Genomic DNA, 56,077 nt, shown 5'->3' on the forward strand with positions numbered 1-56,077 from the left:
AGGACGGGTAGCCGTCCCATCCGCCCAGCCGTGCGATGATCCAGCGGCCCAGGCGAGACTGCGGCGTGGGTGCGAGTTTCTCTGCAGTGCGGTCCTGCCGCGATAGGCGGCATCGAGGGCGTCGAGCACGTCGAGCTCGTGGACCGTGAACGCGGTGCCGGCCGGCTCGGCACCCGATGCCGTCGCGGGCCTGCAGGAGGGCGAGCGTGACGGCGGCCGCCTTGGTGGCGACGGCGGCGAGCTTGAGCAGGCGGTCGGCGGTCTCGATCTGGCTGTCCTCGAGGCGCAGCCGCCCTTGCGTCTTCATCAGGCGGAACAGCTGCTCGATGGTCCAGCGCCGCCGATACCAGTCGACGATCCGCCACGCCGCCGCGGCGTCGTTAGGCCCGCAATCGAATCAGACTTCCCGCAACCCCGAAACCGTCGTTAACCCGAGTTCGGCGTCTTGGTCGAAACACGGTGTTGCTCTATGGGCAGAACTGCCTGTTGTAAAATATTATTAGCCTATCAGCACTATAAAAGGCGGACCGAAGATAGACCGCAGCAGAAAACAAGCCGCCGCATCAACCGGCGGAGGTCAGCGCGATACTATCCAATTATATTTCTTAGTTTCTTTGCGCGGAACGGGAAAGCCGCGCAAGGTCGGCGTCCACCATCTCCGCCACCAAGCCTTCGAGGTCGGTCTCGGCCGCCCAGCCGAGCCGCTCCTTCGCCTTCCCCGGGTTCCCGAGCAGCATGTCCACCTCGGCCGGCCGTAGGAAGCGCGGATCGGTGACGACGTGATCCTCCAGAGCGAGCCCGGCATGTGCGAAGGCGAGCCGACAGAAGTCCCGCACCGAGGCAGTGCGGCCCGTCGCCACGACGTAATCGCCCGGCGTGTCCTGCTGCAGCATCAGCCACATCGCCTTGACGTAGTCGCGCGCATGGCCCCAGTCGCGCTTGGCGTCGAGATTGCCCAGCGCGAGCTGCGTCTGCAGCCCGAGCTTGATGCGGGCGACGCCGTCGGTGATCTTGCGGGTGACAAACTCGATCCCGCGCAGCGGCGACTCGTGATTGAATAGGATGCCGCTTGAGGCGTGCAGGCCGAAGCTCTCGCGGTAGTTCACCGTCATCCAGTGGGCGTAGAGCTTGGCGGCCGCATAGGGAGAGCGCGGATAGAACGGCGTCGTCTCGGACTGCACCGGCTCCTGGACGAGCCCGAACATCTCAGAAGACGAGGCCTGGTAGAAGCGAGCCTGCGGGGCTTCGAGACGAACCGCCTCCAGCACGTTGGCGGCGCCGACTCCGGTGACATTGCCGGTGAGCAGCGGCTGGTTCCACGACGACTTCACGAAGGACTGGGCGCCGAGATTGTAGACCTCGTCCGGCTTCACGTCGCGCATCACTCGCATAAGTGACGAGAGGTCGATGAGATTGCCGTCAATCATGGTGATGCGGTCGGCAACACCGAGCCAGCGCAGCTTCTCGTCCATCACATCGGAGGCGCTGCTGCGGCGCACCAGCCCGTAAACGTCGTAACCCTTGTTGAGCAAGAACTGAGACAGATACGCCCCATCCTGGCCGGTGACGCCGGTAACTAGCGCACGCTTCATGTAGTGTCCTCTAACGCCGGAATCTCCGACATAACGCTCATTGAGCAGCCTTCTTACGAGGCATGGGTCGGCCAGTCCAGCGCTTCTGTCATTTATGCGCGTTTCAGAACAGCCGAAATACAAGCTTCGCGTGTCAAGTGGGAGACCGTATCCAATCCGGCAAGATTGACGGGGTTTCGGCTCTTCCGAAAAGCGGCTAAAGCAAGCTCTCGGCGGCTCTCGCGTTCAGTGGCCCTCGCGGGGGCTCGCTTCCACTGCTCGAAGCAGGTAAGGCAACAGTGGAAAGCGAGAAACCGGGATTGGGCCAGGATTTTCAAACGGATCTGTCCATGGCTCGTCCGAGAATCGTCCCCCTCCTGCTCGCCGGCGGCTCCGGCACGCGGCTCTGGCCGGTGTCGCGCGACGCGATGCCGAAGCAGTTCCTGCCGCTGGTCGGCGATCGCTCGACCTACCAGCAGGCGCTGGCGCGGGTCTCCAATCCGGNCTCCAATCCGGACCTGTTCGCGCCGCCGATCGTCATGACGGCGAACGACTTCCGCTTCTTCGCCAAGACCCAGGCCGAAGCGCTGGGGATCGATGCGACCGTCGTGCTGGAGCCGCTGCGGCGCGACTCGGGGCCGGCGATCGCGGCCGGCGCGGCGCTCGCCCGCAGCCGCGATCCTGGTGCCGTGGTGCTGGCGATCGCGGCCGATCACGTGATTCTCGATCAGGACGTGTTCGAGGCGACCTGCGCGGCGGGCCTCGAGGCCGCCGTCGCGGGGAACATCGTCACGTTCGGCATCCTGCCCGCGTCGCCGAAGACCAGCTACGGCTACATCCGCCGCGGCGAGAGCCTCGGCATCGCGGGCGTCGCCAAGGTCGCCGCCTTCGTCGAGAAGCCGGACGCCGCCACGGCCGCCCGCTACGTCGCCGACGGCTATCTGTGGAACTCGGGCAACTTCCTGTTCGGCGCCGAGACCCTGCTCTCCGAGCTCGCCCGCTTCGAGCCCGAGATGGCGCGCGCCGTGGTCGCCGCGGTCGACCAGGCCTCGCTCGATCTCGGCTTCGTGCGGCTCGATGCCGAGGCCTTCGGGGCGGCGCCGCAGAAGTCGATCGACTACGCCGTGATGGAGCGCACCGACCGCACCGCCGTGATCGAGGGGCGCTTCCGCTGGTCCGACATCGGCTCGTGGGACGCCGTGTTCGACATCGCCGAGCGCGACGCCGCCGGCAACGTGGTCTCGGGGCCGGCCGCGACCTTCGAGACGCAGGACTGCGTCATCCATGCCGAGGACCGGCTGACCGTGGCGCTCGGCGTCAAGGATCTCGTCATCGTCACCACGCCGGACGCCGTGCTGGTGCTGCCGCGCTCGCGCGCCGAGGACGTGAAAGGCGCGGTCGCGGCGCTCAAGCAGCAGGGCCGCGGCGAGGCGACGGCGCACCGGCTGTGCCATCGCCCGTGGGGTCATTACGACTCGCTCGACCGCGGCGAACGTTATCAGGTAAAGCGCATCGTCGTGTCGCCGGGCGCCCAGCTCTCGCTGCAGCGGCACTATCACCGGGCCGAGCACTGGGTGGTGGTGCGCGGCACCGCCGAGGTGACGACCGGCGACACTACGTCGATCGTGCACGAGAACCAGTCGATCTTCATCCCGATCGGCACGGTCCACCGCCTCGCCAATCCGGGCAAGATCCCGCTCGAGCTGATCGAGGTGCAGACCGGCAGCTATCTGGGCGAGGACGACATCGTCCGGATCGAGGACGTGTATCGGCGCGAGTGAGACGCGGAGCGCCGACCAACGGCGCGTTTCCGTCCTCACCCTGAGGAGCAAACCGAAGGTTTGCGTCTCGAAGGGCGAGGGCGGCCCCGACGGTCGCCGCGATGGTGCCCACATGGTTCGAGACGCGATCCTTCGGATCGCTCCTCACCATGAGGAGGGAGGCGGAACAGTGCTCGCGGTCGCCGCCCGAATGCGACACGACGTTTTCAGATCGCCCCGAAGAAGGCGGAGCCGACGATCGCGCCGAGCACCAGGCTGCGCGGATCCTGGAGGGCGAACACCACGGGATCGTCGGCGAGCTCGCCGCGCTGGGCGATGAGCCAGATGCGCTGCAGCCACAGCGCCATCAGCACCGGCACGGCATAGAGCCAGACGGTGTGCCGGTAGAAGCCGGACGGGGCCGCGTCGTTCGCGAGATAGAGCAGCATGATCACCAGCGAGAACAGGCCGGCGCCGACCCCGAAGGCGAGCGTCAGCGGCCAGTCGTCGCCGCGATAGCCGCGGCCGGCGATCTCGTTCGTGTCGGCCCGGTAGGCGCGGATCACCTCGGCGTGGCGCTTGGCGAGCGCGAGCGACACGAAGAAGGCGAGCGCGAAGGAGAGGAGCCAGGGCGACTGGACGATGCCGAGCACGGCCGCTCCCATGGCGACCCGCAACGTGAACAGGCCGCCGATGACGAACACGTCGGTGAGCGGCTCGCGCTTCAACACCAGCGAGTAGGCGGTCGTCAGCGCGAGATAGAGCAGCAGCAGCAGCGCGAAGGCGGGCGACAGGAGGGCGCCGGCGACCAGCGCGGCCGCGATCATCACGGGTGCCGCGACGAGGCCGAGCGACAGCGGCAGCGCGCCGCTCGCGAACGGCCGGCGCCGCTTGGTCGGATGCCTGCGGTCGGCGGCGAGGTCGGAGATGTCGTTGAGCAGATAGGTGCCGGACACCATGAGCGACAGCACCAGGAAACCGGCGATCGCGGTCGCGACCTTGTGCGGGTCGTCGAACACGTGGCCGACGAACAGCGGCACGAACAGCAGGATGTTCTTGGACCACTGGTGGACCCGCATCGCCGCGAGCCAGACACGGACGCCGGGCCGCGGCCGCGACAGGGTGGCGAGCACCGGCGTGCCGCAGCGCTCGACCTCGGCGGCGACGCGCCGGGACACGTCGCACAGCACCGCGCCGGCGGCGGCGGCGAACAGCGGCAGGTCGGCCGGGCTGTCGCCGGCGTAGAGGAACCCGTCGGGGAAGCGCTCGCGCAGATGGGCGAGCTTCGCCAGGCCCTTCAGGTTGCGCACGCCGTCGCTGCCGGTGGCGCTGTCGAACAGGCCGAGCGCCGCGGCGACGCCGTCCGCGACCGCCTGGTCGGCGGCCGTGACGAGATGCACGGCGCGGCCGCGCGCCCGCTCGGTGCGCAGGAGCGCGACGAGCTCGTCCCGCCACGGCATGTCGGCGAGCTCCAGGATGGCGTGGGCGGCGAGCGTCCGTTTGAAGGCGGCGCGGTCGCGCAGGCCGAGCAGCGCCGTCGCGGCGGCGCGCGGACTGCGGAACAGCACCGCGCTGAAGCACTCGAACAGCGTGTCGCCGAGCAGCAGCGTGCCGTCGAGGTCGACCACCAGCGGCATCGCGACAGCGGCCGCGAGACCGGGGTCGTCGCGGCGATCGGAAGCATCGGCAGGGACTGCGAGCATGACGGCGTCCGAGGTCGAGCCGGCATCGTCCGGCCCGGACAGCTTGGCACAGCTCGCGTTAAAGCCACGTAACGCGCTGAAATCAAAGGATTCCGGCTGTCGTTCGGGCGGCCGGGCGGCCGGCGTCGCGCCCGGTCGCGCGGTCAGACCGCCAGCCGCGCCGTCTCCTCGCGGGCCAACAGGCCGTCGTGGATGTCCTGCAGGGTCCGGCGGATGTCGTGCCTGATGGCCCAGCCCGGATAGCGCGCCTGGAAGCGGCGCAGGTCGCTGACGTACCAGACATGGTCGCCGATCCGGGCCTCCGGCGCGTAGCGCCAGGCGAGGCGCCGTCCGGCGATCTCCTCGCACAGCGCGATCGCCTCCAGCATCGAGCAGTTCGCGGCGCGGCCGCCCCCGATGTTGAACACCTCGCCGCTGGGCGGATCGCGCCACACCGCGTCGAACGCCGCGATCAGATCGGCCGAGTGGATGTTGTCGCGCACCTGCTTCGCCTTGTGGCCGAACACCGTGTAGGGCCGGCCGCTCAGCGTGCATTTCATCAGATAGGCGAGGAAGCCGTGGAGCTGCGTGCCGGAATGGTTCGGGCCGGTGAGGCAGCCGCCGCGGAGCACGGCGGTCTTCAGCCCGAAATAGCGGCCGTATTCCTGCACGAGCACGTCGGCCGCGACCTTCGAGGCGCCGAACAGGCTGTGGGTCGACTGGTCGAGTGTCATGCTCTCGTCGATGCCGTGCGCCGCGAAGGGATGCGACGGGTCGACCTCGAAGCGCGTCTCGGCCTCGATCAGCGGCAGCCGGTTCGGCGTGTCGCCGTAGACCTTGTTGGTCGAGGTGAAGATGAACACGGCGTCGGGCGCGTGCTTGCGCATCGCCTCGAGCAGCACCAGCGTGCCGTTGGCGTTGATGGTGAAGTCGGCGCGCGGATCGCGGGCCGCCCAGTCGTGCGACGGCTGCGCGGCGGTGTGGACGATCAGGGTCAAGGCGCGGCCGTGAGTCGCGAAGATGCGGTCGATCGCGGTCTCGTCACGGATGTCGACGTCGTGGTGACGGTAGTTTCTCAGACGTTCCGACAGCTGCGCCGACAGCCAGCGGGTCGACGCCTCGGCGCCGAACAGCGTGGCGCGCATGTCGTTGTCGATGCCGACCACCCGGTCGAAGAGGCCGCCGAAGTGGAGAACCGATTCGCTGCCGACCAAGCCGCCCGAGCCCGTTACCAGCGCGACCGTCATCCACCCGTCTCCCGACCTGCCGGCCCGGTGCCGACCTTCGGAGAAGCGGCAGATCCAGAATACGTTCCGGTCCTGCACCCGGCGCCGGCCGACAGGGAGGTGCGGTAGCAGGGGAACAGCCGGTTTTTATTTGTTCTCCGACGGAACCATTCCGGTCCCCGGCTGTTGAACTCGATCATCGGCCACGACTCCTGGGCGCCGATGGCTGAGAGATGCTTGTGCTCCCGCCCGTTCGGTGGAACGGAGCACGGCCATGGACGACCGGACCCGCGGTGGGCACCGCGGTCTCGACGACAATGGGGCCTCGGACGCCACCATTTCTCTCGGCGACCCGACCTCCGACCGACCGACATCCGACCGACCGGCATCCGTCGCGAGCCACTCGGTCCGGAACGATCCGATCCCCGACGATTCATCCCCGCGAGCGATCGTCCCGGTGGTGTTCGCCTCGCGAGCGGCGGTCGCCAAGGCCTTGTCGCGCTTCAAGCCCAGCACCCGGCAGGCGCGTCAGGTCGCGATGCGCAGCACGTCGGCGGCCGCCTGCACCGAATCGCGCGTGCTGATCGACGGTGCGGCCGAGCGCGTGTCCAGTTCCGATCGCGCCTGCGAAACGCACCGGGAGCAAATCTCCAAGAGCCGGGACACCATCGCCCAGACCCGGGCGCTGATCCGCAGGCTCGCGAAGCTTCGCCAGAGCTGATCGTGAGAAGCCGATCGCGAATCGTGCCGCATCGTCCGGAGACGGCGACGCGCGCGTCTAGCCGGCCGCCTGCATCAGCTTGAGGCGGGCGCGCAGCGCCTCGCGGATGTGGGCGCGGGCGGCCTGCTCGGCGGCGTCGGGATCGCGTGCCGCGATGGCGGCGACGATCGCGCCATGCTCGGCGATCGCGACCTCCGGCCGGCCGCCGACGCTGAACGTCGTCGGCCCCAACACCGCGATGGCGTCCTGCATCTCGCGCAACGCCGCGTCGAGGAAGCGGTTGCGGGCCGCCCGCACGATGGTCTCGTGCAGCGCGCGGTTGAGCCGCGCCATCTTGCCCGCGTCGTCGGTCGCCGCGGCGAAGCTCTCGGCCAGATCCCGCAGCATGTCGATCTCCGGCGCGGTCGCCTGGGTGGCGGCGAGGCGGGCGCCGGCGCCTTCGAGAATCTCCCGCATGGCGTAGAGCTCGAGCACCTCGCCGGCGTCGGGCCGGCGCACCACGAGCCCGCGGCCGCCGGCATGCTCGACCAGCCCCTTGGCGAGCAGCCGGCCGAGCGCCTCGCGCACCGGCGTGCGGCTGACCGCGAGCTTCTCGGCGACCTCGTCCTCGACGATCCGATCGCCGGGCCGGTAGAGGCCGTCGCGCAGCGCGCCACACAGCGCCCGGAACACGGCTTCGCCGAGCGGCGCGGAACCGCGGTCGAGAGCGGTGCGGTCCAGCACCGGGCGCGATGGACCGGCCGCGCCCGAGTCCGCGCCTTTGCCCTCCGGCTGCCCGTCTCGGCCTGCTGCCGCCTTGGTTCGCGCCACCGTCCACCTCCACGCGGGTCGTCTGCCGCGACTCGCCTGCCGCCATTCCAGCATCGCGCATGCCGGTTGACGACGGCGTCCTTTCGTATTCTATAGTATACGATCGGATTCGATAGCGTCGAGCCCGGTGAAGGGCGGGTCCGAGCGAGGAGCGGAGCGATGAGCGAGTTGCCGTCCAGCGTGGACGTGGTGGTGGTGGGCGGCGGCAACGCGGCGTTCTGCGCGGCGCTGGCGGCGGCCGAGAAGGGCGTCTCGGTGCTGGTGCTGGAACGCGCCCCGGAGGACGAGGCCGGGGGCAACTCGCGCTTCACGGCGGGCGCCTTCCGCTGCGTCTACGACGGCGTCGACGACCTGCGGGCGCTGATGCCCGATCTCACCGACCAGGAGGTCGCGGTCACCGACTTCGGCACCTACACGGCCGACAAGTTCTTCGACGACATGGGCCGGGTCACCGAGTACCGGACCGACCCGGACCTATGCGAGCTGCTGGTGACGCGGAGCCGCGAGACGATGCTGTGGATGCGCGGCAAGGGGGTGCGGTTCGCGCCGATCTACGGTCGCCAGGCCTACAAGGTCGACGGCCGCTTCAAGTTCTGGGGCGGCCTGACGGTCGAGGCCTGGGGCGGCGGGCCGGGGCTGGTCGAGGCGCTGACCACGGCGGCCCGCAAGACCGGCATCCAGGTCGTCTACGAGGCGCGCGCGACCGCGCTGATCGCCGACGACGACGGCGTCAAGGGCGTGCGGGTCCGCCACCAGGGCAAGACCCGCGAGATCGCGGCGAAGGCCGTGGTGCTCGCCGCCGGCGGCTTTCAGGCCAACACCGAATGGCGCACCCGCTATCTCGGGCCGACCTGGGAGCTCGCGAAGATCCGCGGCACCCGCTTCAACACCGGCGACGGGATCGAGATGGCCCTGAAGGTCGGCGCGATGGCGACCGGCAACTGGTCGGGCTCGCACGCGGTCGGCTGGGACCGCAACGCGCCGGAGTTCGGCGACCTCGCGGTCGGCGACAATTTCCAGAAGCACTCCTATCCGTGGGGCATCATGCTCAACGCGAACGGTGAGCGCTTCGTCGACGAGGGCGCCGACTTCCGCAACTACACCTACGCGAAGTACGGCCGCGTGATCCTGATGCAGCCGGGCCAGTTCGCCTGGCAGGTGTTCGACGCCAAGATCATCCCGATGCTGCGCGACGAGTACCGCATCAAGCAGGTGACGAAGGTGCGGGCCGACACGCTCGAGGAGCTGGTGCAGAAGCTCGAGGACGTGAACGCCGACAAGGCGCTGGCGACCATCAAGGCGTACAACGCCGCCGTGATGACCGACGTGCCGTTCGATCCGAACGTCAAGGACGGCCGCGGCACGCGCGGCCTCGCCGTGAACAAGACCAACTGGGCCAACACGATCGACACGCCGCCGTTCGAGGCCTTCGCGGTGACCTGCGGCATCACCTTCACGTTCGGCGGCCTGAAGGTCGACACGGCCGCGCAGGTGATCGACACCGACGGGCGCGTCATTCCGGGCCTGTGCGCCGCCGGTGAGCTGGTCGGCGGGCTGTTCTATTTCAACTATCCGGGCGGCACCGGCCTGATGGCCGGCTCGGTGTTCGGCCGCATCGCGGGCGACAGCGCGGGGGCGCGCGCGTCGGCGATGCGCTGACGAACACTCCGGGGCACGTGAACAGACGAACGAAGGCTGGACGCTCGGCGGTCGGACCGGCCTTCGACCGCCCTCGCCCGCAGATCGGCGCGGTGCTGCCTCGAGTCCGCTCGGGACGGCCGCCGTCTCGGCGGGTGAGGGCGGTAGCCCTTCACGCGCCGGCTTCGGTGTGACCCGGCCGAACGACGACACCTCCGGCGGAATTGCGAACCCGCGCGGAGACGACGGCACGACGCAGCTCTGATCAGAACCCCAAGGCCTGCCACCGGCAGGCCGAACAACGGGGCGGCTGCGCGTGATGGAGCGAAACGCAGTCCAGGAGGGTCCCATGTCGACCAACAGTCAGTCGACCGACAGTCGCATTGCGTCTCGGCGCACGATGACGCGCCGTGCCGCCGGCCGCGCCTGCCTCGGCGTTGTCATGGCCGGTCTCGCGTGCCTCGTTGCACCGCCGATCGCCGCGGCCCAGCCGCAGGATTATCCGAACCGCCCGATCACGCTGGTGGTGCCGTTCCCGCCGGGCGGCTCGACCAGCATCGTCGGCCGGCTCGTCGCCGACAAGATGGGCGAGGTGCTCGGCCAGCAGATCGTCGTCGACAATCGCGGCGGCGCCGGCGGCACCGTCGCGGCGCGCGCGTTCACCCGTGCAGCACCGGACGGCTACACGCTGCTGTTCGGCTATTCGGGCACGATCGCGATCGGCCCGAGCCTCTATCCGGCCGCCGGTTTCGATCCGCGCAAGGACTTCGCCCCGATCGGCATGATCGGCACCGCGCCGGCCGTTCTGGTCGTGCATCCGAGCTTCGATATCGCATCAGCCGGCGCTCTGGTCGCACGCGCCAAGGAGAAGCCCGGCCAAATCGCTTACGGCTCCGCCGGCGTCGGCACCGTGACGCACATCGCCGGCGAGCTGTTCGTCGCCATGTCGGGCGCGAAGCTCACCCACGTGCCGTATCGCGGCTCCGGTCCGGTGCTCAACGACCTGATCGGCGGCCACATCAAGATGTCGTTCACGCCCATCCCGGCCGTGCACGCCATGGTGCAGAGCGGCAGCCTGAAGGCCCTCGCGGTGACGAGCGCGCAACGCTCGTCCCTGATGCCCAGCGTGCCGACCGTGTCGGAGACGGGATTGCCCGGCTACGAGGTGGTGCTGCGCTACGGCCTGCTCGCGCCGGCCGGCACGCCGCGCGCGATCGTCGATGCGCTCAACAAGGCGCTGCGCACGGCGCTCGCCTCCGACGACCTGAAGAAGCGCCTCGCCCACGAGGGCGCCGAGGTGCTGCCGAGCTCGCCCGAAGAGTACGCCGCCGACATCGACCGCGAGGAGACCAAGTGGTCGAAGGTGATCCGCGACGCCGGCATCAAGGCCGAATAGCGCCGCGGCGGCGCGTCGGCTCGACGTCGCGGCGTCCTCGACGTGAAAGAAAAGGCGGGCTTTCGCCCGCCTTTCAGATTCGCTCCTGCGCTCCGATGACGATCGCAGATCAGCACTGGCTGTAGTCGGCCCGATAGGCGCCGCGCACCGGGCAGTTGCTGCGGCCCCAGCCCCAGCTGTTGCCCCAGCCGCCGCCCCAGCCGACCGAGCGGTAACCGGGCGCATAGGCGTAGCCGTCGTAACCGGGGGCGTAGGCGTATCCGGAATAGGCGGGCGCGTAGCCGTAGCCCTGCGAGCCCCACGACGAATACGTGTAGGTCGGGCCGTAGGCGTATCCGGGCGCATAGGCGTAGCCGGGGCCGCCATAGTAGCCGCCGCCATAGTAGCCGCCGCCGTAGTATCCGCTGCGGTAATAGCCGCGGTTCGCGCTCGCCGCGGCGGCGCCGATGATGGCGCCGGCGGCGATCCCGACGCCGGTGGCGGCGAGAAAGCGGCCCTTGCGGGCCTCGGCGGCCGTGGAGGTCACGGCGAGGGCGCCCGCGAGAGCGAGGGCCGCGGCCGTCTTCGTGGTCAAGAGGTGCATGATCAGCTCCTGCGCGTTGCCCCACGGGACCGGCGGTGCTCGCCTGCCTGCCCGTGCGTACCGGATCAATGCGGATCGTCGCTCGGCGTTCCGGTCGACACATCGTCGCGCGGTCGCCGGGGATCGGCCGCTGCGCCTCGTTTGGTCGCGCGAGCGGGACGTCCGGTTCGTGCGCCGGATCACAAGGGCGTGCGCAGGACCTGTATCGAGGCTCGGGTCTTCAAGCCGGAGCGGAGAGGGGGCCGAGCGCGACCGACTGCTCGTCGAGCGCCACCGTCTTGATCAGCGCAAACACCGGCCGGCCCGGCGCGAGCCCGAGCTCGGCCAGCGCCTTGCGGGTGGCCGAGGCGAGCACATGGCCGTGGCCGTCGAGCTCGACCGTGACGGTGGCGAGCGGCCCCTTGTCGGTATCGATGCGCGCCACGAGGCCGTGCAGCACGGTCCGGACGCTCGATCCGGTCGGCCGTTCGGTCGCGAGCGTCACGTCGGTCGCCCTGATCACGACCCGGCAATCCCGACCCGGCGGGCCGGCCCGGCCGGCCAGCCAGATGGTGCCGGCCGGATGGGCGATCTCGGCGAGGCCCCAGGTCTCGTCGAAGCCGCTGACCCGGGCGGTGACGAAGGAGGCGCGGCGGAAACGACTCTCGCCGGCCTGTGCGGCGCCGTCGCCGAACACGTCCTCGACGCTGCCGGCCGCGGCGACGCGGCCGTGCGCCAGCACGACGACGCGGGCGGCGAGCCGCGCCACCTCCTCGACCGCGTGCGAGACGTAGACGATCGGGATGCGGAACTCGTCGCGCAGCCGCTCGATCAGCGGCAGGATCTCCTGCTTGCGCTCGGCGTCGAGCGCGGCGAGCGGCTCGTCCATCAACAGAAGGCGGGGCGAGGAGACCAGCGCCCGGCCGATGGCGACGCGCTGCTTCTCGCCGCCCGACAGACGGCCGGGCCGCCGGTCGAGCAGATGGCCGATGCCGAGCGTCTCGACCACCGGATCGAGGGCGACGCGGCGCTCGGCCTGCGGGGCGAACCAGCGGCCGAACATGAGATTGTGCTTCACGCTGAGATGCGGGAAGAGCTGCGCGTCCTGGAACACCAGGCCGATGCGGCGCCGATGCGCCGGCACGAAGGTGCGGCTCGCCGTATCGACCAGCGCACGACCGTCGAGCGCGATCGTGCCGTGGTCGGGCCGCATCAGGCCGGCGATCAGCCCGATGGTCGCGCTCTTGCCGGAGCCCGACGGCCCGAAGAGCGCGACGACGCCACCGTCACTCTCGAAGGCGATGTCGAGATCGAACGCGCCGAGCGTCTTCTTGACGTGGACCCGGATCATCAGAACTGCGCCAGCTTGCGGTTGGCGAGGCGCTGCACCACCTCGGAGAGGATCAGGGCGACGAGCGCGATGACGATCGACACGATGGTGAGGCGGAGCGCTGCGGCGTCGCCCGTCGGCGTCTGGGTCAGGCTGTAGATCGCCGCCGAGATCGTCTGCGTCTCGCCCGGGATGTTGGAGACGAACGTGATGGTCGCGCCGAACTCGCCGAGCGCCTTGGCGAAGCACAGGATCGAGCCGACGATCACGCCCGGCAGGGCGAGCGGCAGCGTCACCAGCACGAAGGTCCAGACCCGGCCGGCGCCGAGCGTGCCGGCGGCGTTCTCCAGCCGCTGGTCGATCGCCTCGATCGACAGGCGGATCGCCCGCACCATCAGCGGAAAGCCCATCACGGCGCAGGCGAGCGCCGCGCCGGTCCAGCGGAACGAGAAGACGATGCCGAAATTCTCCGCCAAAAAGGCGCCGATCGGGCCACGCCGGCCGAACAGCAGGAGCAGCACGTAGCCGGTGACCACGGGCGGCAGCACCAGGGGCAGATGCACGAAGCCGTCGACCAGCACCTTGCCGGGAAACCGCCAGCGCGCCAGCGCATAGGCGACGACGATGCCGAGCGGCAGGCTGGCGAGGGTCGCGACGACGGCGATGCGCAGCGAGAGATGGACCGCCGTGATCTCCTCCGGGGTGAGGTCCATCATGGCCGCGCGCGCGCCGTGTGATCTGTCGTCCGGGGGCCTGCGCTGCTCGCTGTCGTCGCCATCACGCCCGTCCGTCGCGCGTGCCGTGACGGCGGCGCGCCCTTGATGCTGTAGCGCGGCGAATATAGCGGCGCCGTGACGCCGCTGCCAAGCGGCGCGCGCATGATGCGATCGACAGCCTCGTGTCCCGGGCGCGGCGCGACACGCCGTGAGCCGGGACCCAGGGGCGATCCGGCACGGCGCTCGCCATGCCGGCCTGGCGTGCCGCTGTCCCTCCTAGCCCCTGGGCCCCGGCTCTGCGGCGCATCAGGCCTGCAGCCTGATGCGCCTTGTCCGGGGCACGGACGAGACAGCCTCACCCGCGCGTCTTGGCGATGTAGCCGGTCGGCACGGCGGTGGTGTATTTCAGCTCCTCCATGGCGATGGCGGAGGAGACGTCGGCGAGCTCGACGCGGTCGATCATCCGCTTGTAGACGGCGTCGTAGGCGTCGATGTCGGGCACCACGATGCGCAGCAGATAGTCGACGTCGCCGGTGAGCCGCCACACCTCGACGATCTCCGGGATGTCGGCGATCATCCGGCGGAAGTCGTCCACCCATTCGAGCGCGTGGCGGGTGGTGCGCACCGATACGAACAGCGTCATCGGCACGTTCACCTTGCGGCGATCGACCAGCGCGACCCGGCGTTGAATGACCCCGTCGTCCTCCAGCTTCTTGATGCGCCGCCAGCACGGCGCCGTCGACAGGCCGACCTGCTCGGCCACCTCGGCGATCGGCAGCGTGGCGTCGCCCTGCAGGAGATCGAGTATTTTCTGGTCGATTCGATCCATGGAATGCCTATTTCGCTGGCAGCCTTAAACTTGGAAACTGATTTCTTTTAGCACGTAAACTGCAATATGCCATTGCCGGTCTGGGCTATCCCGACGCATCACTTTGCGAACCGAATGCGCCCGTTGCCGCCTAGACTCGCTCCGTCATACGCAATGCGAGGAGGCGGGTGTGCGCACCATCGGGCTGATCGGAGGCATGAGCTGGGAGAGCACCGCGGTGTACTACCGGCGGATCAACGAGCAGGTGCGCGAGCGCCTCGGCGGGCTGCACTCGGCCGACGTGCTGATGCGCTCGGTCGACTTCGACGGCATCGTCGCCCTGCAGCGCGCCGGCGACTGGACGCAGGCCGCCGCCGTTCTCGCCGGCATCGGCCGTGATCTCGAGAAGGCCGGCGCCGGCTGCCTGCTGATCTGCACCAACACCATGCACAAGCTCGCCGACGAGGTGCAGCGCGCCGTCTCGGTGCCGCTCCTCCACATCGTCGACGCCACGGCGGCGCCGCTGAAGGACCAGCGCATCAAGAAGCCGCTGCTGCTGGCCACCCGCTTCACCATGGAGGAGGAGTTCTATCGCGCCCGCCTGCGCAACCGCTTCGGCATCGAGGCGATCGTGCCGGAGACTTCGGACGAGCGCAGCATGGTGCACGACGTGATCTTCGGTGAGCTGTGCTGCGGCGTCGTGAAGGACTCTTCACGCGAGGCCTATCGGGCCGTGATCGCGCGCGGCAAGGACCGTGGCGCCGACGCCGTGATCCTCGGCTGCACCGAGATCGGCCTCCTGATCGGCCAGGACGACACCGACCTGCCGGTGTTCGATTCGACCTTCCTGCACGCCGATGCGGCCGTCGACTTCGCACTCGCGAAGAGCGCAGCCCTGGTTGCCTAGCGTCGGAGCCCGGTTCACAGTCGAGACATGACCCCCGCACCCGCCTCCCGACGCTTTCCATCGCTCTGCCACTGGGGCGCCTTCACGGCGACGGTCGAGAACGGCCGTCTCGTCGGCTGCACGCCCTTCCCACGCGATCCGGCGCCGTCGCCCATGCTGGCGGCGCTGCCCGCAATGGTGCACTCGCCGCTGCGCATCACGCGGCCGGCGGTGCGCGAGGGATGGCGCGAGGGGAAGCCGCGCACCGGCCACGACGCTTTTCGTGAGATCTCCTGGGACGAGGCGCTCGACCTCGTCGCCGGCGAGCTGACGCGGGTGCACGCCGCGCACGGACCGACCGCTGTGTTCGGCGGCTCCTACGGCTGGTCGTCGGCGGGGCGCGTGCATCACGCCCGCACGCTGGTGCGGCGGTTCCTCGCGCTCGGCGGCGGCTTCGTCGATCAGATCGCCAACTACTCGTTCGGCGCCGCCCAGACGCTGCTGCCGCACATCCTCGGCACCTTCCAGCCGGTGACGGGCCGCGCCACCGACTGGCCGAGCGTGATTTCCAACGCCAAGCTGATGATCGCTTTCGGCGGCCTCGCGCTGAAGAACAGCCAAGTCGGCTCCGGCGGCGTCGGCGCGCACGACACCGAGACCTGGCTGCGCCGCGCCCGCGCGGCCGGGGTCGGGTTCGTCAACGTCAGCCCCGTGAATGCCGACGCGCCGGAGTTCCTCGACGCCGAGTGGATCCCGATCCGGCCCAACACCGACGTCGTGCTGATGCTCGGCATGGCGCATGTGCTCCTGTCCGAAGGCCGCCACGACACGACGTTCCTGGAGCGCTACTGCGCCGGCTTCGATCGCTTCGCCGATTATCTGGTGGGCAAGACCGACGGCACGGCGAAGACGCCGGAGTGGGCGGAAGAAATCTGCGGCGTGCCGGCGCAAAAGATCCGCGAGCTGGCGCGCCGTGCCGCCGACGTGCCGACCTACATGACGGCGACCTGGTCGCTGCAGCGCGCCCATCACGGCGAGCAGCCCTATTGGGCGCTGATCACGCTCGCCGCCATGCTGGGCGGCATCGGCCTGCCGGGGCAGGGCTTCGGTTTCGGTCACGGCTCGATCCACGGCCCGGGCCTGCCGCGCCTGTCGCTGCCGGGACCCGAGATCCCGCCGCCGCCGAACCCGGCGAAGTGCGCGATTCCGGTCGCCCGCATCGCCGACATGCTGCTCGATCCCGGCGGCACCTACGAGTTCAACGGCGAGCGGCTCACCTATCCGGACATCCGCCTCGTCTACTGGGCGGGCGGCAATCCGTTCCATCATCATCAGGATCTGAACCGGCTGCAGCGCGCCTTCCAGAAGCCCGAGACCGTGATCGTGCACGAGAGCTGGTGGACGCCGACGGCGCGTCACGCCGACATCGTGCTGCCGGCGACGACGACGCTCGAGCGCAACGACGTCGGCGGCACCTCGCGCGACCCGTTCGTGTTCGCCATGCACAAGGCGATCGCACCGGTGGGCGAGGCGAAGAACGACATCGACATCTTCGCGGCGCTGGCCGAAAGGCTCGGCTACGCCGAAGCGTTCACGCAGGGGCGCGACGAAATGGCGTGGTGCCGCCTCGTCTATCAGGGCATCCGCGATGGCGCCGCGAAAAAGGGCATCGATCTGCCCTCGTTCCAGCAGTTCTGGGCCGAAGGGGTGATCGAGCTGCCGGCACCCGAGCGCGACTACGTGCTGATGGAGGAGTTCCGCGCCGACCCGGTCGCGCATCGCCTCGGAACGCCGTCCGGCAAGATCGAGATCACGTCCGACGTGGTGCAGCGGTTCGGCTACGACGACGCGCCGCCGCATCCGGCTTGGCTGCCGCCGGCCGAATGGCTCGGCGCCACTGAGGCCCAGCGCTTCCCGCTGCATCTCCTCACCAACCAGCCGGTGCGCCGCCTGCACAGCCAGACCGATCCGGGGCCGGTCTCGGTCGCCGGAAAGATCCTCGGCCGCGAGGCGATCCGGCTGGCGCCCGACGACGCGGCCGCCCGCGGGTTGCGCGACGGCGACATCGTGCGCGTCTTCAACGCGCGCGGCGCCTGCCTCGCCGGCGTGGTGATCGATTCCGGCCTCGCCGCGAACGTCGCCGTGATGCCGACCGGCGCCTGGTTCGATCCGTCGCCCTCGGGCGACGGTCTCGACGTCCACGGCAACCCCAACGTGCTGACCCCGGACATCGGCACGTCCCGCCTCACGCAGGGGTCGAGCGCTCAATCCACGCTCGTCGAGGTGGAGAAATTCGTCGGCGCATTGCCGCCGATCCGGGCTTTCGACCCGCCCTCCCTTGCGCGCGACGCCGCGCCGGTGTGAAACCACCGCCAACTCGCTTCTTCGCGGAGACCCAAATGGCCAAGACCAAGCTCGCCGGTTCCTTCGTGGCGCTGATCACCCCGTTCAACAAGGACGGCACCGTCGACTTCGCGGCGTTCCGCACGCTCCTCAAGTTCCACGAGGACAACGGCACGGCCGCGATCCTGATCATGGGCTCGACCGGCGAGACCTCGATGCTGTCGCTCGAGGAGAAGAAGCAGATCATCGTCGAGACGGCGAAGATGAAGACGGCGAAGATGCCGATCTTCTTCGGCTGCACGGGCAACAACACCGAGTCGACGATCGCGATGGTGAAGTTCGCCAAGGACAGCGGCGCCGACGGCGCGATCCTGGCGGCGCCGGCCTATATCTGCGCGCCCGAGGACGACATCGAGCGCTTCTTCCTCGAGGTCGCCGACGCCACCGACCTGCCGCTCGGCATCTACAACAACCCGCCGCGGGTGAAGAGCGATCTGCACTGGGATCATCTGCTGCGCATCTTCAAGCATCCGAACTACGTGGTGCACAAGGAGTCGACCGGCCGCGTCGGCCAGGTCGCGCAGGTGCTGGCCGGCCGCCCGGACGTCTCGGTGATGTGCTGCGACAGCCCCAATCTCGGCCTCGTGGTGCCGACCATGAGCCTCGGCGGCCACGGCACCGCCAACATGACCGGCAACCTCGCGCCGCGCGAGATCGCGACCATCTCGACGCCGTGGAAGGACTACACGGACGCGACGAACTTCCGCGAGACCTATCTGCGCATGCTGCCGCTGCTGCACTTCACCTACTCGGCCATCAACCCGGTTGCCGTGAAGTCGCTGATGAAGGCGGTCGGCCTGCCGGCCGGCGATCTGCGCAAGCCGCTCACCGGGCTCGCGGCCGATCATCTCGCCCGCGGTCTGCGCATCGTCTCGGAGCTCGGCCTCGACAAGACCTACGGTTTCGACGTGAAGCCGGTCTCCGCCGTCGCGGCCTGAGCCGCGACGTTTCTCGGCACGGCGGCGGAGGCGGCCCATGGATCTCGGAATCGCGGGCCGCAAGGCGCTGCTGTGCGGCGCGAGCCGCGGGCTCGGCAAGGCCTGCGCCCTGGCGCTCGCCCGCGAGGGCGTCGCGGTCACGATCGCGGCGCGCACCCCGGCGACGCTGGAGCAGGCGGCGCAGGACATTCGTAGTCATATTGGTGATCATGCCGGCGGCAGCGTGGCCTGGGTCGCCGCCGACATCACGACCGAGGCGGGACGCGACGCGATCCTGGCCGCATGCCCCGAGCCCGACATCCTGCTCAACAACGCCGACGGCCCGCTGCCCGGCGACTTCCGCGACTGGCGGCGCGACGACTGGATCGCCGCGCTCGACGCCATGATGCTCGGCCCGATCGAGATGATCAGGCGCACGGTCGACGGCATGATGGAGCGGAGGTTCGGCCGCATCGTCAACATCGTGTCGCGCAGCGTGAAGATCGCGCAGCCGGAGCTCGGCCTGTCGAACGGCGCGCGCTCCGGCCTCGTCGGCTTCGTCGCCGGCATCTCGCGCCAGACCGTGGTCCATAACGTCACCATCAACAATCTTCTGCCCGGCATTTTCGACAGCGACGCGCAACGTCGTCACATCCGTGGCATGATCGACGACGTCGGCGACCGCTTCGAGCAGGTCTGGCATGCGCGTGCGGCAGCGAATCCGGCGCGTCGCTACGGCGATCCGGAAGAGCTCGGCGCGTATTTTGCTTTTTTGTGCTCGTCGAAGGCCGGGTTTATAACCGGTCAGAACTTGCTGATCGATGGTGGAAGCTATCCCGGGACGTACTGAGATCATCTTCACTGTCGTTCCGACAGACACGAGGACAATATGCTACGAAAAACCCTGGCAGCGTGTGCTGTCGCTCTCTCGGCCCTCGCCGGCGTGACGTTCGACGGTGCCGTGCCGTCGGCGCAGGCCCAGCCGCAGGCCTATCCGAACCGCAACATCACCATGGTGGTGCCGTATCCGGCCGGCGGCTCGGTCGACGGTGTCGCCCGCGTGCTCGCCCAGAAGCTCCAGGAGGCGCTCGGCGTCAGCGTCATCGTCGAGAACCGCGCCGGCGGTGCCGGTGGCCTGATCGGCGCCAACACGGTCGCGAAGGCGCAGCCGGACGGCTACACGCTGCTCCTGCAGGCGTCGATCCACGTCGTCTCGCCGTTCCTGTTCAAGAACGTGCCCTACGACGTGGTGAAGGACTTCACCCCGATCACCCTGGTCGCGGCGGGGCCGCTGATCGTCAGCACGGCGCCGAACGTGCCGGCGACCAATCTGAAGGAGTTCTTCGATCTGGTCCGCAAGGACCCGTCGAAATACACCTTCGCGACCTCGAGCTTCGGCTCGGCCGGGCATCTCGCCGTCGAGCTGCTCAAGCGCGAGGCGGGCGTCGACGCGCTGGTCATCGCCTACAAGGGCGCCGGCCCGATGCTGACCGACCTGATGAGCGGCCAGATCCAGCTGATCGCCGATCCGGCGCTCTCCTCGGTGCCGCTCGCCCAGTCCGGCAAGATCAAGGCGCTGGCGGTGACGAGCCTCAAGCGGACCGCCTCGGCGCCCGAGATTCCGACCGTCGCGGAATCCGGCATGAAGCCGCTCGACTTCGTGTCGTGGTACGGCCTCTGGGGCCCCAAGGGGCTGCCGCCCGAGATCACCGCCAAGCTGCAGGAGGTCTCGGTGAAGGTCCTGGCCCAGGAGGACGCCAAGAAGCGCTTCGCCACGCTCGGCTTCGATCCGATCGGCTCGACGAGCGAGGAGTTCGCCAAGTACATCGGCGACGAGATGGCGCGCGCCGAAAAGATCATCAAGGACTCGAACATCAAGACGGAATAGGCCGACGGCGACGTCGGTGCTCGGGCGCGCGGATCGCTCCGCGCGCCCGAATTCGTTCGGCAGGACCTCGTCGTCGATGCCGATCTGATCACGTCGCGATCGTCCATCGCCATCGTCCATCGCGATCCTCGCCGATCGACCCTGGTCATGGTCGATCACAGTCCGTCGCCACCGAACGCCCCGGAAAAACTGGCGCGGGTCTTGCCTTGTGAAAGGTACGCAGATGCCGAGGAGCGACCCGCGTGGTGTGGCTGGTCGCGGGGCAGGCGAACGACGAGGACGACATGTTCAGAAATGCTTTGGCGGCTTGCGCGGTTCTCTCCGCCCTGGCCGTGTCCGGGCCGGCGGCGACCGGCCCCGCGATGGCGGGACCGAACGGCGACGCCTATCCGTCGCGGACCATCACGGTCGTGGTTCCGGTGCCGGCCGGCGGCTCGGTCGACGGCGTCGCCCGCATCCTGGCGCACAAGCTGCAGGAGTCGCTCGGCGTCAGCGTGATCGTCGAGAACCGCGCCGGTGGTGCCGGCGGCACGGTCGGGGCCGGCTCGGTCGCCAAGTCCGCGGCGGACGGCTACACGCTGCTCCTGCACGCCTCGCTGCATGTCGGTGCCCCGTTCCTGTTCAAGAACGTGCCCTACGACGTGACGAAGGACTTCACGCCGATCACCCTCGTCGCCTCCGGTCCGCTGATCGTCAGCACGGCGCCGAACGTACCGGCCAACACGCTGAAGGAGTTCTTCGACCTCGTCCGCAAGGAGCCGAGCAAGTACACGTTCGCGACCTCGGGCTTCGGGGCGGCCGGCCATCTCGCGGTCGAGCTGCTCAAGCACGAGGCGAATGTCGATGCTTTGGTCATCGCCTATCGGGGCGCGACGCCGATGCTCGCCGACCTGATGAGCGGCCAGATCCAGCTCGTCGCCGATCCGATGGTCGCCTCGCTGCCGCTGGTGCAGGCGGGCAAGATCAAGGCGCTCGCCATCACCAGCCTGGAGCGCAGCAAGGCGGCGCCCGACATCCCGACGGTCGCCGAGTCCGGCATGAACCCGCTCGACTTCGGCTCGTGGTACGGGCTGTGGGCGCCGAAGAACCTGCCGCCCGAGATCACCGCCAAGCTGCAGGAGGTGTCCGCCAAGGTGTTGGCCGACGAGGACACCAAGCGCCGCTTCGCCGTGCTCGGCTTCGAGCCGATCGGCTCCTCCACCGAGGCGTTCAAGACCTTCATCGCCGACGAGACGGCGCGCACCGAGAAGATCATCAAGGACGCCATGATCAAGTCGCAGTGACTTTCCGGTCGGCCGGCGCTTGCGCCGGTCGATCGTGCCGTCGACAGGCTTTTCACGACTGCACCGGCCGCGGGCGCCGCTCGCGGCCGGTGCTCATGCCAACGGTCGCCGCGGTCGCGGCGGCAAGAACGGCCGGATCGGCGACAGCTTTCGCCGGAACGGCGACAGGACGGACCCATGAACGTTCTCGTGCTCGGGGCAGGGGTGGTCGGCACCGCCTGCGCTCATTATCTCCACCGCGCCGGCCACACCGTCACGGTCGTCGAGCGACGCACCGGCGCCGGCCTCGAGACGAGCTTCGGCAATGCCGGCGGCGTGTGCCCAGGCTTCGCCGGCCCGTGGGCCGCGCCCGGCATGCCGATGAAGGGCCTGCGCTGGATGCTGAAGCGCTACGCGCCGCTCGCCATGCGGCCGACGCTCGATCCTTATCAGTACGCCTGGCTTCTGGACTTCGTGCAGAACTGCACGCCCGAGCGCTTCGCCCGCAACAAGGCGCGCATGCAGCGCATCGCCCATTACAGCAAGGCGTGCCTGAAGGATCTGCGCCGCGAGATCGGGATCAAGTACGACCACGGCGAGGGCGGCGTGCTGCAGCTCTTCCGCACCGCCGACGAGGTCGCCGGCGGCCGCCGCGCCAGCGCCGTGCTGGAGAAGTTCGGCGTCACCCATCAGCTCCTCGATGACGACGGCGTGCTGGCCGCCGAGCCGGCGCTGGCGCGCTCCAAGATCAAGTTCGTCGGCGGCCTGAACCTGCCCGGCGACGAGACCGGCGACTCGGCGCTGTTCGCGGCGCGGCTCGCCGCGCGCCTGCAGGGCGAGGGCGTCCGCTTCCTGTTCGGCACGAAGATCACCCGCCTGCGGGTCGAGGGGCAGCGGCTGCGCGCCGTCGAGACCGACAAGGGGCCGCTGGAGGCGGACGCCGTCGTCGTCGCGCTCGGCGTCGAGGCGCCGTTCCTGCTGCGGCCGCACGGCATCAATCTGCCGATCTACCCGGTGAAGGGCTACTCCATCACGGTGGATCTGCCATCTGATCAGGTGGGGCCGCGCTCCGCCGTGATGGACGAGCACACCAAGGTGATGATCACGCGGCTCGGCACGCGGCTGCGCGCCGCCGGCATGGCGGAGGTCGCGGGCTACGGTCTCGGCGTGCGGCGCGACGGCATCGAGGCGGTGCGTCGCACCGTGCGGGCCATGTATCCGGACGTGTCGCTCGACGGCGACATCAAGCCGTGGGCCGGCCTGCGGCCGATGACGCCGGACGGACCGCCCTATCTGGGCGCGACGCCGATCGAGGGCCTCTATCTCGACATCGGCCACGGCTCGAACGGCTGGACGCAGGCCTGCGGCACTGGAAAAATCCTCGCCGACATCGTGTCCGGACGCACGCCCGAAATCGATCTCGACGGCTACGGATTGGTGCGTTGAGACCGGCGTGCCTGCGGCTTGCGCACGATTCGAAATGCCTTCGCCGCAGGCGCGTTGACGCGAGACGCCGCCCGAAGGAATCCGGAAGAGCCCGTAGCCGGGCCTGAAATCCAGATTGTAAATATTTGAATCAAAACGTGTTTACCTGACGTTCTTTTCACGTCGCACGCTCCCGGCCGGCGTGCTAGGAGGGCGCGAGGACAGTTTTCGGGGAAGGTGGTCATGGTCGACAGCGCCAAGGGCAGCGCCCAGAAGCCGTTGCGCGTCGGCGTGGTCGGCGTCGGCGTGATGGGATGCAACCACGCGCGCGTGTTCGCCGGCCTGCCGGGCGTGCAACTGGTCGGTGTCGCGGATCCGAGCGTCGGGCAGACCGAGTTCGTCGGCCGCACGCTCGGCTGCGGCACCTTCCCGGACGTCGGCAAGCTCTTGGACTTCGGCGTCGACGCCGTGACCATCGCGGCGCCGACGCATCTGCATCGCGAGGTCGCGCTCACCTGCATCCGGCGCGGCGTCCACGTGATGATCGAGAAGCCGATCGCCTCCACGGTGGAGCAGGGCCACGAGATCATCGAGGCGGCCAAGCGCGCCGGCGTGACCCTGATGGTCGGTCATGTCGAGCGCTTCAACCCGGCCGCGCAATCGCTGAAGGAGGCGATCCGCAACGAGGACATCCTGTCGATCGCGATCACGCGCGTCGGGCCGTTCCCGCCGCGCATGTCGAACGTCGGCATCGTCATCGACCTCGCCGTGCACGACATCGATCTGGTGCGGTGGTTCACCGACTCGGAGATCACCGAGGTCCAGCCGCAGCTCTCCAGCGCCAAGGCCGAACGCGAGGACATCGCGCTCCTGCAGTTCCGCACCGCCTCCGGCGTGCTCGCCCACATCAACACCAACTGGCTGACGCCGTTCAAGGCGCGCACCGTCCAGATCGCCACCAAGCGGAAGTACATCACGGGCGATCTGCTCACCCGGCAGGTGACCGAGTGCTTCGGTTTCCAGCCGGACGGCAGCTACTCGATGCGCCACCTCTCGGTCGGCCACGACGAGCCGCTGCGCGCCGAGCTCGGCGCCTTCGTCAAGGCGGTGCGCACCGGCACGCGCCCCGCCGTGACCGGCGAGGAGGGCGTTGCCAGCCTCGAGATCGCCATCCGCTGCCTCGAGGTCGGCGGCGAGGCGATCGGCCTGCCGCTCCGCAAGCCGCGCGTGGTGGCGCGCTGAGGCGCGCGCCCGACGCCGCGGCCGGACGTCCACGAGAACAGACCCACACGACATCGCATGCAGGACATCGCATGACCCAGCACGCCCGCCTGCAGCCGCAGCCGATCCCCTTCATCGACGTGGCGGCGCAACGCCGCGCCCTCGGCACCAAGGTCGACGACGCCGTCGCCCGCGTGCTGGCGCATTGCCAGTTCATCCTCGGGCCGGAGGTGCAGACGCTGGAGAAGGACCTCGCCGCCTTCTGCGGCGCGAGCCACGCCGTCACCTGCGCGAGCGGCACCGACGCGCTCTCGCTGGTGCTGATGGCCAAGGGCATCGGTCCCGGCGACGCGGTGATCTGCCCGTCCTTCACGTTCTGCGCCACCGCCGAGGTGGTAGCGCTGCATCGCGCGACGCCGGTGTTCGCCGACATCGACGAGGCGACCTACAACATCTCGGTCGAGAGCGCCGCCGCCGCGATCGAGACGGCGAAGTCGCTCGGCCTGAAGCCGCGCGGCATCATCCCGGTCGATCTGTTCGGCCTGCCGGCCGACCACGACGCCATCGCGGCGCTGGCCAAGGCCGAGGGCCTGTTCGTGCTCGACGACGCGGCGCAATCCTATGGGGCGACCTACAAGGGCCGGCGGCTCGGCGTCGACGGCCTCGCCACCGCGACAGCGACGAGCTTCTTTCCCGCAAAGCCGCTCGGCTGCTACGGCGACGGCGGCGCGATCCTCACCGACGATCCCGAGCTGGTGGCGACGCTGAAGAGCCTGCGCGTGCACGGGCACGGCTCCGACAAGTACGACAACATCCGCATCGGCCTCACCTCGCGGCTCGACACCGTGCAGGCCGCCGTGCTGATCGAGAAGTTGAAGATCTTCGCCGACGAGATTCGCGCCCGCGACGCCGTCGCCCGCCGCTACGCCGAAGGCCTCGCCGACGTGGTCGGCGTGCCGGTGGTGCCGGAGGGCTATTCGTCGGTGTGGGCCCAGTACACGATCCGGATTCCCGCCGGCACCCGGGATGCGTTCGCGGCGGCGCTCAAGGCCGACGGCGTGCCGACCGCGATCTACTATCCGATCCCGCTGCATCGTCAGGTGGCCTACAAGCACTATCCGACCGCCGGCAACGGCCTGCCCGTGTCCGACAAGGTCGCGGCCGAGGTGATCGCGCTGCCCATGCACGCCTACCTCGACACGGCGTCGCAGGACCGGGTGATCGACGCCGTGCGGCGGGCCGTGAAGGGGTGAATTCGGCCGTATAGTCGCGTCTCGGTCATTCCGGGGCGGCGCGCAGCGCCGAACCCGGAATCCAGCCGGGACCTCGAAAAACGTGGCTGGATTCCGGGTTCGCACCTGCGGTGCGCCCCGGAATGACGGACAACGGGCCATGCTCGGACGCATCGCGACTGTCGGGGGGCTGACGCTCGTCTCGCGCGTCACCGGCTTCCTGCGCGACATCATGCTGGCCGCGGTGCTCGGCGCCGGGCCGGTCGCCGACGCCTTCTTCGTCGCGCTCAGGCTTCCAAATCACTTCCGCGCCATCTTCGCCGAGGGGGCGTTCAACGCCGCCTTCGTGCCGGCCTATGCCCGCATCGTGAAGCAGGGCGGGCCCGATCCGGCGCGGCTGTTCGCCGATCGGGTCTTCACCATGCTGATGGCGGCCGAGGCCGTGCTGCTGGCGCTGGCGCTCGCCTTCACGCCGGCCGTCATCGGGCTCCTGGCGCCCGGCTTCGCGGCCGGCAGCGGGCGATTCGATCTCGCCGTCGATCTGACCCGCATCACCTTCCCGTATCTGGTGCTGGTCAGCCTGGTCACGCTCTACGGCGGCATGCTCAACGCCGTGCAGCGCTTCGCCTCGCCGGCCGCGGCGCCCGTGCTGCTCAATCTCAGCATGATGGCGACGCTGTCGCTCGCCGCCTTCTTCCCGACCGCCGGCCACGCCGCCGCCTGGGGCGTGCTGATCGCCGGCGTGCTCGAGGTGCTGCTGGTCGGCGCCGACGTGGCGCGCCGCACTGGCCTGCCACGCTTCTCCGGCCTCGCGCTCGACGACGACGTGAAGAGGTTCTTCAAGGCGCTCGGTCCGGCGACGGTCGGCTCGGCCGGCCTGCAGATCGCCATGTTCGCCGACACCATCATCGCGAGCTTCCTGCCGGCGGGCGCGCTGTCGGCGCTCTACTACGCCGACCGCCTCTATCAGCTCCCGGTCGGCGTCATCGGCATCGCGGTCGGCACCGTCGTCCTGCCCGAGATGGCGAGCCGCATCGCCGGCGGCGACGAGGCGGGCGCGCGCGATGCCCAGAGCCGGGCCGTCGAGCTCGCGCTCCTCCTCTCGGTGCCGTGCCTGGTCGCCTTCCTGCTGCTGCCCGATCTGATCATGCTGGCGCTGTTCTCACGCGGCGCCTTCACGGCCGCCGACGCGGCGGCGGCCGGCGCGACGCTCGCCGCCTACACGGTCGGCCTGCTGCCCTTCGTGCTGATCCGCAGCGTCACGGCGACCTTCCTGGCCCGCGGCGACACCAAGACCCCAGTGAAGGCGCTGCTCGTCTCGGTGGTCGTCAACGTGGCTCTCAAGATCGCCCTGATGGGGCCACTGTCGCAGGTCGGCCTCGCGCTCGCCACCGCGGTCGGCGCCTGGGTGAACTTCGGGCTCGTCGTCTGGTTCGCCCGCCGCGCCGGCCTGCTCGGCTGGGATTCGCGGCTGATGTATTCGGTCGCGCGGCTCGCCATCGCCGCCGTGGTGCTGGCCGTGGCGCTCGTCGCCGGCCAGCGGGTCGTCGCCGCGCTGATCGAGCCCGGCCAGATGCTCCGCCACGAGACGTCGCTCGCCGCCCTCGCGCTGATCGGCGCCGCAGCCTACGGCCTCGCCATCGCGGCCCTGTTCGGCCGCCAATGGCTGCGCCGCCTCGCGCGGCGGCGGAAGGCGGCCGCCCCGCCGGTGCCGCCGGCACCGCCCGTCGATCCCCTGTGATTTGCTCCGTGTGCCCCGGACAAGGCGCATCGGGCCGCAGGCCTGATGCGCCGCAGAGCCGGGGCCTAGGGGTGCCGGGTGGAAACGTCTCGTTCGATCGCCCTGGGTCCCGGTTCGCGGTGCGTCGCACCGCGCCCGGGACACGAGGCTTCAACGCGGTCGCCGACCTTGAGTGATCACGTCGCCGCCGCCAGCCGCTTCGTCACCGCATCGTCCTGGCCGAGCTTTTCCCGCGCGAGATCGAGCGGGCGCTTGCCGTCCCACGCGACGATGTCGGTCCTCGCGCCGGCGTCGAGCAGCACGGCGGCACACGCCGAAAATCCGTGCCACAGCGCGTCGTGCAGCGGCGTGTAGCCGTTCGACGGACCCTGATAATCGAGGTTCACGCCCGTCGTCTGCGCCAGTCGCCGGGTGATCTCGACGTGGCCGTTGTAGGTCGCCTTGTGCAGCGGCACGGCGCCGAACACCGGCTCGACCGCATTCACGTCGGCGCCGGCGTCGATCAGCAGGCCGACCATCTCGGTCAGGCCCTGACGGGCGGCGACGAGCAGCGCCGTGTGGCCGTCGTCGAAGCCGCCGACCACCGGCCAGCGCCGGTCGACCGCCGCGCCGTCGGCGAGCGCCGCCTGCAGGGCCGCGAGATCGCCGGCCTGCACGGCGCGGATCAGCGCCGCCTCGCCCATCGCGGCGGCGTCGCGGGCCTGGCGCTGCGCGATCAGCGCCTCGATGCGGGCGAGCGCCTCGGCGTCGCCGGCGCCCTGGCTGACATTCTTGGCGTAGGCGAGATGGTTCGGCAGCGTGAAGCCGTAATAGCTCGTCGGCGTCAGCCGGCAGTCGCGGTCGAGCAGCAGCGCGACGATCGCGTCCGCCTTGAACCAGATCGCCTCGAACAGCGGCGTGTGGCCCGTCGACGTCGCCTGCAGGTCGACCGAGGCGCCGGCCTCGATCAGCATCCGGGCGACCGCCGTGTGGGCGCCCTGGCAGGCCTTGTGGAGCGCCGCCGTGCCGGCCTTGCCGTCGAGCGCGTCGACCAGCGCGCCGGCGGCGAGCAGCGCCGCCACCTTGTCGCCGTCGCCGAGACCGGCGGCGAACATCAGCGGCGTCAGCCCGCTCGCCGGATCGATCCCGTTCGGGTCGGCCCCGGCGCCGAGGGCGACGGCGACCGCGGCGACCGTGCCGGACCGCACGGCCGCGACGAGATCGCAGCCTGAGACGTGCGACGGCGCCTCCTGGGTCGGCGCATCCATGGGGGGACTCACAGGTTGCGATACGCGCGCACGAGCGGCGACACGTCCCAGTTCACCCGCCACTCGACGATGCGGCGGTCGCGCACCGTCAGGAAGGTCGCGACCTGGAGGTCGTACTCGTTGCCGTTGGCGATGCACTGGGCGTGCTCGTGGACGATCCCGACCGCCCGCGCGCCGTCGACCATGATGTCGCCGAGCAGCGCGAAGCTGAGCATGCGGGAATGCGCCGCCCACACCTCGAAGCTCTTGAGCACGGCCGGCAGGCCCCGATAGGAGCCGAGCCAGGGCGCGAGATCGGTGACGCCCGGCACCGGCGGCACGTTGTCCCAGATGACGTCGGGATGGACCAGCTTCAGCGCCTCCTCGGAGCGGCCGGCGCTCAGGTTCTCGAACCACGCCGCGGCGATCTCGCGGGTCGCCGCCGGATCGACCGAGCCCGGGGCGGGCAGGGGAGCGCCCGGCCGCGGGAAGCGCGCCTTCACGTCGCCGAGGAAGCCCTCGTAGTCGCGCAGCGCCCACACCACCTCGAAGTCGAGATACTCGCGCATGGGCAGCCAGCCCATCGAGTTGCGGTCCAAATCCTCGAGCGAGTCGGCCTTCACGATCGCAATGATGCGATGCTGCGACACCACCTTGTAGAGCTGGACGAAGCCGGCCCGGATGCCGGCGACGCCGTGCTCGCCCTCGCGCTCCTCCAGCGCCCAGAGCTGATCCTGGTTGATCCGCCCCTGATAGTTCCACCGCATCTGGACATAGAACAGCATCGCCGGCCTCCGATGGCGGGCGCACGACACCGTCCGGCGCGCCGTGGGTGCGGCGCGGCCCGGCGGCCAGACCCCCGCGGGTTGCAGTCACAACCTAAGCGGGCGATCGGCAGAAAGTAAACCGAAAGTGGTACAAATTCGCGTGCGCAATCGCAGCGCGGTCGTCGGCGGGTCTCGGCGAAGCTCTCTGCCGGCTACGCCGCCGTGCGCCCGGGTCGCTCCAGCGGCACCACCGGGACCGTACGCCGCTCGCCGCCGCGCAAGAGTTCGATGGCGAGCGCGCGGCCGATCCGCTCGCCGGTGAGGATTCGCACGAGTTCGTCGGCGCCGGTGACCGGCACGCCGTCGATCGCCAGCACGACGTCGCCGGCGACGATCCCGGCCTCCGCCGCGGGGCTGCCCGGATCGACGCCGGCGATCATCACGGCGCTCTCCTGGGCGACTCCGGCGAGATGCCGCAGCCGCGCCGGTAGGGCGGTCTGGGCGGCCGCGATGCCGATGAAGGCGCGGCGCACCCGGCCGTGCCGCACCAGCTCGCCGAGCACGTGCTTCACCGTGTTGGCCGCGATGGCGAAGCAGATGCCCTGCGCGCCCTGGATGATCGCGGTGGCGATGCCGACCACCTCGCCGTGCGAGGCGACGAGCGGTCCGCCCGAATTGCCGGGGTTGAGCGCGGCGTCGGTCTGGATCAGGTCGTCGACCAGCCGGCCGTTCGAGGCGCGCAGCGACCGCCCGAGCGCCGACACGACGCCGGCCGTGACGGTCGACTCGAAGCCGAGCGGATTGCCGATCGCGACGACGAGCTGGCCGCGGCGGAGCCTTCGCGAGTCCCCCAGCGCGGCGGAGGGCAGCAGCACGTTCTCGTCGACCCGCACCAGGGCGAGATCGGTGTCGGGATCGGCCCCGACCACGCGGGCACCGAGCCGCAGGCCGTCCGCCGTCGTGAGGGCGAGCCGCACGCCCGGCGCGCGCGCCGCCGCGGCCGCGACGACGTGGTGGTTGGTGACGATCAGGCCGTCCGGCGACACGATCACGCCGGAGCCCGAGCCGCGGCGGCCCTGCGGGCCGACGACATCGAGCCGCACCACGGCCGGCCCGATGCGATCGACGACCGACGTGACGGCGTTCGAATACGCGTCCAGCAGCGCAGTATCGTCCGAGCTTTCGGAGCCCGGACCGGAATTATCGTTCGGGGCGAGGCCGACCGGTGGCGCGATATTGCTCGTATCCGCGATGTCGACGACGTTTGGAATCTCTAGACTCTGGTCCCGGTTTTTGTCGCCGGGGCCACGATACCGTCGTGATGAAGGAAAACTCCGGGTTCGATCGGACAGCGAACTCCGAGTTCGATCATTTCGTCGATTTACTTGCATGGCACGGGCGGATATGGGGATGCCACGCGGTTATGGAAGACCATCGGGACGTCGCGCCAGCGCCGGGCTTCCTTCTCCAGGCGGTCCATATCAAGCGGGCCATACAAAGGCCGACAGGATGCGCGATGTCGATGGTCGTTAGAAATTCCGGAGCTGTCATGAGTTCGAAGTGGGCGCGTCTCGTCGCCGTCGGTGCGGCTGTCGTTCTGGCGGGATGCGGCGGCGAGACCAAGCAGCCGCAGGCCGGTGGCCCGCCGCCGCCGCAGGTGACCGTGGCGAAGCCGGTCGAAGGCACCGTGATCGACTACGACGAGTATGTCGGCCGGTTCGTGCCGATCGACTCGGTGGAAGTCCGCGCGCGCGTGTCGGGCTATCTGGACCAGATCCATTTCAAGGACGGCCAGATGGTGAAGCAGGGCGATCTGCTGTTCACCATCGACAAGCGGCCGTTCCAGACCGCGCTGGACCAGGCCAAGGCGAACCTCGCCCAGGCCAAGGCGAACCTCGCCTTCACCGAGGCGGATCTGTCGCGCGCCCAGCAGCTGGTGCGCGACCGCACCATCACGGAGCAGACCTTCGACCAGCGCACCCAGGCGAAGCGCGTCGCCGAAGCCTCGGTCGCGGCCCAGGAGGCGGCGGTCCGCCAGGCGACGCTCGATCTCGAGTTCACCGAGCTGAAGGCGCCGATCACCGGGCGCATCGGCGATCGCCGCGTGTCGGTCGGCAATCTCGTCACCGGCGGCACCGGCGGCACCACGACGCTGCTCGCCACCATCGTGACCTACGACCCGATCCGTTTCGAGTTCACCTACGACGAGGCCGCCTATCTGCGCTACCAGCGGATGACGACCGACGGGCCGGCGAGCCGCGCCGGCGGCCTCGAGGTCGCGCTGAAGCTGATCGACGAGAAGGAGTTCGGCCACAAGGGCCGGATGGATTTCGTCGACAACGTCATCGAGCGCACCACCGGCACGATCCGCGGCCGCGCCGTGCTGCCCAATCCGGACGGGCTGTTCACGCCCGGCATGTTCGCCCGCGTGCAGGTGCCGGCCTCGCAGCCGCAGACCGCGCTCCTGGTGCCGGACGTCGCCATCGGCTCCGAGCAGGTGCGCAAGTACGTGTTCGTGGTCGATGCCGAGAACACGGCGCGCCAGAAGTTCGTCACCCTCGGCCAGCTCGACGGCAAGCTGCGGGTGATCAAGGACGGGCTCGGCCCGAACGACCTGGTGATCGTCAACGGCATGGCGCGCACCCGGCCCGGCATCAAGGTGACGCCGAAGGAGGAGCCGATCACCCGTGCGGCTCCGGCCGGTCCGCAGGCCGCGGCCGGCGGCTCGCCGAAGGCCGAGTGAGCGGCGCGCGATGAAGCTCTCCCACTTCTTCATCGAGCGGCCGATCTTCGCGTCGGTCGTCTCGATCGTCATCGTGATCCTGGGCGCGGTCGCCTATCTGCGGCTGCCGGTCGCGCAGTATCCGGAGATCGCCCCGCCCGTCATCAACGTGACGGGCCAGTATCCGGGCGCCAGCGCCGAGACGGTCGCCGAGACCGTGGTCGCGCCGATCGAGCAGCAGATCAACGGCGTCGAGGGGATGATGTACATCTCCTCCAACTCCACCGCGGACGGGCGCTTCTCGATCGCCGTGACGTTCAACCTCGGCGTCAATCTCGACATCGCCCAGGTGCAGGTGCAGAACCGCGTCGCGGTGGCGCAGCCGCGCCTGCCCATCCAGGTCCAGCAGATCGGCGTGACGGTCAACAAGGCCTCGCCCGACATCCTGATGGTGGTGAACCTCTACTCGCCGGACAGCTCGCGCGACACGCTGTTCATCTCCAACTTCGCCAACATCCAGGTCAAGGACGTGCTGTCGCGCGTCGACGGCGTCGGCTCCATCACGGTGTTCGGCAGTCGCGACTACGCGATGCAGATCTGGCTCGATCCCGACCGGCTGCAGTCGCTCAACCTCACCGCCCAGGACGTGACGGCGGCCCTGCAGGGGCAGAACATCCAGGTCGCCTCCGGCGTGCTCAACCAGCCGCCGGTGCCCGAGCAGCTCGCCTTCCAGGTCGCGGTGCGCACGCTCGGGCGCCTGTCCGACCCGGCGGAGTTCGCCAATGTCGTCGTCAAGCAGACCGAGACGGCGGTGGTCCGCATCAAGGACATCGGCCGCGTCGAGCTGACCGCGCAGGACTACTCCTCGACCTCCTATCTCGACCGCCAGCCCTCGGTGGCGCTCGGCGTGTTCCAGCGTCCGGGCTCGAACGCACTGACGACGGGCCAGGGTGTCGTCGCGACCATGGAGCGCCTCGCCCCGGGGTTCCCGCAGGGCGTCAAGCACGCGATCATCTACAATCCGACCACGTTCATCGCCGAGTCTGTGCGCGCCGTCGTCGAGACGATCTTCGAGGCGGCCATCCTCGTCGTGCTCGTGGTCATCCTGTTCCTCCAGACCTGGCGAGCCGCCGTCATCCCGATCCTGGCGATTCCGATCTCGCTCGTCGGCACGTTCTTCGTGATGAGCCTGTTCGGGTTCTCGCTCAACAACCTGTCGCTGTTCGGCCTGGTGCTCGCCATCGGCATCGTGGTCGACGACGCGATCGTCGTGGTGGAGAACGTCGAGCGCAACATCTCGGCCGGGATGAGCCCGCGTGACGCCGCCCACAAGACGATGGACGAAGTCGGCGGGGCGCTCGTCGCCATCTCGCTCGTGCTGTCCGCCGTGTTCGTGCCGACCGCCTTCATCACCGGCATCTCGGGGCAGTTCTACCAGCAGTTCGCGCTCACCATCGCGGGCTCGACGCTGATCTCGCTGCTCGTCTCGCTGACGCTGTCGCCGGCCCTGTGCGCGCTGCTCCTCAAGGCGCACGATCCGCACCACCGCGAGCGCTGGTTCGAGAAGCCCGTGCACGGCTTCTTCCGCCTGTTCAACCGCGGCTTCGACGCGGTGGCGAGCGGCTATGCCTGGATCGCCGGCCGGGTCGTGCGCCTCGTGGTGCTGATGCTGCTCGCCTATGTCGGCGTGCTCGCCTTCGGCCTCAACGAGTTCCGTCAAACGCCGCAGGGCTTCATTCCGCAGCAGGACCGTGGCTACCTGATCGTCGCCGCGCAACTGCCGCCGGGCGCCTCGCTGCAGCGGACCGACGCGGTGATGAAGCGCGCCGCCGACATGGCGCTGGAGACGCCCGGCGTCGGTCACGCCATCAACATCGTCGGCTTCTCGGGCGCGACCTTCACCAACGCCCCCAATGCCGGCGCCATGTTCCTGATCCTCGAGCCGTTCGAGAAGCGGGTCGGCGATCCGGCCAAGACGGCCGCCGGCATCCAGACGGCGCTGTTCCGCAAGCTCGCCGCGATCCAGGACGCCTTCATGGTCGTGGTGCTGCCGCCGCCCGTTCAGGGCATCGGGAATGCCGGCGGCTACCGCATGATGGTGCAGGACCGCAACGGGCTGGGGTCGCAGGCGTTGCTCGGCTCCGTCTACGCCATGATGGGCCGCGCCGCCCAGACACCCGGCCTCAAGCAGGTCTACTCGCTGTTCGAGACCTCGACGCCGCAGCTCTATCTCGACATCGACCGCACCAAGGCGCAGCTCCTCGGCATCAACATGGCCGACGTGTTCAGCACCCTGCAGGTCTATATCGGGTCGTCCTACGTCAACGACTTCAACCTGTTCGGCCGCACCTTCCGGGTGCAGGCGCAGGCCGATGCCGAGCATCGCCTGGAGGCCAAGGACGTGCTGGCCCTGCGGGTGAAGAACTCGCGCGGTGAGACCGTGCCGATCGGCTCGTTCACCACAGTGCGCGACATCTCCGGTCCCTACCGGGTGCCGCGCTACAACCTCTATCCGGCGGCCGAGCTCGACGGCGATTCCGCACCCGGCTACTCGCAAGGGCAGGCGATCGCCATCATGGAGAAGCTCGCCGCCGAGACGCTGCCGCCCGGCATCGGCTACGAGTGGACGGGCCTCGCCTATCAGCAGCTCAGGGCCGGCGACACCGCGCTGTTCGCCTTCGGGCTCGGCGTCGTGTTCGTGTTCCTGGTGCTGGCCGCCCAGTACGAGAGCCTGACGCTGCCGCTCGCCGTGATCATGATCGTGCCGATGTGCCTGGTCGCCGCGATCACGGGCGTGATCCTGCGCGGGATGGACAACAACATCCTCACCCAGGTCGGCTTCGTCGTGCTGATAGGACTGGCGGCCAAGAACGCGATCCTGATCGTCGAGTTCGCGCGCCAGCTCGAGGACGAGGGGCGCGACCGCCGGGCCGCCGCCGTCGAGGCGGCGCGGCTGCGACTGCGGCCGATCCTGATGACGTCGCTCGCCTTCATCCTCGGCGTGGTGCCGCTGGTATGGGCGACCGGCGCCGGCTCCGAGCTGCGCCAGGCGCTCGGCACCGCGGTGTTCTCGGGCATGATCGGCGTCACCATGTTCGGCCTGGTCTTCACGCCGGCCTTCTACGTGGTGGGAAGCTGGCTGTCCGGCCTGACCGGCGGCCGCCGCGAAGCCGCGCCGGATGGCACGGCGACGGGTCAGCCGGCGGAGTGATCCGCCGGCGGCGGAGAATCGGCGCGGGTGATCACGCTCTCCCGCCGGGAGAGGCAAGGCGCGCTCTTGCACGTCGGGTGACGGGTTAGGGCGCCAGTTGGCGAGCACACAAACCCTCACCCGGATCCCGCGCTGCCGCGCGCGATCCGACCGCTTCCCCGCCCAAGTACTCCGGGAAAGCGTGTCCGCATCGCACGGAACCTGGGGGGCGGCATTGATCCACCCCCCGACACGCCCCGTATGGTTTACAATCTGGCGTCGCGGACGCAGACGGGGATTCCATCATGAAGTTCGGACTGTCGCAGGCCGTCACCCGGAGCGAGGACCAGGCCTTCCTGCGCGGTGCCGGCCGTTACGTCGCCGACCTCGTGCCCGGTGACGCGCTGCGCGCCGTCGTGCTGCGCGCCCCGCATGCTCACGCTCGCATTCGGGCGATCGAAGCGGCCGCAGCCAGGGCGATGCGGGGCGTGCGGCTGATCCTGACGGCGGCCGACATCGCGGATCTCGGCCCGCTGCCGTGTCTCGGAATTCCGCGCGGCGTCACGGTCGCGTCGTCGCCGTGCCCGGTGCTGGTCGGCGACGTCGTCCGCTACGTCGGCGACGCCGTCGCTTTCGTGGTCGCCGACACGCTCGATCGTGCCCGCGACGCCGCCGAGGCGATCGTCGTCGATTACGCGCCGCTGCCCCATGTCGTCGATCCCGCCGCGGCCGTGGCGGCGGACGCGCCGCCCGTCTGGTCGGGCCGCGCCGGCAATGTCGCCTACACCCAGACGCTCGGCGATGCCGCGGCGACCGAGAAGGCCTTCGCGAAGGCGGCGCACGTGGTCGAGCTGAAGGTCGTCAACCAGCGGCTCGTCGCCAACTACATGGACACCCGCGCCGTCACGGCGTCGATCGACCGCGCCGACGGCCGCATCACGCTGACGCTCGGCAGCCAGGGCTCGCACACGGTGCGCGACATCCTGGCCGGCCAGGTTCTGCGCATCCCGCCCGAGCGGCTGCGCGTGATCACGCCGGATGTCGGCGGCGGCTTCGGGACGAAGCTGTTTCCGTATCGCGAATACGCGCTCGCCGCCGTGGCGGCGGAGCGGCTCGGCCGCACGGTGAGCTGGGTCGCCGACCGCGCGGATCACTTCGTCGGCGACAGCCACGGCCGCGCCAACGTGACGACGGCGCGCCTCGCGCTCGATGGCGAGCACCGGTTCCTGGCGCTCGACGTCGACATGATCTGCGACATGGGCGCGTATCTCTCCTGCTTCGCGCCCTACATCCCGTTCGCCGGCGCCGGCCTGCTGCCGGGCGTCTATGCGCTGCCGGCGTGTCACGTGCGCATCCGTGGCGTCCACACCAACACGGTGCCGGTCGACGCCTATCGGGGGGCGGGGCGGCCGGAGGCGGCCTTCGTGATCGAGCGGCTGGTCGACACCGCGGCGCGCGACCTCGGCATCGCGCCGGACGACCTGCGGCGAAAGAACTTCATCGCCCCGGGCGCGATGCCCTACACGACCGCGACCGGCAAGGTCTACGACTCCGGCGACTTCGCCGCCCACATGGCGCGCGCCCAGGAGATCGCCGACTGGAAGGGCTTCGCGCATCGCTCCAAGACGGCGCGCCGGCACGGCAAGCTGCGCGGCATCGCGCTCGCCACCTATGTGGAGGCCTGCGGCACGGTCGGTCCGGAAACCGCGACGCTGCGGCTCGACCGCGATGGCGTCGTCACGGTGCTGATCGGCTCGCAGTCGACCGGCCAGGGCCACGCCACCGCCTATGCCCAGATCGTCGCCGAGCATCTCGGCCTGCCGCCGTCGCGGGTACGGGTCGTCCAGGGCGACACCGACGTGATCGCGACCGGCGCCGGCACGGGCGGCTCGAGCTCGATTCCGTGCGGCGGCGTCGCCGTCGACGGGGCGGCCCAGAAGCTCGCCGAGGTCGTCAAGGCGATCGCGGCCGATGCGCTCGAGGCCGCGCCGGCCGACATCGAGCTCGCCGACGGCGTGGTGCGCATCGCCGGCACCGACTGCACGATCAGCTTCGCCGGCGTCGCGACGGCGCCGGCCGCGACGCCCGCGCGTCTCACCGTCGCCGACACGTTCCGGCCGGCCGCGGCGACCTTTCCGAACGGCACCCACGTCGCCGAGGTCGAGATCGATCCGGAGACCGGCGCGATCGAGATCGTCCGCTACGTGATCGTCGACGATGTCGGCATGACCCTCAATCCGCTGCTGCTGGAGGGCCAGATCCACGGCGGCGTAGCGCAGGGCATCGGCCAGGCGCTGCTGGAGAACACCGTCTACGATGCGGATTCGGGCCAGCTCGTCACCGCGACGTTGCAGGACTACGCCCTGCCGCGTGCCGGCGACCTGCCGGCCTTCACGTTCGAGACCCGCAATGTGCGCTGCACCGCCAATCCGCTCGGCGTGAAGGGGGCGGGCGAGGCCGGCACCATCGGGGCGGCCCCGGCCGTGATCAACGCCGTGGTCGATGCCCTGTGGCGCGCCCATCGCATCCGCGACATCGACATGCCGGCGAGCCCGCAGGCGATCTGGGCGACGCTGCGCGAGCACGCGCGCATGCACACGCTGTGATGGGTCGGGCGGACGCGGCTTGCGGCCGAGACGCCACGATCCCCGCCCTGCGTCATCAAGACACCGTCGCGAAGTCGTGATCCGGAGGTGCAACGACCCGTCGTGTCACGGTACGTATTTGTCTGTAGACCTCCGGTCGGGCCGCGTCCGCAGCGACGGCGCATCGCCCGGGCCGGCTCCCCGCCGGCGCTCATGGACTTCGATCTCACAACGACTTCGATCTCACCACGCAGGAGACCTCATGACGATCCGTACGATGCTCGCCGCCGCCATGCTCGTCTCGGGTTTGACCGCCGCCGGTATGACCGTCGTCGCCGCGCAGGACGTGATCGCGCAGCGCAAGGCCATCATGAAGGCCAACGGCGACCAGGCGCGGACCGGCGCCCTGATGGCGCGCGGCGAGATGCCGTTCGATCTCGCCAAGGCGCAGGCGATCTTCGCGACCTATGCGGAGAGCGCGACCAAGAGCAAGGATCTCTATCCGGAGTCGGCCAAGACCGGGGGCGACACCGCAGCCGATCCGAAGATCTGGCAGAGCATGAGCGACTTCCAGGCGAAGCTCGCCAAGTTCGGACAGGATGCCGCCGCCGCCAAGGACAAGGTGAAGGACGAGGCGAGCTTCAAGGCGACCTTCTCGGAGGTGCAGAAGAACTGCGGCGGCTGCCACGAGAGCTACCGCATCAAGAAGAGCTGACCGGTGCGCCGCCTGCGCATCCTCTTGATCGCCGCGGCGCTGGTCCTGGGGACCGGCGTCGCGGTGTTCTTCGTCCTCACCGAGCCGACCCGCGTCGCCGCGGCCTCGCTCGGGCCGCACACGCCGAATCTCGACAACGGCCGGACGATGTTCTTCGCCGGCGGCTGCGCCTCGTGCCATGCGTCGTCGAAGGACGATCCGACGCGGCTCGGCGGCGGCGCGCCGCTGCACTCGCCCTTCGGCACCTTCTACGCGCCCAACATCTCGCCCGATCCGGACGACGGCATCGGCCGCTGGAGCGAGGTGGCCTTCGTCTCCGCCATGCAGGACGGCACCTCGCCCGACGAGCGCCACTACTATCCGGCGTTCCCCTACACGTCGTACCAGCGCATGGAGACGGGCGATCTTCGCGACCTGTTCGCCTTCATCCGGACGCTGCCGGCCGTGCAGGGCCGGGCACCCGCGCACGAGCTGCCGTTCCCGTTCTCTGTCCGGCGCGCCGTGGGCTTGTGGAAGATGCTCTATCTCGACGGCCGGCCGTTCCGGCCCGATCCATCGAAGTCGGCGGCGTGGAATCGTGGCGCCTATCTGGTGAACGGCCCCGGCCACTGCGCCGAGTGCCACTCGCCCCGCAATGCGCTCGGCGGCATCGTCGAGGCGCAGCGCTTCGCCGGTGGCCCGAACCCGGAAGGGCAGGGGTGGGTGCCGAACATCACCGGCAAGGGGCTGGCGTCGTGGTCCGCCAAGGACGTCGCCTACATGCTGGAGACCGGCGACCTGCCGGACGGCGACTCGGTCGGCGGCACGATGGCGGCGGTGGTGCGCAACACCGCGAAGCTCTCGGCCGCGGACCGCGCCGCCATGGCCGAGTACCTGAAGTCGCTGCCGCCCGTCGACGGCCCGGTGCGGCCGGAGCGGAAGTAGCGCCACTCGAGGTGATGGTCATCCCGGGGCGGCGCGGAGCGCCGAACCCGGAATCCAGCCAAGAATGTCGAGTCGCTGCTGGATTCTGGGTTCGCGCCTTCGGCGCGCCCCGGAATGACGAGCGTCGGCCCCGCACGGCCGCGTCCCGCCAAGAGTGGTTTTCGGAACCCGAGGACCGTGCGACAAGGGGCGCCCGCGCCGCGTCGCGATCCTGCCCCCGCCCGTCATGAGCCTGCACGCCGCCATCCTGGTCAAGATCGTCTCGGTCCTGCTGTTCGCGGTGATGTCGGCGCTGGTCCGCTATCTCGGCGAGGCCGGGATTCCGCTCGGCCAGGTGGTGTTCTTCCGCAGCCTGTTCGCCCTGGTGCTGATCGTCGCCCTCTACGCGGCCCGGCACGAGCTGTCCGCGGCGGTGCGCACCAGCCGGCTGCTCGGCCATGTCGGCCGCGGCAGCATCGGCGTGGCCGGCATGTTCCTCAACTTCGCCGCGCTGGCGCGCCTGCCGCTGGTCGACGCGACCGCGATCACGTTCGCGGCGCCGCTGATCACGGTGGCGCTCGCCGCGATCGTGCTCTCCGAGCGGGTGCGGGCCTATCGGTGGACCGCGGTCGGGGTCGGCTTCGTCGGCGTGGTGGTGATGCTGTGGCCCTATCTCGGGCTCGGCCGGCTCGTCACGGCGGCCTCGACGGCGGCCACGGTCGGAGCGATGTGCGCGCTCGCCTCGGCCTTCTCGAACGCCTTCGCGGTGATCCAGACGCGCCGCCTGACCGACAGCGAGACGACCTCGTCGATCGTCTTCTACTTCTCGCTGATCTGCACGATCGCGGGCGGGGCCGTGCTGCCCTTCGTCTGGATCACGCCGACGCTGCCGCAGCTCGTCGCGCTGATCGGTGTCGGGCTTCTGGGCGGCGCCTCGCATCTCCTGCTCACCGAGAGCTACCGCTACGCGCCCGCCTCGGTGATGGCGCCGTTCGACTATCTGGCGCTGCTCTTCGCCTTCGTGATCGGCTGGGTCGTGTTCGGCGAGATCCCGACCGGCTGGGCCTATGCGGGTGCCGGCATCGTGGTGCTGTCCGGCCTGTTCGTGATCTGGCGCGAGCGCCGGCTCGCCGCGCAGCGCCGCAAGGCGGCGAAGCCCGACGACGCCGCGTGAGCGCGTCCCGGCTCAGAACGCCTTGAACGTGATGATCGTCTTGGTGTCGACGATGCCCGAGATCGTCTGCACCTTCTCGTTGACGAAGTGGCCGATGTCGGTGCCCGGCTCGACGTAGAACTTCACCAGGAGGTCGTAGTCGCCGGCCGTGGAGTAGATCTCCGAGGCGATCTCGGCATCGGCGAGCTGGTTGGCCACCTGGTACGACCTGCCGAGGTTGCACTTGATCTGCACGAAGAACGGAATCATCGGCTTTCCCTCGGGCCCCGCGGCACTGCGCCGCCATTCGCGCCGCGCCGTCGCGCGGTCGCCGCAATCGAGCAAAACCGGACCGGTTTGACAAGCGAGACGGGCGCCGCGGCAGCCTTGCGCGGGGCCGGGGGAGGGACTAGTTTCGCCTTTGATCTCAGCGGGGTGTCCGGCCGAATCCGCGTCCGGGCTGAGAGGCGGAGCCGGCTCCTTTCGGCCGGTGTGCCAACCCGTCGAACCTGATCCGGGTCATGCCGGCGGAGGGACCTCGAGATGACGCGAGCGGGCGACGACGCCCCGATCCACGGCCGCGCCGATGCAGGCGAGGCCATCTCTCGCGAGGCCATCTCTCGCGACACCGTCGCGCGCGCCGCCGACGCGCTCGACGCGCTGCGGGCGAAGCGGCCGCGGGTCCACTGCATCACCAACACGGTCGCTCAGACCTACACGGCGAACCTGCTGCTCGCCGCCGGCGCCGTCCCGTCGATGACCATCGCGCCGGACGAGATCGCCGCCTTCGTGGCCGGCGCCGACGCGCTCGTCGTCAACATCGGCACGCTCGACGAGCCCCGCCGCACCGCCATCGGGATCGCCATCGATGCCGCCACCGAAGCCGGCATTCCCTGGGTGCTCGACCCGGTGTTCGTCGACCGCTCGCCGGGTCGTGCCACCTTCGGCAAGGCCCTTCTGGCGATGCGTCCGACCGTGCTGCGGCTGAACCCGGCCGAGTTCGCCGTGCTGTCCGGCCTGCCGGCGGAGGCCGACCATCTCCCGGGCTTCGCGCGCGAGAATCAGGCGGTCGTGGCGCTCACCGGGGAGACCGACCTGGTCGCCGATGCGGCCCGGCGCGCCGCGCTCGCCAACGGCCACCGCTGGATGGCGCGCATCACCGCCATGGGTTGCGCCGGCGCCGCGCTGGTCGCGGCCTTCGCGGCCGTCGACGAGGATCCCTGGCACGCGACGATCGCGGCGCTCGTCGCGCTCGGCGTCGCGGCGGAGCGGGCCGCCGTGGTGTCGAGCGGCCCCGGCACGCTCGCCGTGCGGCTCCTCGACACGCTGTTCGATCTCGACCGCAAGGACCTGCTGGAGCAGGCGAAGGTGAGCTGAATGACCGTCGACGTGCGTCTCAACGCCATCCTGGATCCGGAGCGCGCCGGCGGGCGCCCGCTCGTCGATCTCGCCCGCGCCTTGGTGGCCGGAGGCGCGACGCTCGTGCAGCTGCGCGACAAGCACGGCAGCACGCGGCGCATGATCGAGGAGGCGCGGGCGCTGGTCGACGTGCTGGCGCCGTTCGGCGTGCCGCTGGTGATCAACGATCGGGTCGACGTGGCGCTCGCGGCCGGCGCCGCCGGCGTCCATGTCGGCCCCGACGACATGGCGGTGGAGGATGCGCGCGCGATCCTGGGGCCGGGCGCGATCGTCGGCCATTCGATCAAGACGCTCGACGCGGCCGAGCGCGTGCCGCTCGATCTGCTCGACTACGCCGGCGTCGGCGGCGTCTACGCGACGCTGTCGAAGGACAATCCGGCGCCGCCGATGGGGCCGGAGGGGCTCGGAAAAATCCGCGCCGTGCTGCGCCGGCGGGCGCCGACCATGCCGGTGGTCGGCATCGCCGGCATCGAGATCGGCAACGCCGCACCCGTGGTCGCGGCCGGCGCCGACGGCGTCGCCGTCATCTCGGCGCTGTCGCTCTCGCCCGATCCAGAGGTTGCGGCCCGCACGCTGCGGACGATCGTCGACGGGGTTCTTGCGGAGCGCGCGGCGTGACCGTCGCCGGCACACCTATCGCCGTGACCCCCATCGCCGTGACCGTGGCGGGCTCTGATTCGAGCGGCGGCGCCGGCATCCAGGCGGATCTGAAGACCTTCTCGGCGCTCGGCGTCTACGGCGCCTCGGTGATCGCCGCGCTGACCGCGCAGAACACCCGCGGCGTCACGGCGATCCACGACGTGCCGCCGGAGTTCATCGCGGCCCAGATCGACGCGGTATTTTCCGATCTCGCCGTCACGGCCGTGAAGATCGGCATGCTGTCGGTGCCGGCCGCGATCGTCGCGGTGGCGGCCGGGCTCGACCAGCATCGGGCCCACAACATCGTCCTCGACCCGGTGATGATTTCGACCAGCGGGGCGCGCCTCCTGGCGCCCGAGGCCGTCGACACGCTGATCCGCCTGCTGCTGCCGCGCGCCGATCTGATCACGCCGAATCTGCCCGAGGCGGCGGCGCTGCTCGAGACCTCGGTCGCGACGACCGAGGCCGAGATGCGCGGGCAGGGCGAGGCGCTGCTCGCACGCGGCGCCCGCGCCGTGCTGATCAAGGGCGGCCACGCCGAGGGTGCGGAGAGCGCCGACCTGCTGGTGACGCGCGACGGCGTGACGCGCTTCGCGTCGCCCCGCGTCGCCACGCGAAACACGCACGGCACCGGCTGCACGCTCTCCTCGGCCGTGGCGGCCGGCCTCGCCAAGGGACGCGATCTCGCCGCCGCGGTCGGCGAGGCGAAGGACTACGTCGCCGCCGCGATCGCGGCCGCCGACCGCCTAACCATCGGCACCGGCTTCGGCCCGGTGCATCATTTTCACCGGTGGTGGTGAGGTGCACGCCGCCAAGCACGGTCTGCACGCGCCTTGCCTGGGTCTCCGCTCGTCCCCGCGAAGTGGCATTGAGGCTAGGTTCACACTGGAGGCACGGCCTCTCGGTGGTCGTCGTCCGCGCAGGCGGACGACCCAGTATCCGCGAGCGTTCGTTGTTTCACTCGAAATGGTGCGGCGTACTGGGTGCTCCGCCTTCGCGGAGCACGACGACGGAGAGGTTTCGGACTTTGACTTAGCGCCTTCGCGGGGACGAGCGGAAAAGGCCGACTTCGCGCCCATCGCCTGCCCAGTGAGTTCAGGAGTCTGACATGAAAAACTTCACCCGACGCCATCTCGCCGGCGGGGCGCTCGGTGCCGCGGCGGCCGTCGCCGCACCGTCGGTCGCGCGGGCGCAGGCGAAGCGCTGGCGCATGGTGACGTCGTGGCCGAAGCGGCTGCCCGGTCCCGGCATGTCGGCCGAGCGCATCGCCGAGCGTATTTCCGCGATGTCCGGCGGCCGCCTGCAGATCACCGTGCATGCCGCCGGTGAGGTGGTGCCGGCCTTCGAGGTGCTGGACGCGGTCGGTGGCGGCGTCGTCGAGATGGGCCACACGGCGGCGTTCTATTGGCAGGGCAAGCAGCCGGCCGCGGCGTTCTACACCACGGTGCCGTTCGGCCTGACGCCGGCCGAGCACGTCGCCTGGGTCGAGGCCGGCGGCGGCCAGGCGCTGTGGGACGAACTCTACGCGCCGTTCGGGGTGAAGCCGTTCATGGGCGGCAACACCGGCGTCTGCATGGGCGGCTGGTTCCGCACCACGCTGAAGGGGCTCGCCGATCTCAGAGGCATCAAGATCCGCTCGCTCGGGCTCGGCGGCGAGGTCTACCGTCGGCTCGGCGCGACGCCGCAGACGACGGCGCCGGGCGAGATCCTCACGAGCTTGCAGTCCGGCGTGCTCGACGGGGCCGAGTTCGTCGGGCCCGGCACCGACATCGCGCTCGGCCTATACCGGGTGGCGCCGCACTACTATGGTCCCGGCTTCAACAAGCCGAACGGCACCGGCGAGTGCCTCGTCTCGCTCGCCGCCTGGACCGGCCTCGAGCCCGACCTCAGGGCGATCGTCGCGCATGCCTGCGCCGCCGAGGCGACATTCGCGCTCTCCGAGATGGAGCGCCTCAACGCCGAGGCGCTCGCCGCGCTGATCGAGCGCCACAAGGTGAAGCTGGAGACGTTCCCGGACGAGATCGTCGCCGCGGCGCGCGGCCAGGCCGTGGACATCCTCGCCGAGGTCGCGGCCCGCAACCCGCTCGCCAAAAAAGTCCACGACTCCTACACGGCGTTCCGCGACCGCGTCGCCGGTTGGTCCCGCGTCTCGATCCGCGCCGTGCTGGAGGCCCGGGGGGCCTGACGCTCCGGCGCCGCGCGCGTCGTCACCTGGCTCTCACCTCGTTCCGAGGAGCGCCATCCGGTTCGGCGGCGGCCGATCCGGATGGTGCGTCTCGAAGGACGCTGCCGCCGCCGCGGCGGGGCCGGGTCCGATGGGGCCACATGGTTCGAGACGCGATCCTGCGGATCGCTCCTCACCATGAGGAGAGGGGTTTGTGCGTTGCGGCATGATCCGCTCCGCCACAACCTTGTCGGCGTTTCCGCGCCTTCCCCGGTCGAAATACTTGTCATACCATCCTGCCCGATCGGCCGTGCCTCGGCCGAATGAAGCCGGCCCTCCCGGCCCGGCAAAAAGGCCCAGCCCGGACATCATGCGTATCGCCGCCGTTCACGCCGCCGAGGGCAAGATCTTCGGCACCGTCGCGCACGACGAGTTTCGCCCGATCCTGATCGACGGCGCCCCCGCCGTCGACCTGCGCGACGTGATCACGCTCCTCGATCGCGCGCCCGATGCGCTCCGGCTCGGGCCATCCACCGTGCTGTCGAGCCTGACGCTCGCCGCGCCGGTCGGGCCGCTGACCAAGAACGTGATCTGCGTCGGCAAGAACTATCACGAGCATGCCAAGGAGTTCGCGCAGAGCGGCGTCGACCAGTCCGGCGACAAGCAGGAGAGCCCGGAGTTCCCGGTGGTCTTCACCAAGGCGACCTCGTCGCTCGCCGATCCGCTGCAGCCGGTGCCGGCCTCCGCCGATCCGACCGGTACGGTCGACTACGAGGGCGAGCTCGGCGTGGTGATCGGCCGCCGCTGCAGCAAGGTGACGGCCGCCGAGGCGCTCGACTACGTGTTCGGCTACACGGTGGTCAACGACGTGACGGCCCGCGCCCTGCAGCAGCGCCACAAGCAGTGGTTCCTCGGCAAGAGCCTGGACGGGTTCTGCCCGGTCGGCCCGTGGCTGGTGACGGCCGACGAGATGGGGCCGCTCGACGGCCAGATGCTCACGACCGTGGTCAACGGCGAGCAGCGGCAATCCGCCCCGCTGCGCGACATGATCTTCGACACCGCTACCATCATCGCGACCGTTTCGGCCTACGTAACCCTCGAGCCGGGCGACCTGATCGCCACCGGCACGCCGGCCGGTGTGGGAATCGGGTTCCGGCCGCCGCGTTATCTCGCGCCGGGCGACGTCGTCACGGTGTCGATCGAGGGCATCGGATCTCTCACCAATCCGATCGCCTGATCTCGCCCGATCGTCATCGCCCGGACCGGCGAGGGCGCGGGTCTGCTGCACTGCGGCAGCGGTGCTGCGACGCCGCGCCGCGGCGTGCCTTTTCGGCCTGCACGGCGCGGCTTTCCGGCCGCTCTGCGGCTTTTGCAGAGGCCCCATGTCCGGCGTCTTTTGCATGACTGATCGGAGGATTGAGCAACGAGATCGCCCGACTTTTCCGGCGCGCGCGGAATCAAACTCTGTAGAGTACCGGCCCGAGGAGCGAAACGACGGCTGCGCCGCGAGGCGTGGCCGCAGCGGCCGACAGGCGCCGAGCAACGGTGCCGATCGACAAGATGCAGCGCGAGAGGAGCAGCCAGATGGCGACTGAGCCGTGGAAGGCCAAGGACTGGTTCGTGAGCCCGTGGAACTACGCCGACGAGGCCGTCAAGGACCTGAACTTCGCCAAGCAGATCAAGGTTCACGACGTCACGCTGCGCGACGGCGAGCAGCAGACCGGCGTGATCTTCTCCAAGGACGAGAAGATCAGGATCGCCGAGGCGCTGGCGGAAGCGGGCGTGCACCGCATCGAGGCCGGCATGCCGGTCGTCTCCGCGTCCGACAACGAGGCGATCAAGGAGATCGTGAGGCGTAATCTCGGCCCCGACATCTTCGCCTTCGCGCGCTGCATGGTCGACGACGTGAAGCGGGCTATCGACACCGGCGTCAAGGGCGTCGTGATGGAGATCCCCTCCAGCATGCACCTGGTCGAGAACGCCTATCGCTGGAAGATGGAAAAGGCGATCGAGACCTCGATCGAGTCGACCCGCTACGCCCACGACAACGGGCTCGAGGTGGTGTTCTTCCCGATCGACTTCTCGCGCGCCGAGCTGAAATGGGCGATCGACCTGATCGAGCGCGTCGGCAAGGAAGGCCACATGGACGCGGTGGCGCTGGTCGACACTTTCGGGGTGCTGTCGCCGCACGCCGCTCGCTACTTCGCCCGCGAGGTGAAGAAGCGCCTGAACGTGCGGCTCGAGGCGCATTTCCACCAGGACTTCGGCATGGGCGTCGCCAACACCATCATGGCGCTCGCCGAGGGCGTCGAGGTGATGCACACGACCGTGCTGGGCATCGGCGAGCGCTCCGGCAACACGCCGATGGAAGAGGTCGTGATGGCGCTCAAGACCATGTACGGCCAGGACATCGGCATCGACACGACCAAGCTCACGCCGCTCGCCAACCTGGTGCAGCGGCTGGCCGGCGTGCAGGTGCCGACCAACAAGGCGATCGTCGGCTCCGGCCTCTATCAGATCGAGTCCGGCATCATCACGAGCTGGTTCAAGAACTGCGGCGAGCAGATGGCGACCGAGCTGTTCCCGATCCGTTGGGACGCGGTCGGCCAACCGCCCGCCGACATCGTGATGGGCAAGGGCTCGGGCATCGACTCGGTCAACATCTGGCTGCAGGATCTCGGCATGCAGGTGTCGGACGACGACGCCATGACGGTGCTGCAGGCCGTGAAGGCCTATTCGCTGAAGAACAAGAAGCTCCTCTCCAAGGGCGAGTTCCGCGATCTCGCGAAGCGCGTCCTCGGCAAGGCGGCCTGAGAGCCGCCGTCTGCCCAAAGTCCGGCGGGCACGCCGCCGGACGGCTGTGCCAGACCATAAAACACCGTCCAGAAAGAGCGGGCGCCTGCGGGCGCCCGTTTTTCGTTTGCGCAGGACGACTCCTTTGGTCCTCATGGTGAGGAGCGGCCGCAGGCCGCGTCTCGAACCATGAGGCCACACGCACCCGGGGTCAGCGGATGAGCGCGGGCTTGTTCGCCGACGTTGATGGGGCCGCGTCCTTCGAGACGCCCGCTGCGCGGGCTCCTCAGGACGAGGTGGAGCGGGGGGCTGTGCGCGTCGAATCAGAACGCGCCGGGAAACGCGCCGCCGTCGATCAGCAGGCTCTGCCCGGTGATGTAGCCGGCATGCGTCGAGCACAGGAACGCGCAGACCGCGCCGAATTCCTCCGGCGTGCCGAGCCGGCGGGCCGGCACGGTGGCGAGGCGCTCGGCCGCGACCGCGTCGGGCGCGACGCCGCGCCGCTCGGCCGTCGCCGCGATCATCGCCTTCAGCCGGTCGGTCTCGAAGATGCCGGGCAGCAGCGCGTTGATGGTCACGCCGTCGGCCGCGACCGTGCGGGCGACGCCGGCCATGAAGGCAGTGAGCCCGGCCCGCGCCCCGGAGGAGAGATCGAGCCCCGGCAGCGGCATCTTCACCGAGCCCGACGTGATGTTGACGATGCGGCCGAAGCGGCGCGCCCGCATGCCGTCGATCACGGTCTGGGTCAGCTCGATCGCCGCCACCATGTTGGCGACGAGACCTTTCAGGATCGCCTCGCGGTCGAGTTCGCGAAAGTCGCGGAAGGGCGGGCCGGCATTGTTGTTGACGAGAATGTCGGGCGCCGGGCAGGCCTCGAGCAGCGCCGCCTGGCCCTCGGCCGTCGCGACGTCGCCGACGACGGGGATCACGGCGGCGCACGTCGATTCGGCGATCTCGATCGCCACCGTGGTGAGGTGATCGCGGTCGCGGCCGTTGATCACCACGGTGCAGCCCGCCTCGGCGAGCTTCTGGGCACAGGCGCGCCCGAGCCCGCGGCTGGAGGCGCAGACGATGGCGTTGCGGCCGGCGAGTCCGAGATCCATGGCGGTCGTCCTGCGGCGGAGGTCCTGACGATCGGGCGGCGGAGCGCCGCGATGCCGGGACCAGATACCAGGAGACGACCGGCCGCAAGAGGCGGCTTGCGATAGCCCGCGGCGCCGCGGGTCAGCGCGCGGGCGTGTTGGCGCCGTTGCGCGGCATGCCGTTCATGATGTCGGGCGTGCCCATGCCGTTGAGCGAGGGCGTCGAGCTGCCGGCCCCGCTCGCCGCCGAGCTGTTCGGCAGGGTCGGGCCGACCGAGGCGCCGGTGGTGCCGCGGCCAGTCGGCGTCGTCGCGGTGCCCTGGCTGTTGGCGCCCTGGCCGGGATGCGCCGGGCCGGGGGCGATCGGGGTGCCCCCTGTCGACACCGAGCCGGTCGAGGGCACGCCGGCGCTCGGCGTGCCGCTCGGCGCGATGCCCGAGCTGCCCGAGCCGGTGCCGGTCGCGGCGGGTGGCGCCGCGACCGGTGGCGCCGCGACCGGCACCACCACCACCGCCCTGGGCCATGGCGAGGGTCACGCCGCCGGCCAGCGCCAGTGCGGCGAGCACCGCGAGCGCGGCGGTGCGCGGTGAAGCTGTGTGCGGTGAAGAACTCCGGTTCGAATCGCGTCGTGTGAGAAGGGTCCGCATGGGTCGCTCCCGCCCTTTGAAAACCTGTCCTGAGGGGCCAAGTCGGCCCGTCCGGACGGGTTCCGTGCGATCCGGAACGACGGTAGCGGAGCGCGCGATCAGACGGCGCGGCTGTCGGCCTCGACCCTGATCTCGTTGCCGCGCCACTCGAAGGACTGGCCCAGGAGGCCGTCGAGCCACAGCGCCGGCAGCATCAGGTCGCGCAGCAGGCCGTGCAGCGGATACCAGCGGCCGACATGCCAGCCGGCGGCGCGGGCCAGCGCCATCTCGGCGCCGTACCAGCCGAGCCAGAACAGCACCAGCAGCGGCAGCACCGGGCCGTCGAGCGCGGCGACCGCGATCGCGAAGGCGAGACCCGGGAACACGCCACCGGTGAGGATCTCGGGCAGGAACCAGCCCGGGAAGCAGGCGCGCCGCAGCCGCGCCCAGCGCGATTGCCGGCGCCACACCTCGGCGGCGCGGCGGCGACCGAGCGGCTGCTCGAACGGCGCGTCGGCGAGGCGGACCTTCAGGCCGAGCCCGCGCACCACCTTGGTCGAGGCGGCATCCTCGGCCACCTCGGCGCCGAGCGCCTTGATGCCGCCGCCGGCCTCCAGCACGTCGCGGCGCCAGAACAGCGTCTTGCCCTGGGCGAAGCCGAGCCCGATCGTGTCGGCGACATACTGGGCGCGCGCCTGATAGGTGTTGAGGAAGGCACACTCGACCTCGGCCCAGAAGCCGTCCGGCCGGCTGCCGATCGGCGGCGCGCAGACGAGGCCGGTGTCGGCCCGCCAGGTCGCCAGCAGCCGCTGCAGATAGTCGGCCGGCAGCAGCACGTTGGAATCGGCGAGCACGATCCAGTCGTGGCGCGCCGCGTGCCAGCCCTTCACGCAGTTGTTCAGCTTGGGATTGCTGCTGACCGGATCGTTGCCGATCAGCAGCCGCGCCGGCACCCGCGGATGCCGCGCCATCAGCGTCTCGACCAGCGGGATCACCGGATCGGACGGCGAGGCGACGCAGAACAGGATCTCGTAGTCGGGATAATCGAGTCGGAACGTCGAGGCGAGCGTCTCCTCGATGAAGTTCTCGATGCCGCACACCGGCCGCACGACCGTGACGGGCGGCGTTCCGGGCATCGGCGCCAGCGGCCGCGAGGGCGCGCGGCAACGCCACGACGCGATGGCGACGCTCGCGACATGCACGAGCACGGTCAGGCCGCAGAAGGCGACAGCGAGTCCGAGGAGTGTCATGTCCGGCGACTACAACGCCTGCATGACGAAGCGATGACGACGCCACCGGCAGGATGCCGTTCACAGGCGCAGTGCGGTGCGTCATCGAACCGCAACAGGACTCTGTCAGAACCCCGAAATGTTCACGATCATTGATGCGATCATTGAAGGGGGCGCGGCGTGACGGAGAACGGATTGCGGCGCTTCCGCACATTGTTCATCTCGGACGTCCATCTCGGAACCCGCGGCTGCCAGGCCGACAAGCTGCTCGACTTTCTCCGCTGGCACGAGGCCGACACGGTCTATCTGGTCGGCGACATCGTCGACGGCTGGCACCTGAAGTCGAGCTGGTACTGGCCGCAGACCCACAACGACGTCGTCCAGAAGCTCCTGCGCAAGGGCCGCAAGGGCGCCCGCATGATCTACGTGCCGGGCAATCACGACGAGTTCCTGCGCGGCTATTACGGCACGCATTTCGGCGGCATCGAGGTGGTCGAGCACGCCATCCACGAGACGCCGGACGGCCGTCGTTATCTGGTCATCCACGGCGACCTGTTCGACTTCGTGATCTCGCAGGCGCGCTGGCTGGCGCTGCTCGGCGACAAGGCCTACGATCTCGCGATCACGCTCAACCGTCTCGTCAACGGGATGATGCGGCGGCTCGGCTTCGGCTACTGGTCGTTCTCGAAATGGGCCAAGCTGAAGGTGAAGAACGCCGTCAACTACATCGGCGACTTCGAGAAGACGCTCGCCGCGGAGGCCCAGCACCACGGCGTCGACGGCGTGATCTGCGGTCACATCCATCACGCGATCATGCATCAGAGCTTCGGCACCCATTACATCAATTGCGGTGACTGGGTGGAGAGCTGCACGGCGGTGGCCGAGCATTTCGACGGTCGTTTCGAGATCATTACCTGGACGAAGCGGCTGGAGAGCGTCGAGCCCGAGCCGGCGACGATCGCGGCCCAGGCTGCGTGATCGCGTCGCCGCAGCTGTCGTCCTGATCATGTCTGCCTTTCCGGAGTTGCCGATGTCGCAGTCGCGTCCCGACACCATCGCGGATCCCGAACGTCACGTCATGGAGAAGGCCTATGCCCGCTGGGCGCCGCTCTACGACATGGTGTGCGGGCCGATCTTCGAGAGCGGCCGGCGCGCCGCCGCCGAAGCCGCCCGCCGGGTCGGCGGCCGCATTCTCGAGGTCGGGGTGGGGACGGGGCTCTCGTTCTCCGACTACGATCATTCGACCCGCGTGGTCGGCATCGACATGTCGGCCCCGATGGTCGCCAAGGCGGAGGCGCGGCTCGCCACCGGGCAGTTTCCGCATGTCGAGTCCGTGATGGTGATGGACGCGACCGACCTCGCCTTCGAGGCCGGGACGTTCGACTGCGTGGTCGCGCAGTTCGTGATCACGCTGGTCGAGGATCCCGAGCGCGTGCTCGACGAATGCGCCCGCGTGGTGCGGCCCGGCGGCGAGATCATCCTGGTCAACCATCTCTATTCGGAGAAGGGGCTGACCGCCGTGCTGGAGCGCCTGCTCGCGCGCCCGGCGCGCAAGATGGGCTTGCGGCCGGAGTTTCCCTTCGCGCGCCTCGCCGCCTGGGCGGAGCGGCACGGCGCCGTCGCGCTGATCGAGCGGCGGCCGATCAAGCCGCTCGGCGTCTACACGCTGGTGCGATTCCGGCGTCTGCCGGACGTGGCCGCCCGCGCCGCGGCATAGCGTTTCCGGTGTCCGCCGGCGCGTCTTGCGTGCCGGCGGCCGCGCGCGCTAGGGTCCGGCGCCATGACAACAGACCCCGCCTCGTCCTTCGCTTCCCCCACCATCGCCGACATCGAAGCCGCCGCCGCGCGGATCGAGGGCGTCGCGGTGCGCACGCCGCTCGTCGCCAGCCCGGTGCTCGATCGCCTCACCGGCGCTCGCGTCTTCCTCAAGCCGGAGACGCTGCAGCGCACCGGCTCGTTCAAGTTCCGCGGCGCCTACAACACCTGCGCGTCGATCCCGCCGGAGCGGCGCGCCGCCGGCGTCGTCGCCTTCTCGTCCGGCAACCATGCGCAGGGCGTCGCCGCCGCGGCGCAGCTGCTCGGCATGCCGGCCACCATCGTGATGCCGGCCGACTCGCCGAAGAGCAAGCAGGTGCGCACCGCCGGCTACGGCGCCGAGGTGGTGCTGTACGATCGTGACAAGGAGGACCGCGAGGCCATCGCGCGAAAGATCGCCGGCGAGCGCGGAGCCTTCGTGGTGCCGCCTTACGATCATCCGCTGGTGATCGCCGGGCAGGGCACGGTCGGCCGCGAGATCATGATCGACCTCGAGGCGCAGGGGCTCGCGCCCGACATCGTGCTGGTCAACGCCTCGGGCGGCGGGCTCACCGCCGGCACGGCGATCGCCGTCAAGGCGAAGGCGCCGCAGGCGCAGATCTACACGGCGGAGCCGGAAGGCTTCGACGACTACGCGCGCTCGCTCGACAGCGGCAAGCGCGAGCGCAACGAACGGACGAGCGGCTCGATCTGCGACGCGCTCCTGATGTCGACGCCGGGCAGCGTGACGTTCCCGCTCAATCTCGGGATGGGAGTGCGGGGCGTGACGGCGAGCGACGCCGAGGCCGGCCGCGCCGTGGCGCTCGCCTTCCACGAGCTGAAGCTCGTCGTCGAGCCGGGCGGCGCCGTCGGGCTCGCCGCGCTGCTGAACGGCCGCGTCGATGCGCGCGGCAAGGTCGTCGTCGTCGTCCTGTCGGGCGGCAATGTCGACGCGGAGATGTTCTGCAAGCTGATCGGCTGAGCACGGTCTCGAGCGAGTTCCTCGGTCGTCATTCCGGGGCGGCGCATCGCGCCGAACCCGGAATTCAGCCGAAGAAGAGCTTGTCCCTGGATTCCGGGTTCGCAGCTTCGCTGCGCCCCGGAATGACGGAGCTGATGAGCTCGATGCTACGGCTCAGCTGAACAGCGCGATCTTCTCTTCCTCGGTCAGCGTCTTCAGCGGCGCCAGCGGATCGATCGGCACGGTGTGCATCGGCGGCGGCGGCTCTGTTGCCGCGGCCATCTCCGCGGCCTCGGCCTCGTCGGCCGCCTGCGCCTCCTGGATGCGAGCGAGCAGGTTGAGGGCCGGATGCATGAGGGCGGCCCGCGCGCCGGCGCCCGCGCCGGCCGGCACGTCGCCGATCGAGAACCGGTAGGCGCTCACCGGATCGGGCCCGTTGCGGGTGGGGAGCGGCTCCGGGGCCAGGGCTGCCGCGGGGCGCAGGAGCCCGCCCGCCGCGGCCGCCGCCCCGGCGTCGTCGCCGACCAGCCAGGACGGCACGTGGAACGGCGTGATGCCGGTCGTGATGGTGCCGCGCGGCGGCTCCGAGACCGGCTCGGGTACCGGGGCGCTCTCGTTCTCGGGCCGGCTCGGGGGCGCGCTCTCGGGTGCCGCCGCGGCGGCCGTCTCCCGAGTCAGTTCGGCGCCGCTGGCCTCCTCGACGAGGCGCACCTCGTCGACCGCCACCACGGCCGTCGCGGCGACGGCGACGGCCGCGGCGGGCTCGTCCTGCGGCCATGCGGCAGCCGCATCGGCGGGCTCGGTCGCGACGGCCGGCGTCACGGCGAAATCGAAGTCGACCGTCGGGATCGCCGGGTCCTCGGCCATCGCCGTGTCGGCCGCGGGCGCCGCGGCCGGGATCGGCGCCGCGAGCGCCTCCCGCTCTGCGGGCCGCGCGTCCGGCTCCGGCGAAAAGGCGCCGGGCGCGGCCGTGATCACGTCGTCCGCGGCGGTCTCGACCATCACATCGTCGGCGAGCGGCTCGATGATCACGAGCGTCGCGGCCGATGCGACCTCGACGACCTCCGCGTGCGCAACCTCTTCGACGAGGCCGGTGTCGTCGCGGGTGGTCTCCACGATCGTCGAGGTTGCGATCGTAACCTCGGCGACCGCGATCTCGGCGCCGACCTCGGCCGCTGCGGTCGCGGCTAGCCGGTCGAAGTCCGCCGCCCCGGTCGCGGGACCTCCGGCACGCTCCTCCGACATGTGCGTGTCCGGGATGATCTCCACGGAGACGATCTCGGCCGGCGGCGTCACCGCGACGTCCGTCCACGCCGCCGGCGGCGGCGCCGCAGGCACGGCGGGCGCGACCGGCAGCCGTCCGACCATGTCGACCAGCCGGCGCAGCCAGTCGTTCTGCTCGCGCAGCAGGCCGGCCATCGCCTCGGTCTGCTCGGCGGCGCGATCCGGCTCGTGGGACAGCGCCGCGACCGTGGTACCGACGCTCTCGACGGCGCCGGCGAGCGACACCAGCTCGGCGCGGATTTCCGACACGACGGGCGACTTGCGCAGCGGGCCGAGCGTCGCCTCGACCAGGCTCTCCATGCGGTCGACCGCGGCGAAGACCTCCTTGCGCACCCGGGTCGCCGCGTCCTGGGCGTCGGGCTCGCGCATCACCACGGCCTCGATGCGGGTGAGCGCGGCGACCAGGTCCTCGAGAATCCCGGTGAGAGCCGGCGGGGCGCGCTCCTCGGAGAGCGCCTTCTCGATGCGTCCGAGCGCCGTGACGAGATCGTCGGTCCAGCCGGCCGGCGGCAGTGCGGCGTGCAGGGCGTCGACCGTCGTCTCGATGCGCTGCAGCGGCGCGAGGGCGTCGGGCCCGATCGCCGCCTCGGGCGCCTTCTGGCCCGCCACCGTCGACTGCAGCTCGGCGACGGCCGCCTCGATGCGGGCGAGTGGGGCGAGATCCTCCAGGGCCACGGCCGGCAGGGACGGTGCCGGGCGCGGCTCGGCGAGCGCCGCCTGCATGGTGGTCTGAAAGGCCGCGAGCGTCGCCTCGATCCGGTCGAGCGACGCGGCGTCGACCGGCGGCGCGGAGGGCTCCTCGGCGCGCGGCGCGGTGAGGAAGGCCTGCAGGTCGTCGAGCGCCGATTCGATGCGTGCCAGCGGGGCGAGATCGGCGGCCCGCACCTCGGGCTCCGGGACCTTCTGCGCGGCGAGCGCCGCGTGCAGCTCGGCGACCGCCGCCTCGATGCGGCCGAGCGGGGCGAGGTCCTCGGCCCGCACCTCGGGCTCGGGGAGCTTCTGCGCGGCGAGCGCGGCCTGCAGCGCGGCGACCGCCGCCTCGATGCGGGCTAGCGGGGCGAGGTCCTCGGCCCTCACCTCGGGCTCCGGCATCTTCTGTGCGGCCAACGCGGCCTGCAGCTCGGCGACCGCCGTCTCGATGCGCGCCAGCGGAGCCAGATCCTCGGCCCGCACCTCGGGCTCGGGGATCGTCTGGGCGGCGAGCGCCGCCTGCAATGCCGCGACCGCGGCGTGGAGGCCCGTGACCGCGGTTTCGATGCGCATCAGCGGGGCGAGGTCTTCGGCCCGCACTTCGGGTTCGGGGAGCTTCTGCGCGGCGAGCGCGGCCTGCAACTCGGCGACCGCCGCCTCGATGCGGGCGAGCGGAGCGAGATCCTCGGCCCGGACCTCCGGCTCCGGGATGGTCAGACCGACGAAGGCGGCATGCAGCTCGCCCAGCGCCGTCTCGATGCGGGTCAGCGGCACCAGATCGGCGGCCCGAATCTCCGGCTCGGGGAATTTTCGCTCGGCGATCGCCGCCTCGATGCGGGCGAGGGCGGCCGCCACGGCCTCCGGGTCGACGGTCGGGGCCGGCTCGGGCCGCGCCACGACCGCCGCGGCGACGCGGTCGATGGCGCCCAGCACCTCGGCG

46 protein-coding genes, 2 pseudogenes and 1 riboswitch are annotated in these 56,077 nt (G+C 70.2%); of the genes and pseudogenes, 31 read left to right on the top strand and 17 right to left on the bottom strand.

Annotated elements, in window-relative coordinates; translation table 11 throughout:
• Both CCR97_RS31400 and gmd read right to left on the bottom strand, forming a co-directional pair.
• Nucleotides 1-307, bottom strand: a pseudogene (locus CCR97_RS31400) (IS4 family transposase); the annotation flags it as partial.
• Between the two features lie 298 nt (nucleotides 308-605).
• Entirely contained in the window at nucleotides 606-1,592 is a 987-nt protein-coding gene (gene gmd / locus CCR97_RS20760; protein ID WP_111358945.1) for a GDP-mannose 4,6-dehydratase, read from the bottom strand.
• Nucleotides 1,593-1,921: 329 nt separating this feature from the next.
• Between gmd and CCR97_RS31850 the strand changes: the two genes are divergently transcribed.
• Nucleotides 1,922-2,075: sugar phosphate nucleotidyltransferase (locus tag CCR97_RS31850; protein ID WP_244670587.1), on the top strand; the 154-nt coding region annotated here is incomplete at its 3' end.
• A gap of 1 nt (nucleotide 2,076) precedes the next feature.
• A pseudogene (locus tag CCR97_RS20765) lies at nucleotides 2,077-3,352 on the top strand (mannose-1-phosphate guanylyltransferase/mannose-6-phosphate isomerase); the annotation flags it as partial.
• A 206-nt stretch (nucleotides 3,353-3,558) separates the two neighbouring features.
• Here CCR97_RS20765 and CCR97_RS20770 read toward each other — a convergent pair.
• Both CCR97_RS20770 and CCR97_RS20775 read right to left on the bottom strand, forming a co-directional pair.
• Nucleotides 3,559-5,034 (bottom strand): UbiA family prenyltransferase, encoded by a 1,476-nt coding sequence (locus CCR97_RS20770; protein WP_111355315.1) that lies wholly within the window; start codon nucleotides 5,032-5,034, stop codon nucleotides 3,559-3,561.
• Nucleotides 5,035-5,177: 143 nt separating this feature from the next.
• Nucleotides 5,178-6,260 (bottom strand): NAD-dependent epimerase/dehydratase family protein, encoded by a 1,083-nt coding sequence (locus tag CCR97_RS20775; RefSeq protein WP_111355316.1) that lies wholly within the window; start codon nucleotides 6,258-6,260, stop codon nucleotides 5,178-5,180.
• A gap of 253 nt (nucleotides 6,261-6,513) precedes the next feature.
• Here CCR97_RS20775 and CCR97_RS20780 point away from each other — a divergent pair, with 253 nt between their 5' ends.
• Entirely contained in the window at nucleotides 6,514-6,960 is a 447-nt protein-coding gene (locus tag CCR97_RS20780) for a hypothetical protein (protein WP_111355317.1), read from the top strand.
• Between the two features lie 57 nt (nucleotides 6,961-7,017).
• Here CCR97_RS20780 and CCR97_RS20785 read toward each other — a convergent pair whose 3' ends face one another.
• Nucleotides 7,018-7,683, bottom strand: a complete 666-nt coding sequence (locus CCR97_RS20785; RefSeq protein ID WP_245428686.1) for a GntR family transcriptional regulator — start codon at nucleotides 7,681-7,683, stop codon at nucleotides 7,018-7,020.
• A gap of 246 nt (nucleotides 7,684-7,929) precedes the next feature.
• On the opposite strand from CCR97_RS20785, the gene tcuA reads away from it, so the two are divergent.
• Complete coding sequence (gene tcuA, locus CCR97_RS20790; protein ID WP_111355319.1) at nucleotides 7,930-9,429, top strand: FAD-dependent tricarballylate dehydrogenase TcuA; 1,500 nt, start codon at nucleotides 7,930-7,932, stop codon at nucleotides 9,427-9,429.
• Between the two features lie 328 nt (nucleotides 9,430-9,757).
• Nucleotides 9,758-10,804 (top strand): Bug family tripartite tricarboxylate transporter substrate binding protein, encoded by a 1,047-nt coding sequence (locus CCR97_RS20795; RefSeq protein ID WP_170145661.1) that lies wholly within the window; start codon nucleotides 9,758-9,760, stop codon nucleotides 10,802-10,804.
• Between the two features lie 109 nt (nucleotides 10,805-10,913).
• On the opposite strand, the gene CCR97_RS20800 is transcribed toward CCR97_RS20795, so the two are convergent.
• The 4 genes from CCR97_RS20800 to CCR97_RS20815 form a co-directional block, all read right to left on the bottom strand.
• Complete coding sequence (locus CCR97_RS20800; protein ID WP_244670586.1) at nucleotides 10,914-11,387, bottom strand: hypothetical protein; 474 nt, start codon at nucleotides 11,385-11,387, stop codon at nucleotides 10,914-10,916.
• Nucleotides 11,388-11,607: 220 nt separating this feature from the next.
• The gene (modC, locus tag CCR97_RS20805; protein ID WP_111355321.1) at nucleotides 11,608-12,717 is read right to left on the bottom strand and encodes a molybdenum ABC transporter ATP-binding protein; all 1,110 of its coding nucleotides are present in this window, start codon (nucleotides 12,715-12,717) and stop codon (nucleotides 11,608-11,610) included.
• Complete coding sequence (gene modB, locus CCR97_RS20810) at nucleotides 12,717-13,412, bottom strand: molybdate ABC transporter permease subunit (protein ID WP_111355322.1); 696 nt, start codon at nucleotides 13,410-13,412, stop codon at nucleotides 12,717-12,719. Before modB ends, modC begins: the two co-directional genes overlap by 1 nt.
• Nucleotides 13,413-13,767: 355 nt before the next feature.
• On the bottom strand, nucleotides 13,768-14,241 hold the full coding sequence (locus CCR97_RS20815) for an Lrp/AsnC family transcriptional regulator (RefSeq protein ID WP_111355323.1): 474 nt from the start codon (nucleotides 14,239-14,241) through the stop codon (nucleotides 13,768-13,770).
• Between the two features lie 169 nt (nucleotides 14,242-14,410).
• Here CCR97_RS20815 and CCR97_RS20820 point away from each other — a divergent pair, with 169 nt between their 5' ends.
• The 10 genes from CCR97_RS20820 to murJ all read left to right on the top strand — a co-directional run bounded on the left by CCR97_RS20820 (nucleotide 14,411) and on the right by murJ (nucleotide 27,195).
• The gene (locus tag CCR97_RS20820) at nucleotides 14,411-15,127 is read left to right on the top strand and encodes an aspartate/glutamate racemase family protein (protein ID WP_111355324.1); all 717 of its coding nucleotides are present in this window, start codon (nucleotides 14,411-14,413) and stop codon (nucleotides 15,125-15,127) included.
• A 27-nt stretch (nucleotides 15,128-15,154) separates the two neighbouring features.
• Nucleotides 15,155-17,470, top strand: a complete 2,316-nt coding sequence (locus CCR97_RS20825; RefSeq protein ID WP_111355325.1) for a molybdopterin-dependent oxidoreductase — start codon at nucleotides 15,155-15,157, stop codon at nucleotides 17,468-17,470.
• 35 nt (nucleotides 17,471-17,505) lie between these two features.
• On the top strand, nucleotides 17,506-18,447 hold the full coding sequence (locus CCR97_RS20830; protein ID WP_111355326.1) for a 4-hydroxy-tetrahydrodipicolinate synthase family protein: 942 nt from the start codon (nucleotides 17,506-17,508) through the stop codon (nucleotides 18,445-18,447).
• A 37-nt stretch (nucleotides 18,448-18,484) separates the two neighbouring features.
• Nucleotides 18,485-19,276: an SDR family oxidoreductase gene (locus tag CCR97_RS20835; RefSeq protein ID WP_111355327.1), complete on the top strand. Its 792-nt coding sequence runs from the start codon at nucleotides 18,485-18,487 to the stop codon at nucleotides 19,274-19,276.
• 39 nt (nucleotides 19,277-19,315) lie between these two features.
• Nucleotides 19,316-20,314, top strand: coding sequence for a Bug family tripartite tricarboxylate transporter substrate binding protein (locus CCR97_RS20840; protein ID WP_111355328.1), 999 nt, complete (start codon nucleotides 19,316-19,318; stop codon nucleotides 20,312-20,314).
• Nucleotides 20,315-20,556: 242 nt separating this feature from the next.
• Nucleotides 20,557-21,597, top strand: a complete 1,041-nt coding sequence (locus tag CCR97_RS20845; protein ID WP_245428682.1) for a Bug family tripartite tricarboxylate transporter substrate binding protein — start codon at nucleotides 20,557-20,559, stop codon at nucleotides 21,595-21,597.
• Between the two features lie 177 nt (nucleotides 21,598-21,774).
• Entirely contained in the window at nucleotides 21,775-23,022 is a 1,248-nt protein-coding gene (locus tag CCR97_RS20850) for a D-amino acid dehydrogenase (protein ID WP_111355329.1), read from the top strand.
• Between the two features lie 222 nt (nucleotides 23,023-23,244).
• Nucleotides 23,245-24,243 (top strand): Gfo/Idh/MocA family protein, encoded by a 999-nt coding sequence (locus tag CCR97_RS20855; protein ID WP_111355330.1) that lies wholly within the window; start codon nucleotides 23,245-23,247, stop codon nucleotides 24,241-24,243.
• Between the two features lie 71 nt (nucleotides 24,244-24,314).
• Entirely contained in the window at nucleotides 24,315-25,475 is a 1,161-nt protein-coding gene (locus CCR97_RS20860; protein WP_111355331.1) for a DegT/DnrJ/EryC1/StrS family aminotransferase, read from the top strand.
• Between the two features lie 139 nt (nucleotides 25,476-25,614).
• A complete protein-coding gene (murJ, locus tag CCR97_RS20865) occupies nucleotides 25,615-27,195 on the top strand; it encodes a murein biosynthesis integral membrane protein MurJ (protein ID WP_111355332.1) in 1,581 nt (526 codons plus the stop codon).
• A 176-nt stretch (nucleotides 27,196-27,371) separates the two neighbouring features.
• Here murJ and CCR97_RS20870 read toward each other — a convergent pair whose 3' ends face one another.
• From CCR97_RS20870 to CCR97_RS20880, 3 genes are all read right to left on the bottom strand, one after another.
• Nucleotides 27,372-28,442 carry an ankyrin repeat domain-containing protein gene (locus CCR97_RS20870; protein ID WP_111355333.1) on the bottom strand — a complete coding sequence of 357 codons (1,071 nt, stop codon included), beginning with the start codon at nucleotides 28,440-28,442 and terminating at the stop codon, nucleotides 27,372-27,374.
• An 8-nt stretch (nucleotides 28,443-28,450) separates the two neighbouring features.
• Entirely contained in the window at nucleotides 28,451-29,206 is a 756-nt protein-coding gene (locus CCR97_RS20875) for a nuclear transport factor 2 family protein (protein ID WP_111355334.1), read from the bottom strand.
• 194 nt (nucleotides 29,207-29,400) lie between these two features.
• A complete protein-coding gene (locus CCR97_RS20880; RefSeq protein ID WP_245428683.1) occupies nucleotides 29,401-30,294 on the bottom strand; it encodes a S1C family serine protease in 894 nt (297 codons plus the stop codon).
• Nucleotides 30,295-30,737: 443 nt separating this feature from the next.
• Here CCR97_RS20880 and CCR97_RS20885 point away from each other — a divergent pair, with 443 nt between their 5' ends.
• From CCR97_RS20885 to CCR97_RS20910, 6 genes are all read left to right on the top strand, one after another.
• On the top strand, nucleotides 30,738-31,931 hold the full coding sequence (locus tag CCR97_RS20885; RefSeq protein WP_111355336.1) for an efflux RND transporter periplasmic adaptor subunit: 1,194 nt from the start codon (nucleotides 30,738-30,740) through the stop codon (nucleotides 31,929-31,931).
• A 10-nt stretch (nucleotides 31,932-31,941) separates the two neighbouring features.
• Complete coding sequence (locus CCR97_RS20890) at nucleotides 31,942-35,121, top strand: efflux RND transporter permease subunit (RefSeq protein ID WP_111355337.1); 3,180 nt, start codon at nucleotides 31,942-31,944, stop codon at nucleotides 35,119-35,121.
• Nucleotides 35,122-35,405: 284 nt separating this feature from the next.
• Entirely contained in the window at nucleotides 35,406-37,706 is a 2,301-nt protein-coding gene (locus CCR97_RS20895; RefSeq protein WP_201159806.1) for a xanthine dehydrogenase family protein molybdopterin-binding subunit, read from the top strand.
• A gap of 241 nt (nucleotides 37,707-37,947) precedes the next feature.
• The gene (locus CCR97_RS20900; RefSeq protein ID WP_170145662.1) at nucleotides 37,948-38,400 is read left to right on the top strand and encodes a c-type cytochrome; all 453 of its coding nucleotides are present in this window, start codon (nucleotides 37,948-37,950) and stop codon (nucleotides 38,398-38,400) included.
• Between the two features lie 3 nt (nucleotides 38,401-38,403).
• The gene (locus tag CCR97_RS20905; RefSeq protein WP_111355339.1) at nucleotides 38,404-39,324 is read left to right on the top strand and encodes a c-type cytochrome; all 921 of its coding nucleotides are present in this window, start codon (nucleotides 38,404-38,406) and stop codon (nucleotides 39,322-39,324) included.
• 226 nt (nucleotides 39,325-39,550) lie between these two features.
• On the top strand, nucleotides 39,551-40,477 hold the full coding sequence (locus tag CCR97_RS20910; protein ID WP_111355340.1) for a DMT family transporter: 927 nt from the start codon (nucleotides 39,551-39,553) through the stop codon (nucleotides 40,475-40,477).
• 12 nt (nucleotides 40,478-40,489) lie between these two features.
• On the opposite strand, the gene CCR97_RS20915 is transcribed toward CCR97_RS20910, so the two are convergent.
• Nucleotides 40,490-40,726 (bottom strand): Lrp/AsnC ligand binding domain-containing protein, encoded by a 237-nt coding sequence (locus CCR97_RS20915; RefSeq protein ID WP_111355341.1) that lies wholly within the window; start codon nucleotides 40,724-40,726, stop codon nucleotides 40,490-40,492.
• Nucleotides 40,727-40,877: 151 nt separating this feature from the next.
• Nucleotides 40,878-41,009: riboswitch (TPP riboswitch) on the top strand.
• Here CCR97_RS20915 and thiM point away from each other — a divergent pair.
• From thiM to CCR97_RS20945, 6 genes are all read left to right on the top strand, one after another.
• Nucleotides 41,000-41,833 (top strand): hydroxyethylthiazole kinase, encoded by an 834-nt coding sequence (gene thiM / locus CCR97_RS20920; protein ID WP_111355344.1) that lies wholly within the window; start codon nucleotides 41,000-41,002, stop codon nucleotides 41,831-41,833. It overlaps the preceding riboswitch by 10 nt.
• Nucleotides 41,834-42,493 carry a thiamine phosphate synthase gene (gene thiE, locus CCR97_RS20925; RefSeq protein ID WP_111355342.1) on the top strand — a complete coding sequence of 220 codons (660 nt, stop codon included), beginning with the start codon at nucleotides 41,834-41,836 and terminating at the stop codon, nucleotides 42,491-42,493.
• Nucleotides 42,494-42,516: 23 nt separating this feature from the next.
• Nucleotides 42,517-43,314, top strand: coding sequence for a bifunctional hydroxymethylpyrimidine kinase/phosphomethylpyrimidine kinase (gene thiD, locus CCR97_RS20930; protein WP_111355345.1), 798 nt, complete (start codon nucleotides 42,517-42,519; stop codon nucleotides 43,312-43,314).
• A 308-nt stretch (nucleotides 43,315-43,622) separates the two neighbouring features.
• Nucleotides 43,623-44,699: a TRAP transporter substrate-binding protein gene (locus CCR97_RS20935; protein WP_111359873.1), complete on the top strand. Its 1,077-nt coding sequence runs from the start codon at nucleotides 43,623-43,625 to the stop codon at nucleotides 44,697-44,699.
• A gap of 349 nt (nucleotides 44,700-45,048) precedes the next feature.
• Entirely contained in the window at nucleotides 45,049-45,915 is an 867-nt protein-coding gene (locus CCR97_RS20940; protein ID WP_111359874.1) for a fumarylacetoacetate hydrolase family protein, read from the top strand.
• Nucleotides 45,916-46,223: 308 nt separating this feature from the next.
• Nucleotides 46,224-47,492 (top strand): hypothetical protein, encoded by a 1,269-nt coding sequence (locus CCR97_RS20945; protein ID WP_207199535.1) that lies wholly within the window; start codon nucleotides 46,224-46,226, stop codon nucleotides 47,490-47,492.
• Between the two features lie 302 nt (nucleotides 47,493-47,794).
• On the opposite strand, the gene CCR97_RS20950 is transcribed toward CCR97_RS20945, so the two are convergent.
• Both CCR97_RS20950 and CCR97_RS20955 read right to left on the bottom strand, forming a co-directional pair.
• Nucleotides 47,795-48,574: an SDR family oxidoreductase gene (locus tag CCR97_RS20950; protein ID WP_111360689.1), complete on the bottom strand. Its 780-nt coding sequence runs from the start codon at nucleotides 48,572-48,574 to the stop codon at nucleotides 47,795-47,797.
• Nucleotides 48,575-48,695: 121 nt separating this feature from the next.
• Nucleotides 48,696-48,938: a hypothetical protein gene (locus CCR97_RS20955; protein ID WP_201159807.1), complete on the bottom strand. Its 243-nt coding sequence runs from the start codon at nucleotides 48,936-48,938 to the stop codon at nucleotides 48,696-48,698.
• On the opposite strand from CCR97_RS20955, the gene CCR97_RS20960 reads away from it, so the two are divergent.
• Nucleotides 48,922-49,143 carry a hypothetical protein gene (locus CCR97_RS20960; protein WP_201159808.1) on the top strand — a complete coding sequence of 74 codons (222 nt, stop codon included), beginning with the start codon at nucleotides 48,922-48,924 and terminating at the stop codon, nucleotides 49,141-49,143. The genes CCR97_RS20955 and CCR97_RS20960 overlap by 17 nt on opposite strands.
• A gap of 155 nt (nucleotides 49,144-49,298) precedes the next feature.
• Here the strand turns inward: CCR97_RS20960 and CCR97_RS20965 are convergent, their stop codons facing one another.
• Complete coding sequence (locus tag CCR97_RS20965) at nucleotides 49,299-50,429, bottom strand: ceramide glucosyltransferase (protein WP_111359659.1); 1,131 nt, start codon at nucleotides 50,427-50,429, stop codon at nucleotides 49,299-49,301.
• Nucleotides 50,430-50,603: 174 nt separating this feature from the next.
• Here CCR97_RS20965 and CCR97_RS20970 point away from each other — a divergent pair, with 174 nt between their 5' ends.
• The 3 genes from CCR97_RS20970 to CCR97_RS20980 all read left to right on the top strand — a co-directional run bounded on the left by CCR97_RS20970 (nucleotide 50,604) and on the right by CCR97_RS20980 (nucleotide 53,184).
• Nucleotides 50,604-51,386 (top strand): UDP-2,3-diacylglucosamine diphosphatase, encoded by a 783-nt coding sequence (locus tag CCR97_RS20970; protein WP_207199536.1) that lies wholly within the window; start codon nucleotides 50,604-50,606, stop codon nucleotides 51,384-51,386.
• Between the two features lie 52 nt (nucleotides 51,387-51,438).
• Nucleotides 51,439-52,125 (top strand): class I SAM-dependent methyltransferase, encoded by a 687-nt coding sequence (locus CCR97_RS20975; RefSeq protein WP_111359661.1) that lies wholly within the window; start codon nucleotides 51,439-51,441, stop codon nucleotides 52,123-52,125.
• A gap of 63 nt (nucleotides 52,126-52,188) precedes the next feature.
• Nucleotides 52,189-53,184 carry a threonine ammonia-lyase gene (locus tag CCR97_RS20980; RefSeq protein WP_111359662.1) on the top strand — a complete coding sequence of 332 codons (996 nt, stop codon included), beginning with the start codon at nucleotides 52,189-52,191 and terminating at the stop codon, nucleotides 53,182-53,184.
• Between the two features lie 153 nt (nucleotides 53,185-53,337).
• Here CCR97_RS20980 and CCR97_RS20985 read toward each other — a convergent pair.
• Nucleotides 53,338-56,077, bottom strand: a 2,740-nt coding sequence (locus CCR97_RS20985) for a hypothetical protein (RefSeq protein WP_420826089.1), incomplete at its 5' end; no start/stop codon positions are given.

It is taken from the genome of Rhodoplanes elegans, from assembly GCF_016653355.1.
GTDB lineage: Bacteria > Pseudomonadota > Alphaproteobacteria > Rhizobiales > Xanthobacteraceae > Rhodoplanes > Rhodoplanes elegans.

Excerpts from the sequence above, each read along its gene's own strand:
- gmd (WP_111358945.1), bottom strand. The coding sequence starts at position 1,592 with ATGAAGCGTGCGCTAGTTACCGGCGTCACCGGCCAGGATGGGGCGTAT.
- CCR97_RS20770 (WP_111355315.1), bottom strand. The coding sequence starts at position 5,034 with ATGCTCGCAGTCCCTGCCGATGCTTCCGATCGCCGCGACGACCCCGGT.
- CCR97_RS20775 (WP_111355316.1), bottom strand. The coding sequence starts at position 6,260 with ATGACGGTCGCGCTGGTAACGGGCTCGGGCGGCTTGGTCGGCAGCGAA.
- CCR97_RS20780 (WP_111355317.1), top strand. The coding sequence starts at position 6,514 with ATGGACGACCGGACCCGCGGTGGGCACCGCGGTCTCGACGACAATGGG.
- tcuA (WP_111355319.1), top strand. The coding sequence starts at position 7,930 with ATGAGCGAGTTGCCGTCCAGCGTGGACGTGGTGGTGGTGGGCGGCGGC.
- CCR97_RS20795 (WP_170145661.1), top strand. The coding sequence starts at position 9,758 with ATGTCGACCAACAGTCAGTCGACCGACAGTCGCATTGCGTCTCGGCGC.
- CCR97_RS20800 (WP_244670586.1), bottom strand. The coding sequence starts at position 11,387 with ATGCACCTCTTGACCACGAAGACGGCCGCGGCCCTCGCTCTCGCGGGC.
- modC (WP_111355321.1), bottom strand. The coding sequence starts at position 12,717 with ATGATCCGGGTCCACGTCAAGAAGACGCTCGGCGCGTTCGATCTCGAC.
- modB (WP_111355322.1), bottom strand. The coding sequence starts at position 13,412 with ATGATGGACCTCACCCCGGAGGAGATCACGGCGGTCCATCTCTCGCTG.
- CCR97_RS20815 (WP_111355323.1), bottom strand. The coding sequence starts at position 14,241 with ATGGATCGAATCGACCAGAAAATACTCGATCTCCTGCAGGGCGACGCC.
- CCR97_RS20825 (WP_111355325.1), top strand. The coding sequence starts at position 15,155 with ATGACCCCCGCACCCGCCTCCCGACGCTTTCCATCGCTCTGCCACTGG.
- CCR97_RS20830 (WP_111355326.1), top strand. The coding sequence starts at position 17,506 with ATGGCCAAGACCAAGCTCGCCGGTTCCTTCGTGGCGCTGATCACCCCG.
- CCR97_RS20835 (WP_111355327.1), top strand. The coding sequence starts at position 18,485 with ATGGATCTCGGAATCGCGGGCCGCAAGGCGCTGCTGTGCGGCGCGAGC.
- CCR97_RS20840 (WP_111355328.1), top strand. The coding sequence starts at position 19,316 with ATGCTACGAAAAACCCTGGCAGCGTGTGCTGTCGCTCTCTCGGCCCTC.
- CCR97_RS20850 (WP_111355329.1), top strand. The coding sequence starts at position 21,775 with ATGAACGTTCTCGTGCTCGGGGCAGGGGTGGTCGGCACCGCCTGCGCT.
- CCR97_RS20855 (WP_111355330.1), top strand. The coding sequence starts at position 23,245 with ATGGTCGACAGCGCCAAGGGCAGCGCCCAGAAGCCGTTGCGCGTCGGC.
- CCR97_RS20860 (WP_111355331.1), top strand. The coding sequence starts at position 24,315 with ATGACCCAGCACGCCCGCCTGCAGCCGCAGCCGATCCCCTTCATCGAC.
- murJ (WP_111355332.1), top strand. The coding sequence starts at position 25,615 with ATGCTCGGACGCATCGCGACTGTCGGGGGGCTGACGCTCGTCTCGCGC.
- CCR97_RS20870 (WP_111355333.1), bottom strand. The coding sequence starts at position 28,442 with ATGGATGCGCCGACCCAGGAGGCGCCGTCGCACGTCTCAGGCTGCGAT.
- CCR97_RS20875 (WP_111355334.1), bottom strand. The coding sequence starts at position 29,206 with ATGCTGTTCTATGTCCAGATGCGGTGGAACTATCAGGGGCGGATCAAC.
- CCR97_RS20885 (WP_111355336.1), top strand. The coding sequence starts at position 30,738 with ATGAGTTCGAAGTGGGCGCGTCTCGTCGCCGTCGGTGCGGCTGTCGTT.
- CCR97_RS20890 (WP_111355337.1), top strand. The coding sequence starts at position 31,942 with ATGAAGCTCTCCCACTTCTTCATCGAGCGGCCGATCTTCGCGTCGGTC.
- CCR97_RS20895 (WP_201159806.1), top strand. The coding sequence starts at position 35,406 with ATGAAGTTCGGACTGTCGCAGGCCGTCACCCGGAGCGAGGACCAGGCC.
- CCR97_RS20900 (WP_170145662.1), top strand. The coding sequence starts at position 37,948 with ATGACGATCCGTACGATGCTCGCCGCCGCCATGCTCGTCTCGGGTTTG.
- CCR97_RS20910 (WP_111355340.1), top strand. The coding sequence starts at position 39,551 with ATGAGCCTGCACGCCGCCATCCTGGTCAAGATCGTCTCGGTCCTGCTG.
- CCR97_RS20915 (WP_111355341.1), bottom strand. The coding sequence starts at position 40,726 with ATGATTCCGTTCTTCGTGCAGATCAAGTGCAACCTCGGCAGGTCGTAC.
- thiM (WP_111355344.1), top strand. The coding sequence starts at position 41,000 with ATGACGCGAGCGGGCGACGACGCCCCGATCCACGGCCGCGCCGATGCA.
- thiE (WP_111355342.1), top strand. The coding sequence starts at position 41,834 with ATGACCGTCGACGTGCGTCTCAACGCCATCCTGGATCCGGAGCGCGCC.
- CCR97_RS20935 (WP_111359873.1), top strand. The coding sequence starts at position 43,623 with ATGAAAAACTTCACCCGACGCCATCTCGCCGGCGGGGCGCTCGGTGCC.
- CCR97_RS20940 (WP_111359874.1), top strand. The coding sequence starts at position 45,049 with ATGCGTATCGCCGCCGTTCACGCCGCCGAGGGCAAGATCTTCGGCACC.
- CCR97_RS20950 (WP_111360689.1), bottom strand. The coding sequence starts at position 48,574 with ATGGATCTCGGACTCGCCGGCCGCAACGCCATCGTCTGCGCCTCCAGC.
- CCR97_RS20965 (WP_111359659.1), bottom strand. The coding sequence starts at position 50,429 with ATGACACTCCTCGGACTCGCTGTCGCCTTCTGCGGCCTGACCGTGCTC.
- CCR97_RS20975 (WP_111359661.1), top strand. The coding sequence starts at position 51,439 with ATGTCGCAGTCGCGTCCCGACACCATCGCGGATCCCGAACGTCACGTC.
- CCR97_RS20980 (WP_111359662.1), top strand. The coding sequence starts at position 52,189 with ATGACAACAGACCCCGCCTCGTCCTTCGCTTCCCCCACCATCGCCGAC.